The organism is Amycolatopsis sp. A133 (assembly GCF_031082405.1).
In the GTDB taxonomy this organism is placed as follows: domain Bacteria; phylum Actinomycetota; class Actinomycetes; order Mycobacteriales; family Pseudonocardiaceae; genus Amycolatopsis.
Genome location: NZ_JAVHJU010000008.1, coordinates 56,192 through 112,238, shown reverse-complemented (window position 1 = coordinate 112,238; position 56,047 = coordinate 56,192). Strand labels below are relative to the sequence as shown.

Sequence of the window (56,047 nt, the reverse complement as noted above, 5' to 3'; positions counted from 1 at the left end):
CGCGTTCGGCCTCGGCGCGCCGGACATGCCGGCCCTGCTCGCCGGGGCGCGGTGCCCGGTCGTGCTCGCCGCGGGCGAGAACGACCCGATGAGCCGTCCGGAGCAGCTGCGGGCGCTCGACCCGGACGCGGTCACGCTCGCCGGCCTCGGGCACAACGCCCACGTCGAGGACCCGGCCGCCGTGCGGGCCCTGCTCAAGCGCTTCGGTGTGTAGAAGGTCCGGGTGCAGCCGTCGTACCCCATGCGACGGCTGCTCCTCGAACCCCTCGCCACCACCGGACGCGAGAAAGCCTAGGAAACCGCGGTGGACGAGCGCCTGTACTGCTGCTCCACGCCGCCGTCACCGTCCGTACCTGCGAAAACGGTTATCTTCGCCGTTCGGTGGTACAGGTGGAGCGGCACGATCGTGATGCTGGATGGGTACGTTCCGCTGGGGGCACGCAGGAGAGGACGCCTGTGGACGAAGGCCTGTCGTTCGCCGGATGGCTGCGGGAACGACGTGTGCTCGCCGGCCTGACCCAGGCCCAGCTCGCCGAGCGCGCGGGGCTCAGCCTGCGTGCGGTGCGCAACGCCGAGCTGGGCAGCGTCCGGCGGCCCCGCCCGGAGACGGCCCGCAAGCTGCGGGAAGTGCTGGCCGAAGCCCCGCCGGAGCCGGTGCGGATCGGCGTCCTGGGCCCGCTGACGGTCACGCGGGGCACCGAGCCGGTCGAGATCGGCGCCGAGAAGCAGCGGCTGCTGCTGGCGATGCTGGCCCTGCAGCCGAACCGGACCGTCCGGCGCGAGGACCTCGTCGACGTCGTCTGGGACGAGCCGCCGCCGTCGTGCCTGGAGCTGCTCCACACCTACGTCGCGCGGCTGCGGCGGGCGCTGCGGCCCGCCGACCTCATCGCCACGGACAAGGGCGGCTACCGGCTCGCCGCCGGCGAGGACGAGCTCGACCTGCTGCGGTTCGAAGCCCTCCTCGCGCGGGACGCCCACCGCGAGGCCCTCGAGCTCTGGCGCGGCCCGGCGCTCGCCGACGTCGAACGGCTGCGCCAGCACCCCGTCCGGCTCGCGCTGGCGATGCGGCGCGCCAAGGCCGTGCTGGCCTACGCCGCGGTCGCGGACCCCGAGGACGCGGCGGTGCAGCTGCGGGTGCTGACCGCCGAGGAGCCGCTGAACGAGGCCGCGCACGCCAAGCTGGTGCTCGCGCTCGCCGCGTCCGGGCGCCAGGCGGCCGCGCTGGACGTGTTCGACGAGGTGCGCCGCCGGCTGGCCGGCGAGCTCGGCCTGGAACCCGGCCCCGAGCTGCGGGCGGCCCAGCGTCAGGTGCTGCGGCAGGACTTCGCCGCCCCGGAGCCGCCGGCCCGCGTGCCGGCCCAGCTGCCCGCGGACGTCCCCGGCTTTCGCGGCCGCGCGGCCCAGCTGGCGGAGCTGGACACGCTGCTGCACCGCGACGAAGGCGACACCGGCGCGCGGATCGCCGTCCTCTCCGGCACCGGCGGGGTCGGCAAGACCGCACTCGCGGTCCACTGGGCGCAGCGCTCGCCCGCCGAGTTCCCGGACGGCCAGCTCTACCTCGACCTGCACGGCTACGGCACGGTCCGGCCGGTGGACCCGGGCGACGCCCTGTCGGGGTTCCTGCGCGCCCTCGGCGTCGACGGCGCGGACATCCCCGCCGAGCCGGACGAGCGCGCCGCGAAGTTCCGCACCGCGCTCACCGGGCGGCGGATGCTGCTGGTGCTGGACAACGCGGGTTCGGTCGGGCAGGTCCGCCCGCTGCTGCCCGGCTCGCCGACCTGCCTGGTGCTGGTGACCAGCCGGGACGCGCTGCCCGGGCTGGTCGCCCGGCACGGCGCCCGCCGGGTGCTCGTCGACCTGCTCACCGAGGCCGAAGCCCGCGACCTGCTGCGGGCGCTGCTCGGGCCGCGCGCCGACGACGAACCCGAGGCGGCCGCGGCGCTGATCGGGTACTCGGCCCGGCTGCCGCTGGCCCTGCGGCTGGTCGCGGAGCTGGCGCTGAGCCGGCCGGGGGAGCGGCTCGCCGAGCTCGCGGCCGAGCTGGCCGACGAACGGCGGCGGCTCGACCTGCTCGACGGCGGCGGCGACCCGCTGACCGCGGTCCGCGCCGTGTTCTCCTGGTCCTACCGCAACCTCGCGCCCGACGCCGCCCGCGTGTTCCGGCTCTGCGGCCTGCACCCGGGCCGCGACCTGACACCACCCGCGCTCGCCGCGCTGGCCGGCGTCCCCCTGCCGGAGGCGGAACGGCTGACCGGTGCCCTGGTGCGCGCCCACCTCGCGCAGCGGACCGGCGAGGACCGCGTCCAGCTGCACGACCTGCTGCGCGTCTACGCCGCGGAGCTCGCGGCCGCCGAGCCGGAGGAGAGCCACGCGGCGCAGGAGCGGCTGTTCGACTGCTACGTCCGCTCGGCCGCGCAGGCCATGGACGTCGTCCTGCCGCAGGAACGGCACCTGCGCCCGCGGGTGCCGGAACCGGACGTCAAGGTGCTCGACGCGCAGGCGTGGCTGGAGGCCGAGCGCCGCAACCTGCTGGCGGTCGCCGCGCACGCGACGCGGCACGGGTGGCCCGACCACCTGCGGCTGCTGTCCGGGATCCTGTGGCACTACCTCGACGTCGGCGGTTACCACGAGGAAGCGCTGGTGCTGCACACGCACGCGTCGGCGCTGGCCCACCACGCCGGCGACCGGGCGGCCGAGGCCGAGCCGCTCATCCTGATCGCGCTGGGCCACTGGCGCGTCGGCCGGTCGCCGGAGGCGCTGCGGTACCTGGAGGAGGCGCTCGTCCTCGCCCGCGAGACCGGCGACCGGCGCACCGAGATCCACGCGGTCAACACCCTGGGCCTGGTCTGCCGCGCGCTGGGCCGGTTCGCCGACGGGATCGGGTACTCGACGGAGGCGCTCGCGCTGGCGCGCGAGTCGGGCGACCGCACCAGCGAAGGCCTGGTCCTGGTGGTGCTGGGGTGTTCCTGCCGCGGCATCGGCCGGTACGGCGAAGCGCTCGGCTACCTCGAAGAGGCCTTGTCCCTCGCGCGGGACATCGCCGACCGCACGAGCGAAGGCTACGCGCTGGTCAACCTGGGCGACACGTTGTCGGCGCTGGGCCGGCACGACGAAGCGGTGCAGGTCCTGGAAGAGGGGCTGGGGCACCTCCGCGCGATGGGCGTCCGGGTGAGCGAGGGGTACGCACTGGGCATCCTCGGCGACGTCGAGCACGCGCGCGGCCGGTACGCCGAAGCCGCGGTGCACCTCGAACGCGCGCTGGAAATCGCGCAGGAGACGGGAAGCCCGCCCAACCGCAGTGTCACGTTGAAGCACCTCGGCGACGTGCGGCTGGCGCAGGGCCGCCACGCGGAAGCGGCCCGGCACCTCGAAGAGGCGCTGAGCCTGGCCCGCGAATGCGGTGACCGCGGCGTGGAGTCCCGCGTGCTCAACAGCCTCGGCAGCCTCTCCGCCGCACGCGGCGCCTCCGCCGACGCCCTCCGGTACCACCGCGAAGCCCTGGCCGTGGCGAAGGAAACCGGCTGCCGCCCCGAACAGGGCCGGGCCCACTGCGGGCTGGGGGAGGTCCATTGTGGACTCGGTGACCCGGGGGCCGCGCGCGAGCACTGGGAACGCGCGCTGGCCTGTTACGCCGGGGAGTGCGTGCCCGGCGCGATCCGGGTCCGGAACCACCTGACGGCCTTGGAGCGCGTCGCGGGGTAGCCGGGCTCGAGGGCGGCCAGGTCGTTTTCCAGCCGCTGGAGGTCCCGGTCGACGACGTCGGTGCTGCCCGCGAGCCGGGGCCGGGGACGCCGGGCGATCACGTCCTGCTCCCGGTGGCCTTGAAGAACGTGTAGTGGAAGGTGCCGTCCTCGCGGGCGGTCCGGTGCAGGTCCGCGACACCGTGGTCCCAGCGCTCCGGCGTGATCAGCCCGCGGGCGACGGCGGTTTCGCCGACGCCTTCGACCATCGCGGTGAAGGTGTCGCGGGTGAACCCGGTGACCAGCCCGGGCCGGGACGCGTCGGCGTAGACCGTGCGCGGTCCGACGGTGACGTCGCAGAACCCCGCGCCGGTGAGCAGCGGGTACAGGCGGCGGCCGATGAGCGCGTCACCGCCGGCGTCGGCCTGGAGCCGGACGAGGCAGCCGATCGCGGCCTGGGCGTGCTCGCTGCGCGGGTGGAAGAACGCCGACCCGTGATCACCCTCGATCACGGTGATCGTGCCGCCCGGCCGCAGCAGCGTCTTCAGGTGCGCGAGGGCCTTTTCCGGCTCCGGCAGGTGTTCCAGCACGAAGCAGACGAAGAGGTGGTCGTACTCGCCGTCCAGGTCGAACAGGTCGGCCTGCCGGAATTCGACGCCCTCGACCCGGGACCGTGCCTGGTGCAGCGACGCTTTGGAGACGTCGACGGCGGTCAGGTGCGCGTCCGGGCTGCGGGCCACGAGGTGGACGGTCTGGGCGCCGACGCCGCAGCCGACCTCCAGCACGCGGCTCCCGGCGGGGTAGGCCGTCCCGTCGTGCAGCAGCGCGGCCAGGGTGTCGGCCTGGTCGCCGAGGCGGCGGGACTCGGGTTCGGTGTATCCGTGCACGTAATTGGTGTCCATACGCCCAGGGTGCTGCGACAATGGCTCGATGAACAGAGCCAAAACAGCGCTTCCGGACTGGTCCAAAGGGTCGGACTTCCTCCAGCTGGACGTGCGCGAGGCGCCGCCGGGCGGGCTGGCGGACTGGCTCGCCGGGCAGCTGCGCGCCGCGATCGCCGACGGCAGGCTCCCGATCGGCGCACGGCTGCCCGCGTCCCGGGTGCTGGCGGCCGAGCTGCGCGTGTCGCGCGGGGTGGTCACCGAGGCCTACCAGCGGCTGATCGACGACGGGCACGCCGCGGGCCGCGGCCGGGCCGGCACGGTCGTCGTCGCCGCGCCGGTGCTGCCGCCGGAGCCCGAGCCGGACCGGTCGCCCGCGAAGGTCATCACGGCGCTGCCGGGGGTGGCGGTCTTCGACGCGGTCCGCGCGGCCCCGGCCCGGATCGACCTGACGCCCGGGGTGCCGGACCTGACGGCGTTCCCGCGCGCGGCGTGGCTGCGGGCCGAGCGGGCGGTGCTGGACGAGCTGGAGCCGGCCCACTTCGGCTACGGCGACCCGCGCGGGGCGCCGGCGATGCGGGTGGCGGTGTCGCACTGGCTGGCGCGCAACCGCGGCATCCGCGCCGATCCCGGCGAGATCATCGTCGTCGCCGGGGTCGCGCAGGCGTTGACGCTGGTGGGCGAGGTGCTGCGGCAGCACGGTCTGTCCGAGATCGCGGTGGAGGACCCGAGCTCGCTGGGCGCGCGCCAGCACCTGCACCACTGCGGTCTGGCGACGCCCCCGGTCCCGGTGGACGACGACGGGCTGCTGGTGTCCGAGCTGCGCGCGCCGGCGGTGTTGCTGACCCCGGCCCACCAGTTCCCGATGGGTGTGGTCCTCGGCGGCGAGCGCCGTCGCGAGCTGATGCGCTGGGTGGCCGGCGGCGGCATCGTCGTCGAAGACGACTACGACGCCGAGCACCGCTACGACCGTGCGCCGGTGCCGGCGGTCCGGTCGATGGTGCCGGAGGTCTGTTACACGGGCAGCGTTTCGAAACTGCTGGCCCCGGCGCTGCGCGTCGGCTGGCTGCTCGCGCCGCCTCGGTTCCGCGACGACCTCGTGGCGGCGAAGCGGTTCGCGGACCTGGGCAATCCGGTGCTGGCCCAGCTGGTCCTGGCGCGCTTGATGGAGACCGGCGAGCTGGAGCGCCAGCTGCGGGTGGTCCGCGCGCGGCATCGACGGCGGCGCGACGCGATGATCCGGGCGCTGGCCTCGGAGGTGCCTTCGGCGGTCGTCCACGGCGCGGCGGCGGGGCTGCACCTGACCATCACGTTCGACGCCGAGGTGGACGACGTCGAGCTCGCGGCGACCGCGCTGGCGGAGGGGGTGAAGGTGCAGCCGCTGTCGTGGCACCGGCAGCGGCCGGGACGGCCGGGCTTGGTCCTGGGGTACGCGGCGCGGACGGCGACGGAAATCGTCGAGGGGGTCGCCGTCCTCGGGCGGCTGGTGGGGGCCTCGCCGTGAGGGGGACCCCCGGTTTCAACGCTACCGGAAGGCACCGACGGTTTCCGGGCCGCGCGCTCGAGTTGTCCACAGCCCACCGCCTCGACGTAAAGGGTCCTCAAAGGACAGTCAAGCGCCTGTGATCATGCTCTCCCACGTGTTTCGCCGCGTTGGTTGCCATACGCAAGCAACTTGCTTAGCCTAGCTAAGGGACTTGGCGAGCAGAAGGGTTGCACAGTGGCGGAACGCCGGACGTATTCGATCGCGGAACTGGGGCCGCGGTACAAGTGGATCGCGCTGTCCAACACGACGCTGGGCATGCTGATCGCCACGATCAACTCCTCGATCGTGCTGATCGCGCTGCCCGACATCTTCAAGGGCATCGGCATCAACCCCCTGGAACCGGCCAACACGAGCTACCTGCTGTGGATGATCATGGGCTTCCTCGTGGTCACCGCGGTGCTGGTGGTGAGCTTCGGCAGGCTCGGCGACATGTACGGCCGCGCGAGGATGTACAACCTCGGCTTCGCCGTCTTCACCGTCTCGTCGATCATGCTGGCCGTCACCTGGTTCGACGGCGACGCGGCCGCGTTGTGGCTGATCGGCTGGCGGATCGTGCAGGGTGTCGGCGGCGCCTTCCTGATGGCGAACTCCTCGGCGATCCTCACCGACGCCTTCCCGGCCAACCAGCGCGGCCTCGCGCTCGGCATGAACGGCGTCGCGGCCATCGCCGGCTCGTTCCTCGGCCTGGTCGTCGGTGGCGTGCTGGCGCCGATCGACTGGAACCTGATCTTCCTGGTCTCGGTGCCGTTCGGTGTGATCGGCACGATCTGGGCGTACCTCAAGCTGCACGACACCGGCGTCCGCAAGCACGCGCGGATGGACTGGTGGGGCAACATCACCTTCGCCGTCGGCCTGATCGCGGTGCTGGTCGGGATCACCTACGGCATCCAGCCCTACGGCTCGTCGCCGACCGGCTGGGGCAGCCCGTTCGTGCTGAGCTGCCTGATCGGCGGCGCCGCGGTGCTGGTCGCCTTCGTGATCATCGAGACCAAGGTCGACAACCCGCTGTTCCGGCTGTCGCTGTTCCGGATCCGGTCGTTCACCTGGGGCAACGTCGCGAACCTGACGGCGTCGCTCGGCCGCGGCGGCCTGCAGTTCATCCTGATCATCTGGCTGCAGGGCATCTGGCTGCCGCAGCACGGCTACACGTTCGAGCAGACGCCGCTGTGGGCGGGCATCTACATGCTCCCGATGACGGTCGGCTTCCTGCTCGCCGCGCCGACGTCGGGCATCCTCGCCGACCGGATCGGCAGCCGCCTGCTCGCGTCCACCGGCCTGCTCATCACGGCGATCACGTTCCTGCTGCTGATCATCCTGCCGGTCAACTTCGACTACTGGGCGTTCGCGGGGATCCTGCTGATCAACGGCATCGGCATGGGCATGTTCTCCTCGCCCAACCGCGCCGAGGTGATGAACAGCCTCCCGGCGGACGCGCGCGGCTCCGGCGCGGGCATGATGACGACCTTCCAGAACGCGGCGATGGTCCTGTCGATCGGCTTCTTCTTCAGCCTCATCATCGCGGGCCTGTCGAGCAGCCTCCCGGCGACGATGAGCCAGGGCCTGACCGAACACGGCGTCCCGGCGGCCTCGGCGGCGCAGATCGCCAACCTCCCGGCGGTGGCGGTGCTGTTCGCGGCGTTCCTCGGCTACAACCCGATCCAGCAGCTGCTGGGCGGTCAGCTGTCGGCGCTGCCGCCGGACCAGGCGGCGTTCCTGACCGGCCGCAGCTTCTTCCCGAACCTGATCTCGGGCCCGTTCCAGTCCGGCTTGGCGGTGGCGTTCGGCTTCGCGATCGCGGTCTGCTTGATCGGCGCGGTGGCGTCGCTGCTGACGAAGGACGCCCGCCCGGGAGACGGCGAGACGGTGGGCGAGGAACTGGCCGCGGTGGCCGGGGAAGCGGGCAGCGGGCCGAGCGAGCTGGTGGCGCCGTCCCGCGAACGCTGAACCGAGAGGTCCGGCTCAAGCGCCCCAATGTGGCGTTCGGTGCATCCAACGCACCCAATGTGGCGTTCGGTGCGTCAGACGCAACCAACGCCACATTGGGGCGCATTGCCTAGGCCCTGACGAGCGCGGGCTCGGCGGGCTCGTCCACCGGCGTGATCTTCTTCGCCCGGCGCCGGGTGATGATCCGGCGGCCGACGTCGATCATCGGGACCTCGACCCAGCGGTAGAGCAGGTCGGCGGCCAGCAGCCCGACGATCGTCACCGCGACCGCGGTCATCGTCCGGTGCGGGGCGAACTGCGGGATGGCTCCCGCGACTGCCACCGCGACGACGCCCTGCATGAGGTAGAGCGAGTACGACCGCTCCCCGACGAACCGCATCGGTGCCCGCGAGAGGACCCAGGCCAGCGGGCCGCCGCCGGCGACCAGCGACGGCACCAGCAGGGCGGCGAGCAGGACGTAGACGGTGCCGGTGATTGAGCCGCCGTCGTCGTGCAGGAAGGCGCCGATCTCGCCGAACATGGTCTGGACCGCGATCAGCGCGGCGGCGACCACCAGGCCGACGGCCGGGTGGGTGAACAGCCGCAGTGCGGCGAAGCCCTTGCGGTGGTGCAGCACGATCGCCAGCGTGCAGCCGATCAGGATCGGCGAGTACGCGCCCGCGTAGGGCATGAAGGGGATCAGGGCGAGCATGATGGCGACGAGGCCGAGCGACAGGCTCAGGCGCTTGACGAAGCCGAGCGCGCCGAGACCGAACGCGAGCAGCGGCCACACGAGGTAGAACTTCTGCTCGACGCCGAGCGTCCAGGCCTGGCCGAACAGCGCCATCTGGTGGTATTCGCCGACGAAGGCGACGTTCCACGGCAAGGCGGACACGATCCCGCTGTGCCGCAGCCCCATGCCGCGGAAGTAGGCGAAGACGACGATCACGCCGATGACGACGTAGTAGACAGGAAGAATGCGGAAAGCGCGTCGAATGTAGAATTCCGCCAGGGAAACGCGGCCGGTGCGGGCTTCTTCGCGCAACGCCAGTGTGGTGATCAGGTACCCGGAGAGCACGAAGAACAGGTGCACGCCGATCCAGCCGTTGGCCCTCACCCAGCTGGGGCCGCCGTAGTGGAAGACGACCACGAGCACGGCGGCGACGGCGCGCACGCCGTCGAGGGCCGGGAATCTTCGGGTCGCCAGGTACTCGTCGTGCGTCATCATCGCGTGATCCCCCCACGAAGTTCACCGGCCGAACCCCGACAATGTAATCGGGCGATCCCGGCATTCACCCTTCGGGGGTGATACTTCGGGTGGTGGTGACGGACCGTGCGTTCCCGGCGAACGGGCGCTACCAGCCGACCGTGGCGCGCTGGATCTTCACCGGCTTGGCGGGCGCGCCGTCGAGCGGGCCGTCCGGATCGGTGGGGATGATCCCGTCCGCGACCATCCGGTCGATGGCGGACATCCCGCGCACCACGCGCCCCAGTACCGAATAGTTGGCCGGGATGTTCGCGAACGAGTGCACGATGAAGAACTCCGACCCGTTCGTCCCCGGTCCCTGGTTGCCCATCGCGATCGTCCCGCGCGGGTAGGTCTCGGCCCCCGAAACCTCGTCCGGGAACCGATACCCCGGCCCGCCCTTCTCGACCTCGTAGATGTCCCCGCACTGCAGGACGCCGAGACGAGCGGAGTTGGACAACCGCCAGCACTGGGACCGGTCGTAGAACCGCTGCAAAACCAGCGAAACCATGTTGTGCACCGCGCACGGAGCGGCGCCGGCGCGGTTCAGCCGCACCGTCACCGGGCCGTAGTTGAAGCGGAACGTCACGTCCACGGTCCCGCGCGTCAGAGCGAACGGCAGGGGACGCACCACCGGCCGCGCCGCCGGGTTGTCCGGGGTCGGCGTGAACTCGCAGCGGACCACCGGCACCGAGGCGGAAGCCTGCGCCGGCGCCGCCACCAATGCGCCCAGCACGGACAAAACAGCCAGACCCCAGCGCAGCTTCATGGACCGCGACGTTAGCGGTTCACCGGCTACTTGCGCCAGGCTGTGCGCTGCTTGCGGATGTCGAGCACCAGCAGCAGGACCATGAACAGCGCCAGGCCGACGAGCCAGACGTTCTCGGTGTTGTTCTCGTGGTTGCCCTTGATCATCACCAGCAGGATGATCGCGCTGACCCAGCCGGCGATCCGGGTGGCCTTCGGGAACGAGCCGTGCCAGCCCCAGGCCGCGGACGGCTCGTCGCGCGGGTCGACCTCGGGCCGCCTCTTCTCGACCGCCTTGCCTGCCACGATGAACTCCTCAAACCCCGTGAACCTCGGACCCGCCGATGATCCCACACCTCCGGGTGCGCCGCGGAGACGCCCCGCGCGACAATGACCGGCGATGACTACCTCGCGAAGCGTTCTCGTGCTCGGCTCCACCGGGTCCATCGGCGTGCAGGCCCTCGACGTCGCCGCGCGCAACCCGCACCTGTTCCGGGTGGCCGGGATCGCCGCCGGCGGGGCCGATCCGGCCGCGCTCGCCGCGCAGGCGATCGCCCACGGTGTCGAGGCCGTCGCCGTGACCAGGGCCACGGCCGCCGAGGACGTCCAGCTCGCGCTGTACGCCGAGGCGCAGAAGCGCGGTTACGCGCAGGGCGAGTTCAAGCTTCCGCGGCTCTTCGCGGGGTCCGACGCCGTCACCGAGCTGATCGGCGCCGTGCCCGTCGACACCGTCCTCAACGCCCTGCCCGGCTCCCGCGGGCTCGAGCCGACGCTGCGCGCCCTCGCCACCGGCGCCACCCTCGCGCTCGCCAACAAGGAGTCCCTCATCGCCGGCGGGCCGCTGGTGCTCGCCGCGGCCAAGCCCGGGCAGCTCGTGCCCGTCGACTCCGAGCACTCCGCCATCGCCCAGGCCCTGCGCGCCGGGCACCGCAGCGAGGTCGCCCGGCTCGTCCTCACCGCCTCCGGCGGCCCGTTCCGCGGCCGCAAGCGCGCGGAACTGGCCGGCGTCACCGTCGAGCAGGCGATGGCGCACCCCACCTGGTCCATGGGCCCGCTCATCACGATCAACTCCGCCACCCTGGTCAACAAGGGCCTGGAGCTGATCGAGGCGGCGCTGCTGTTCGACATCCCGGCCGAGCGGATCGACGTCACCGTGCACCCGCAGTCGATCGTGCACTCGATGGTGACCTTCACCGACGGCTCGACGATCGCCCAGGCGAGCCCGCCCGACATGCGGCTGCCGATCGCGCTCGCGCTGCACTGGCCCGACCGGGTCCCCGGCGCCGCTCCCGCGTGCACCTGGGACCAGGCCGCGACGTGGACCTTCGAGCCGCTGGACGGCGAAGCCTTCCCGGCCGTCGAGCTGGCCCGCCACTGCGGTGCCGCGGGCGGCTGCCTGCCCGCGGTCTACAACGCCGCGAACGAGGAGCTCGTGTCCGCTTTCCTCGCGCAGAACACCAGCTTCACGTCGATAGTGGACACTGTGTCCGAGGTGGTGGGAGCCGCCGACGAATGGCGTCGCGAGCCACGCGACGTCGAAGACGTACTCGCGGCCGAGCGCTGGGCTCGCGCCCGAGCCGGGTCGATCATCGAGGGGAAGTAGCGGGTGCTCGCCTACATCATCGGCGTCGTGCTGTTCGCGCTGGGGATCTGCGTCTCGGTCGCGCTGCACGAAGCCGGGCACATGGTCACCGCGAAGGCCTTCGGCATGAAAGTCCGCCGGTACTTCGTGGGCTTCGGGCCGACGGTGTTCTCCTGGCGCCGCGGCGAAACCGAATACGGCCTGAAGTGGATCCCGCTCGGCGGGTTCTGCGACATCGCCGGCATGACCGCGCTCGACGAGGTCACCCCGGACGAGGCGCCGCGCGCGATGTGGCGGTTCAAGACCTGGAAGCGCACCGTCGTGATGTCGGCCGGGTCGATCACCCACTTCATCCTGGGCTTCGTGGTCCTCTACCTGATGGCCGTCACCATGGGCCTGCCGAACCTGACGGCCTCCGAACCGACCCAGCCGGTGCTGTCCTCGACCTCCTGCGCCGTCTCGACCACGTCGAAGGAACAGGCCGCGGCCCAGGCCAAGAACCCCACCTGCCCGGCGGGCGCGCCGACTCCGGCGAAGTCGGGCGGGCTGCTGCCCGGCGACAAGGTGCTCGCGGTCGGCGGGAAGCCGGTCGCGACCTGGGAGGACATGCTCACCGCCGTGCAGGCCACCAGCGGCCGGACGGTGTTCGAGGTGCAGCGCGGCAACCAGCAGCTCTGGCTCGTCGTCGACGTGCCGAAGGTCCAGCGCTGGAACGGCTCCACCGTCAAGGACGTCGGCATGATCGGCGCCTCGCCCGTGCCGCCGTCGGTGACCACGCAGTACGGCCCGATCTCCGCGATCGGCGCCACGTTCAGCTTCACCGGCACGATGTTCGCCGAGACGGCCCAGCGGCTCGTCCAGTTCCCCGAGCGGATCCCCGCCGTGGTCACCGCGATCTTCGGCGGGGAGCGCGACCCGAACACCCCGGTCAGCGTCGTCGGGGCGAGCCGGATCGGCGGCGAGGCCGTCGAGCAGGGCATCTGGGTGCTGTTCTTCTTCCTGCTGGCCAGCCTGAACTTCTTCATCGGCGTGTTCAACCTGCTGCCGCTGCTGCCGCTGGACGGCGGGCACATCGCGGTGGTCTGGTACGAGCGCGTCCGCGACTGGATCCGCGGGCTGCGGGGCAAGGCGGCCGGCGGCCCCGTCGACTACACGAGGCTGTCCGGGATCACGATGGTGCTCGTGCTGATCGGCGGCGCCGTGACACTACTCACCGTGACGGCGGACATCGTCAACCCGATCCGCATCGCGCCCTAGGCCCACGGAGGGGTGGCGGCCCGCCCGCGGCCGCTCACCCCCGCCGTAACGTTGCTCACCGTGACGGTTGACATGGAGAAAGCGACCCGGGTGGGGTAGGTACGCTGGAAGCCGTGACCGTCGCACTCGGTATGCCCGCCCTGCCCCCGCCCGTCCTGTCCGAGCGCCGCAAGACCCGCCAGCTCCAGGTGGGCTCGGTCGGCGTCGGCAGCGACCACCCGATCTCCGTCCAGTCGATGACGACGACGCTCACCTCCGACGTCAACGCGACCCTGCAGCAGATCGCCGAGCTGACCGCCGCGGGCTGCGACATCGTCCGCGTGGCGTGCCCGTCGGCCGACGATGCCGAGGCGCTGCCCGCCATCGCGCGCAAGTCGCAGATCCCGGTGATCGCCGACATCCACTTCCAGCCGAAGTACGTCTTCGCGGCGATCGAGGCCGGCTGCGCGGCGGTGCGCGTCAACCCGGGCAACATCCGGAAGTTCGACGACCAGGTCAAGGAAATCGCCCAGGCGGCGAAGGACCACGGCACGCCGATCCGGATCGGCGTCAACGCCGGTTCGCTCGACAAGCGGATCATGGACAAGTACGGCAAGGCGACCCCGGAGGCGCTGGCCGAGTCGGCGCTGTGGGAGGCGTCGCTGTTCGCCGAGCACGACTTCCACGACATCAAGATCTCGGTGAAGCACAACGACCCGGTGGTCATGGTGCGCGCCTACGAGATCCTCGCCGAGCAGTGCGACTACCCGCTGCACCTCGGCGTCACCGAGGCCGGCCCGGCGTTCCAGGGCACGATCAAGTCGGCGGTGGCGTTCGGCGCGCTGCTGCGCCAGGGCATCGGCGACACGATCCGCGTCTCGCTGTCCGCGCCGCCGGTCGAAGAGGTCAAGGTCGGCACGCAGATCCTGCAGTCGCTGAACCTGCGGCCGCGGAAGCTGGAGATCGTCTCGTGCCCGTCGTGCGGGCGCGCGCAGGTGGACGTCTACACCCTGGCCGAGCAGGTCACGGCCGGGCTTGAGGGCATGGAGATCCCGCTGCGCGTGGCCGTGATGGGCTGCGTCGTCAACGGCCCGGGCGAGGCCCGCGAGGCCGACCTGGGCGTGGCTTCGGGCAACGGCAAGGGGCAGATCTTCGTCAAGGGCGAGGTCATCAAGACGGTGCCCGAGCACGCGATCGTCGAGACGCTCATCGAAGAGGCCATGCGCATCGCCGAGGAGGCGGGCGAGACCCTCGGCGAGGGCGCGCCGGTCGTCACCGCCGGCTGAGTTCTTCCGCCGAAGCCCTCCTCGCCCCTGCGGCGAGGAGGGCTTCGGCGCGTCTTCAGCCCTGCAAGTGGTGCTGGGCGGCGTCGCGGATCTGCAGCCGGACGTTCTCCAGCGCGGCGGCGACCTCGTCGATCTGCTGCGAAGCGAGCTGGATGGCGCCCTGGATCGCGGTCGCGGTGGACGTTTCCCCGAGCAGGCCGAGCACTTGGGCCTGCAGGTCTTCGAGGTCGCTCTTGGTGGCGAGCGCGATGCCGGTCGGCACCTGGTCGGCGAGCAGCTCCAGCTGCTGCGCCTGCTCCTGGATCGTCATCGGTGGTTCCTTCCGCGGTGGGGACGCGTTGTCCGTGTTATCAGACGCGGGAACTGTCGGTGGTGACGATTACGCTCGCATCGTGAGCGTGACCTGGGCCGTCCGGCAGCCGCACCCGGTGGTGCGGCCCCTGGTCACGCGCTATGTCGGGTACGCGCAGGACGACGTCACGCTGGCCGTCCACCGTGGGCTGCCGTCCCGGCACGTGACGCTCGTCATCAGCCTCGCCGGGCCGGTCCGGATGGCCGGGCGAAGCCTGCAGGCGCTGGTCGGCGGGCTGCACACGCACGCGGTGCTGATCCGCCAGGACCGCGTGCAGGAGGGGATCCAGCTGGAGCTCGACCCGCTGGGCGTGCGCACGCTGTTCGGGGTGACGGCGGCGGAGCTGAGCGGCGAGGTCGCCGACCTGGCGGAGTTCGGCCTCGGCTCGCTGCCGGACCGGATGCGGGAGCTGCCTTGGCGTGAGCGGTTCGCGCTGCTCGACGAGGTGCTGGCCGCCCGGGCCCGCGAGCCGGTGGCGCCGCCGCCGGAGCTGGGGGAGGCGTGGCGCCGGATGCGGGGCGCGGACGGGCGGGTGCGCGTCGCCGACCTCGCCGGCGAGGTCGGCTGGAGCCGCCGTCACCTGGGCGAGCGGTTCCGGGCGGAGCTGGGGCTGGCCCCGAAGCAGGTGGCGCGGGTGCTGCGGTTCGAGCGGGCCGGGCGGCTGCTGCGGCGCGGGCACGCGGACCTGGCGGAGCTGGCGGTCGAGTGCGGGTTCTACGACCAGGCGCACCTGACCAACGAGTGGCGCGCGCTGGCCGGGTGCACCCCGGGGACGTGGATCGCCGAGGAGCTCCCGTTCCTCCAAGACGGGGAGGGGGCCGCCGGGCAAGACTCGCCCGCATGACTCCTGAACCGAACGTCTGGCCCGCCTTCCGGTACGACGACGCCCCCGGCGCGATCCGCTTCCTCGTCGACGTCCTCGGGTTCACCGAGGCGCTGGTGGTGCCGGAAGGGGACCTGGTCGCGCACGCGGAGCTGCGCTGGCCCGAGGGCGGCGCGGTGATGCTGGGCAGCGTCCGCCCGCCCGACGGCGTCCACGACACGATGAAGCCGGGCTCGGCCGCGGCGTACGTGGTGTCGGACCGGGTGGACGAGATCCACGCGCGCGTGAAGGACGCGGGCGCGGAGATCACGGCGGACCTGGCGAACACCGAGTACGGCTCCCGCCAGTTCAGCCTGCGCGACCCGGAGGGCAACTCCTGGACGATCGGCACCTACCGCGGAGCCCTCTGACCGAGGGTGTCGCGAATGACTCATCGGGGACGTCCGAGGTCGCGAATGACTCATTCGGGACCTCCGGCGCTGCGAATGAGTCATTCGCGGCACCGGCCGAGGCGACCGAGCCGCCCCCGCTACTGCACCGGCCGCTCGAAGGTCACCAGCAACCCCTCGACCCCGCCGGGCCCGACCCGCCCCTTCACCTCCGCCGACGTGATGGCCTTCAGCTGCCACCCGTCCCCGGCGTAGTCGTTCAGCAGCTTCTCGAGCCTGCCCCCCGACATCTTCCCGCCGATCAGCTTCTCCCGGACCTCGACGACCTTGTACGTATACCGCTGCATACATCCGATACTGCCCGAAAGCCCGGCTCCGGCTGTTCATCTCACCGTGTCGGAAGGCTTGCGTTCCGTTTATCAGTCGAATCTGGCACCCTGGAGCCCGTGTTGCGGCTTGCAGGTGCACGGCTGCTCGACGATCGGGACTATCCGGCGGTCCGTGCCGCTCTGGCCGCCGACCCGGTGGGCAGCTGCATGGTCAGCGCCCGGGTCGAGGCTGCCGGTCTCGACCCCTGGCGGCTCGGTGGTGAGCTCTGGGCCGCCGACAGCCGTCCGGTCCGGGCCGGGCGGCTCCAAGGGCTGTGCTTCTCCGGCCCCAACCTCATCCCGCTGCGCGGCAACGCGCCCGCCCTGCGCTCCTTCGCCGACCGCGCCCTGCGGAGACAACGCACCTGCTCCTCGCTCGTCGGCCCGGCCGAGCAGGTCCTCGGCCTGTGGGACGAGCTCGAAGGCGAGTGGGGCCCGGCCCGCGAGGTCCGCGACGACCAGCCGCTGATGGCCCTGGACAGCACGCCGCTCGTCGCCGCCGATCCGCTGGTGCGGCCCGTCCGGCCGGACGAGCTCGAGCGGTACCTGCCCGCGGCCGTCTCGATGTTCATCGAGGAGGTGGGCGTCGATCCGCGCAGCGGTGACGGCGGGGCGAGCTACCGCGCCCGGGTCACCGAGCTGATCGGGGCCGGCCGCGCGTTCGCCCGCTTCGAGAACGGCGAAGTCGTCTTCAAGGCCGAGATCGGCGCCATGTCGGCGACCGTCGGGCAGATCCAGGGCGTGTGGGTGCACCCCGAACGCCGTGGCGACGGGCTCGGCACCGCCGGCACCGCCGCGGTGGTGAACCGGCTCGTCCGCGGGCTCGGCCGCACCGCCAGCCTCTACGTCAACGCCTTCAACACCCCGGCTCTCGCCGCCTACCGCAAGATCGGGTTCCAGCAGGTCGGCCAGTACGCGACGGTGCTGTTCTAGCACTCTTCCGTGGCGGCGTTTCAGCCCGGTCGAACCGCGCTGACCAGGCATTATCCCGCCATGAGTGCTCGTCGACACTGTGCCCTCGCGGTGCTGCTGCTCGTCGCCGCGACCACGGCCGGGTGCTCGGGCGACGGGCCCGAGGACGCCCTCTCCGCCTTCCTGGACGCCGTCGCGGCCGGGGACGTCGCCGCCGCGGCGGCGGCCACCGACTCGCCCGAAGCCGCGAAGACCGTGCTGAGCCAGGTCCGCGGCGTGCTCGCCCCCGAGGGTCTCGACGTCGACGACGAAGAGGTGAAACAGCCGGACGGCGACGTCGTGACCGCCGGCTACCGGCTCACCTGGCACCTGCCGCACGGCCGCACCTGGTCCTACCGCGCCGACGCCCAGCTGCGGGCGGCCGAGAGCGGCTGGCAGGTGCACTGGCAGCCGACGGTCGTGCACCCGCAGCTGGCCGTCGGCCAGACCCTGGGCATGCTGCCCCAGCTGCCCGAGACGGCGCCGGTCCTCGACCGCGACGGCGTGCCGCTGATGCGCCCGCAGACCGTGATCGGCGTGGTCGTCGACCCGCAGAAGGCCGGCGACGCGAACGCCGTCGCCGGCACCCTCGCCAAGGCGCTGCACCGGTACGAGCCGTCGGTCACCGGCCGGTCCGTGCTGGACGGGATGCACAAGACCAAGCCCGGCGACGCCTACCCGGTGATCACCCTGCGCGCCGGCGACTACCAGCGGGTCAAGCCGGCGATCTACGACCTGCCCGGCGTCCGCTTCGCCAGCCAGGAGCGGCTGCTGCCGGTGACCCGCGGGTCCGGGCAGCAGGTCCTGCCGGGCATCCGCGCGCTGGTCGAGCAGCAGCTGGCCGGGGCGGCAGGCTGGCGGATCGTCACCCGTGACGTCACCGGCGGCGAGGCCTCCGAGCTCAAGGCCGAGCCGCCGCGGCCCGCGCCCGCCGTCACCAGCACGCTCAGCTCGAAGCTCCAGACCGCCGCCGAGACGGCCCTCGACCCCGAGCCCTACCCGGCCGCGCTGGTCGCGATCCAGCCGTCGAGCGGGGACATCCTCGCCGTCGCGCAGAACGACGCCGCCGACGACGAAGGCTCGCTGGCCCTGTCCGGGCGCTACCCGCCGGGGTCGACGTTCAAGATCGTCACGGCGGCGGCCGCGCTGTCGGCGGGGGAGGTCGAGGCGGGCAGCCCGGTCGACTGCCCGGGGACGACGACGATCGAAAACCGCGTCGTCCCGAACGAAGGCCGGTTCGACCTCGGCCGGGTGCCGCTGAAGACGGCGTTCGCACGGTCGTGCAACACGACCTTCGCCCGGCTCGCCGCCGGCCTGCCGGGGCCCTCGCTCACCGACACCGCCCGGTCCCTCGGCCTCGGCGCCGACTTCGTGGTCCCGGGCCTGACCACGGTCACCGGGGACGTCCCGGCCGGCGATTCGGCCGTCCAGCGGGCCGAGAACGGCTTCGGCCAGGGCACGGTGGTGACCAGCCCGTTCGGCCTCGCGCTGGTCGCGGCGACCGTGCAGGCCGGGAAGGTGCCGGTGCCGTCGATCGTCAAGGGCATGCCGGCGACCACGGGCAACGCCGTCGACCCGCCGTCGCCGGAGGTCCTCGACGCGCTGCGCGGGATGATGCGGGAGGTCGTCACCGGGGGCACCGCGACCGGGCTGCGGGACATCCCCGACGTCGCGGGCAAGACCGGCACCGCTCAGTTCGGCGACGGCGCCCGCTCGCACGGCTGGTTCGTCGGCTACCGCGGCGACCTGGCGTTCGCCGTGCTGCTCACCGAGGCCGGGTCGTCCAAACCGGCGGTGCAGGCCGCGCACCGGTTCCTGGCGGGGATCGGCTGAGCGGGCCGTCGTAAGGTGGGGGGCATGTCCGTTCGTGCCCCGCTCGTTCCCGGCGTCCAGACGCCGCGCCGTGACGTCCCCAGTTCCATCGCCCGTCCCGAGTACGTGGACAAGCCGGCGCCGAAGCGGGACACCGGCAACGGCGTGCGCACGCCCGAGGTGATCGAGGCGATGCGGGTCGCGAGCCGGATCGCGGCCCAGGCGCTGGAAGAGGGCGGCAAAGCGGTCAAGCCGGGCGCCACCACGGACGACATCGACCAGGTGGTGCACGAGTTCCTGCTCGACCACCACGCCTACCCCTCGACGCTGGGCTACCGCCGTTTCCCGAAGTCGTGCTGCACCTCGCTCAACGAGGTGATCTGCCACGGCATCCCGGACTCGACGGTGATCGAGGACGGCGACATCTGCAACATCGACGTCACCGCCTACATCGGCGGCGTCCACGGCGACACGAACGCGACGTTCCTGGCCGGCGACGTCTCGGAGGAGGCCCGCCTGCTGGTGGAGCGCACCCGCGAGGCGACGCTGCGGGCGATCAAGGCGGTCCGGCCGGGTCGTCAGCTGAACGTCATCGGCCGGGTCATCGAGGCCTACGCCAAGCGCTTCGGCTACGGGGTGGTCCGCGACTTCACCGGCCACGGCGTCGGGCCGGCGTTCCACACGCCGCCGACGGTCCTGCACTACGAAGAGCCCTCCGTCGACACGATCATCGAGGAGGGCATGACCTTCACGATCGAGCCGATGATCACCCTGGGCACCATCGACTACGACATCTGGGCCGACGACTGGACCGTCACCACGAAGGACAAGAAGTGGACGGCCCAGTTCGAGCACACCCTCGTGGTGACGGCCGACGGCAGCGAGATCCTCACGCTGCCCTGAGTCGTCAGTGGCTGGTTGCCTTCTTGTAGCAGCGCACCGAAAGCGGCACGAAGATCGCCAGCAGCAGCACGATCCACAGCACCGAGGCGAGCACGGCGTGCTGCATCGGCCAGGCGTTGTGCACCGGCATCGCCGGGCTCGTGTTGCCGAACAGTTCGCGGGCGGCCTGCGTGATCGCCGAGACCGGGTTCCAGTCCGCGATCACGCGCAGCGGCGTGGGCAGGCGGCCGCTGTCGACGAACGTGTTGGCCAGGAACGTGAGCGGGAAGATCGCCACGCTCGAGACGTTGTTGAACACCTCGGGCTTGCGGACCGCCAGGCCGAGCGTGCCCATCACCCAGGACAGCGCGTAGGCGAAGGCGAGCAGCAGGAGCACCCCGCCCAGCGCTTCCAGGGGGCTCGTGTGGATGCGCCAGCCGACCAGCAGCCCCACGAGGCCCATGATGAGCAGGCTCGTCACGTTCAGGATGAGGTCGGCGGTGGTCCGCCCGATCAGCACCGCGGCGGGGGACATCGGCAGCGAGCGGAACCGGTCGATGATGCCCTTCTGCAGGTCGTCGGTCAGGCCGTAGCCGGTGACGATGCTGCCCATCGCCACCGCGAGGGTGAAGATCCCCGGGAGCATGAACTCGCGGTAGGACATGCCGGGGATTTCGATCACGCTGCCGAACACGTAGCCGAAGAGCAGCACGAACATCACCGGCATGAACACGATGGACCCGAGCAGGTCCAGCGACCGGACGATCTTGATCGAGTTGCGCTTGGCCACGGTCACGCCGTCGGTGACGGCCATCTGCACCGCGTTCATCACACGGCCTCCTTCGCGGGTTCGGCCGTCTCGTGGCCGGTCAGAGTGAGGAAAACGTCGTCGAGGGTGGGGCGGCGGACGCCGACGTCGCGGACGTCCACGCCTTCCGCGGCGAGCAGGGCGAGGGCTTCGGTAAGCGCTTTCGCGCCGTGGGTCACGGGCACGGTGAGCCGGAACGCCTCGGCCTGCGGCTCGCCGCTGGCCAGCCGGGCCAGGGCCCGCCGGGCGGTGCCGACGTCGGCGTGGGTGCCGACGGTCAGCTCGATCCGCTCGCCGCCGACCAGGTCCTTGAGCTCGTCGGCGGTGCCGCGGGCGATCACGCGCCCGTGGTCGATCACCGCGATGCTGTCGGCCAGCCGGTCGGCTTCTTCCAGGTACTGGGTGGTCAGCAGCAGCGTGGTGCCGCCCGCGACCAGCTCGGTGATGACGTCCCACAACTCGGTGCGGGCCCGCGGGTCGAGCCCGGTGGTGGGCTCGTCGAGGAACAGCACCGGCGGATTGGCCACGAGCGCGCCGGCCAGGTCGAGGCGGCGCCGCATGCCGCCCGAGTAGCCCTTCACCGGGCGGTCGGCGGCGTCCTCCAGGCTGAACCGGGCCAGCAGCTCCCGGCCGCGGGCCTTGGCCCGCTTGGTGCCCAGGTGGTACAGCCGCCCGACCATCTCGAGGTTCTCGGCCCCGGTCAGTTCCTGGTCGACGGCGGCGTACTGCCCCGAAGCGCCGATGTGCGAACGCAGCTCGTGCGCGTCCTTCACGACGTCGAACCCGGCGACCGTCGCCCGGCCCGCGTCCGGCTTCTGCAGTGTCGTGAGGATCTGGACGGTGGTGGTCTTCCCGGCGCCGTTGGGCCCGAGCACGCCGAGCACCGTGCCTTCCGGCACCGCCAAGGTCATCCCGTCGAGCGCGGTGACCTTCCCGTACTTCTTGACCAGTCCCTCGGCCACGATGGCGTCTGGCATGGATTTCCCCTTTTCGTGTGGAGTCTTCAGGCGCGCCGGATGACGATGTCGCCGGTGTAGGTGTGGGCCTTGACCTCGACGGTCTCGGTGCTGCCGCTGGGTCCGTCGGCGGCGCTGAGCGTGTTGCGCACGGACCCGGTCAGCGAGTTCAGCTCGAGCCAGGCGGCGCTGCCCTCGCGGATGCCGACCTCGATCTCGCCGACGGCGGTGTCGAGGACGACCCGGTCGCGCACCACCTCGCCGAGCCGGATGTCGCCGGAGGCGGTTTTGGCGTGCACGGCCGCGTGGGCGAGGTCGACGAGGATGTCGCCGTTGGCGACGCTGACCCGCAGGTCACCGGTCACTTCGCCGATGCGCGTCTCGCCGTTGGAGTTCTTGAGGACCGCGGAGCCGTCGATCTCGCGGATCCGCAGCTCGCCGGAGCCGGTGCCGACCTCGGCGTGCCCGGTGACGCGGTCGACGGAGACGTCGCCGGTCGCCGTGCTCGCCTCGAGCCGGGCGGCTTCGTCCAGGTGGATGTCGCCGACGGAGGTCTTGAAGCGGCTGGGGCCGACCCGGCCGGTGACGCGGAAGTCGCCCATCGCGGCGGTGCCGGTGATCTGCGAGCCGGCCGGCAGCTCGACCGTGACGTGCAGGGCGCCGCCGCGGCCCCACAGCTTGGTGGCGTACTTCGGGCCCTTGACCAGCAGTTCACCACCCGCGAATTCGACGCGGGTCTTCGCGACGGCCTTGACGTCCTCGTTCTCGTTCGGGTCCGCCGGGGTGACCTCGACGGTGGTTTCCGCGCCGTCGCCGGCGACGATCCGGACGTCGGCGATGCTGACGTCGATGGTGGCCGCGATCGGCTCGGGAGTGGGGAAAACGGGCATGGCTGCGCCCTCCTGGGGTGCTCGGGTGGCGTCTCCGCAGGTCGGAGACGGCAGGGAAAAGCGAAAGGGAGTTACTGGACCCAGCCGGTGTACTTCTCGCCGAAGGCCGACCGGCGCTGGGTGGGCCGGACCCGGTCGGTGCCCAGCGCGGTGCTCGCGGCCCGGACGAGCCAGGCGTTGGTGGAGATCCGCTCGCGTCCGGCGGCTTCTTCGACGCGCTGCTTCAGCTGCTCGGGCAGGCGCAGGTTGATGCGCGCGACGGCGCCGTCGTCGGCCTCGGGCGGAGGCGGTGCTTCGGCGGGCGCCGGCTCGGGCGTCGCGGGCAGCGCCACGGCGAACTCGGCTTCGCGACGGCGAAGGCGTACTTCCACGGAGCCGGGAGCGAGCTCGCGGGTGATCTCGTCGGCGGCGGCCGAGAGGGCATCGAGCAGGGTGAGCCGGATCGCCGATTCGAGCGGCGCGGTGAGCCGCTCGGCGAGGGCGACAGCGTCCTCGCCCGCCGCTTCGGCGGCGACCGCGAGCTCCCGGCGGAGTTCGTCCACGAAGGGCGTCAGGTCCATGGCACAACTATGGCGCCATCGTGGCACCACGACAACCCTGAAATGGCACCCTTAGGGGTCGCCAGTGGCACCACAGCCGGTGAAACCCCAGTTCACGCACGGGTGGCGGGGTGCGGTCAGGCGCGGTCGATGCGCTCCAGGAGTTCGTCGAGGAAGCCGCACGCCTCGGCGGCCGCGCGGTCCGGGTCGCGCTCGGCGATGGCGTCGGCGAGGCCTTCGTGGCCGATCTCCGGGGCGTGGTCCGCGCCCGGTGTGATGCCGGCCGTCGCCGCGACGCTGGCCGTGATGACCTCGGTCAGCCCGCGGTAGAGCTCGGTCAGCAGCCGGTTGTGGCCGGCGCGGACGACGGCGCAGTGGAACTCCGCGTCCGTGCGGGCGAAGTCCTGCCAGCGTCCTTCGCGCAGGTCGACCTCGCGGCGGGCGAGCAGGGCACGCAGCTCGGCGACCTCTTCTTCGGACCGCTCGGCGGCCGCGAGCCGGGCGCCTTCGACCTCCAGCGTGCGCCGGACCTGCAGGACCTCGCGCAGCTCCGAGCCGCAGAGCCGGCGGATCGCCCCGGACACTTCGCTCGTCGCGCGCACGTAGGTGCCGTCGCCCTGGCGGACCTCCAGGAGCCCGGTGTGTGCCAGTGCGCGCACGGCTTCGCGGACGGTGTTGCGGCCGACGCCGAGCTGCTCGACGAGCTCGGCCTCGGTGGGGATGCGTTCGCCGATCGGCCATTCCCCCTGCGTGACCGCGGTCCGCAGCTGGTCGATGACCTGGTCGACGAGGCCGGCCCGGCGCGTGGTGGCCAGAGGCACAGGATTATCCCTTCATCCAATCATCCTACGTATGCGATAGTAGCGGGCATGCGCGTCGAACACCGTGAAGCCGAACTGGACGGCGCCGCCGAGGTCCGGACGCCCGGCGTGGTCGCCGCCGGCGCGCTGCTCGCGGTCGCGGTGGTGCTCACCGCCCTGAACTTGCGCCCGGCCATCACCGGTGTCGGGCCCATGCTCGCCGAGATGCGCCAGGACTTGGGCACGTCCGTCGTCTGGGCGGGGGTGCTGACGACGTTGCCGACGCTCTGCTTCGCCGGTGCCGGGCTGGCCGCGCCGCTGCTCGCGCGCCGGGCCGGGGTCGGCGCCGCCATCGCGATCGCGCTGTGCGCCCTCGCCGCTGGGCTCGTGCTCCGCGTGCTCGACGGACCCGCCGTGGTCCTCGGCGGCACGCTCGTCGCCACCGCCGGGATCGCCCTGATCAACGTGCTCATCCCGGTTGTCATCAAGGACTCCTTCCCGGCTCGCATCGGCGTGCTGACCGGCGTCTACACCGCCGCCCTGCAGGGTGGCGGTGCCCTCGGGTCGGCGGTGACCCCGCGGCTCGGCGACGCGCTCGGCGGCTGGCGCCCGGCGCTGGGCGGCTGGGCCGCGCTGGCCGTCGTCGCGCTGCTGGCGTGGATTTTGGCAGCCCGCGGCACCGGCCGGGCACCGCGGCCCGCCGAAGGTGCCGAGGGCGGCCGGTCGCTGCTGCGCAACCGGCTGGCCTGGATCGTCACGGGCTTCTTCGGCCTGCAGGCGTTCTACGCCTACGCGGCGATGGGCTGGTTCCCACAGGTGCTGATGGACGCCGGCGTGCCGCGCGACGACGCCGGGCTGCTGTTCGGCCTGGTTTCGCTGATCGCCGTGCCGATCAGCCTCGTCGTCGCGCCGATGGCGGCCCGGCGGCGCGGGCAGAGCCCGTGGATCGTCGGGCTGAGCGTGTTCGGCGTCGCCGGGACCATCGGGCTGATGCTCGCGCCGTCGTGGTCGCCGCTGCTCTGGAGCATCCTCGTCGGGCTCGGGATGAGCGTGTTCTCCCTCGGCCTGACCGTGATCGCGCTGCGGGCGCGGACCGGCGCGGACACCGCCCGGCTGTCCGGGATGGCGCAGGGCTTCGGTTACCTGTTCGCCGCGCTCGGCCCGTTCCTCTTCGGCCTGCTGCACGACCTCGCCCGCGGCTGGACCGTGCCGCTGGCGATGCTGCTCGGCCTGCTCGGTGTCCAGATGGTGTTCGGCGCGCTCGCCGGCCGCCACCGCTTCGTCTGACCCCGCGGATCAGTCCAGGGGCAGGTTGAGCAGCGCGTTCTCGATCAGTTCCGGCATCGCCGGGTGGATCCAGTACTGGCCGCGGGCCATGGTCCGCGCGTCGAGGCCGAAGCTCATCGCCTGGATGAGCGGCTGGATCACCGACGAGGCCTGCGGGCCGATGATGTGCGCGCCGAGCAGCTGCCCGGTCGCCGGGTCCGCCAGGAGCTTCGCGAAGCCCGTGGTGTCCTCCATCGCCCAACCGTAGGCGATCCCGGCGTAGTCCTGCTTCGAGACCACATAGGACACCCCGAGGTCGCGGGCCTTCTGCTCGGTGAGCCCGACCGAGGCCACCTGCGGGTGGGTGAAGACGGCGTGCGGCACGAACCGGTGGTCGGCGGTGATCCGCTCGTCCGGGTGCAGCAGGTTGTGCTGCACCACGCGGGCTTCGTGGTTCGCGACGTGCTTGAGCTCGTGCGGCGACGACAGGTCGCCGAGGGCGTAGATGCCTTCCACCGCGGTCTGCTGGTGGTCGTCGACCACGACGTGCCCACTGTCCGTTGTGGTCACTCCGGTAGCGGCGACGTCCAGCAGGTCGGAGTTCGGCCGGCGGCCGGTGGCGATCAGCAGCACGTCGCCCTCGACGGTTTCGGCGCCGTGGGGCCCCTCGAGGTCGAGCGCGATGCCGCTCCCGGTCTTGCGCGCCCGGACGGTCTTGCGGTCCAGGCGGACGTCGAACCGCTCGGCGGCCAGCTCGGTGAAGCGGGCGCTGACGTCCTCGTCTTCCGAGCGCAGCAGCCGCCCGGACCGGTTGACCAGCGTGACCCGCACGCCGAACGAGGCGAAGACGTGCGCGAACTCGGCCGCGATGTACCCGCCGCCGAGGATGACGATCCGCTCGGGCAGCTCGTCGAGCCGCATCACGGTGTCGGACGTGTGGTAATCGACCGCGTCGAGGCCGGCGATCTCCGGGATGACCGGGCGCCCGCCCGCGGCGAGCACGAAGCGGTCGGCGGTCAGCACCTCGTCGGGACGCCCGTCGCCGAGGCTGACGCGCAGCTCCTTGTGCCCGGTGAAGCGGCCGGTGCCCTCGTAGACGTCGACGTTCGCGTTGTCCTCGTGGCTGCGGCGGTACTCCGCGCCGCCCTCGGCGATCGGGTCGATGCGGCCGAAGACGCGGTCGCGGATGTCGCGCCAGCGCACGCCCTTCAGCTCTTCGTCGACGCCGTACTTGGCGCTGTGCGAAGGCGTGTACGCGACGTCGGCGGCGTACACGAACATCTTCGTCGGGATGCAGCCCACGTTGAGACAGGTGCCGCCGAACGTGCCCTTCTCGACGATCGCCGTCTTCTGGCCGGCGAAGCCCGGGCCGAGGATGGAGTTCCCCGATCCCGTTCCGACGATCACCAGGTCGTAGTGGGGCACTGCATCCTCCGCGGGGTCGCTCCGGTCGGTTCACCCTAGCCAACCTCACGGCGGAGGCGGGTGTTCCCGTTGTGCTCAACGTCGTATTGCGTGGTCAGTGGCCGGTGGCGGTGAAGTGCATGCGGTCGATCGGGCTGCGCCAGTTCCCGCCCCAGCTCCACCCGATCGCCGCGAACGCGCGCACGGTCGCGTCGCCGGCCAGGACCATGCCGGGCCGTACGCGCGAGCGGTCGACGTACGCGGAAGCCAATTCGGGTAGGACGAGGTCGCCCCGGGTGTAGGGGTTGCAGAACGGGTTGACGTCGACGGCGAGCCCGTAGGCGTGCGCCGACCAGGTCTGCTGCCCCCGCGCCGGGCGGCAGACGAACGCGCTGGTCGAGTTGCCGTCCCCGGTCGGCGGCGCGGTCAGCTCGGCCGGGCCGGTCACGCGCATCTCCTCGAGGGGGAAGCGCGCGGCGAAGAGCCGCCCGAAGACCTCGGTGATCCCCGCGGCGCCGGCGGCGTTGACCAGCATTTCGCCGGTGTGCGCGCGGCCGTCGAACCCCCAGAACGACATCGTCAGGTAGCGCAGGTCGCCGGCCTTGACGGGGCAGGCGGGCTGCCAGGTGCTGCGCGCGAGGACGTCGGCGGGCACGGCACCGATCGTCGACGCGTACTCGTTCCCCGCCGGCGGCGGCAGGAGGTCATTTGTCGGAAGTGCCCGGTTCACCAGTTCGGGTGGAGTCGGCTCGACCTCGCCGAAGCCGTCGGGACGGCGGGGGAGCGGGCGGGCACCCACCTGCCAGGTGACGGCGGGCGCGCTCGACGTCGGCGGCCGCGGCGCGGTCGTGCTCGTCGTCGACGGGGGCAAGGACGGCGCAGGCTGCGGTATCGGCGGCGCTTCCGGCGAACACGCGGTCAGGACGAGGGCCAGTGCCGCCCACGCCGCCGCTCTCCGCCCCATCCGGCCAGCTTGACAGAAGCGGCGGCGAGCGGAGACCACCCGTTCCAGTGACACCGTTTTGGGCGCCCTCGGCTTAGGGTATTGAGCGCACATCGTTCACGCACCGGAGTTGCCCGGGTGCCGAGTGCTTGGCTCGTGCTGTGCCGAAGAGGAGAACACCCATGTCCGTGCAGTCCCGCCGATCCCTGCTCTTCGTGAGCGGTGTGCTCCTTGCGGTGGCCGCGGTCGCCGTCCCGGTCGTGGTGGGCACGGCCGCGGCCGATCCCGGTGCCACCGGGTCCGGGAACCAGGCGCGGATCGTCGGCGGCGAAAAGGCATCCCTGGCCGACCACCCGTACGTGGTGTACCTGACCGACGCGGGCGGCAACCAGTTCTGCGGCGCGGTCGTCGTCAGCTCCACGGCGGTCGCGACGGCGGCGCACTGCGCCAAGGCGGTGGCCAAGCAGGACGTCCGCGTGGTCGCCGGCCGGGAGGACAAGCGCACCAGCGAGGGTCAGGTCCTCGGCGTCTCGAAGATCTGGGTCAACCAGGGCTACACCGACCCGACGCAGGGCGGCGACATCGCGGTGCTGACCGTCCGCGGCCAGCTCGACTACCGGCCCGCGAAGCTGCCCGACAGCGGTGACGCGGGGTTGTACGCTGCGGGCACCCAGGCGACGGTGCTCGGCTGGGGACGCATCGCCGACGGCGGCGCCCGCTCGGACTACCTGCGCAGCGCCCAGGTGCCGGTGGTCTCGGACAGCGAATGCCGCTCCGGCTACACCGTCTACGACCAGCGGACCATGGTGTGCGCGGGGTACGCCGAGGGCGGCGTCGACGCCTGCCAGGGCGACTCCGGCGGGCCCCTCGTGGTGGGTGACACGCTGATCGGCATCGTGTCCTTCGGCGACGGCTGCGCGAAGGCGCACAAGCCCGGCGTCTACACGCGCGTCTCGGCGTACGCCGACGACATCCAGACCCAGGCCAAGCCCCGCCTCCTCGGCTGAGCGTGCTAAGCAGGGGTATGCCGACCCTGCACGACGCGACCGGTCCCGAGCTGACCGCCGCCCAGCTCCACGACATCCTCCGCTTGCGCATCGACGTGTTCGTCGTGGAGCAGAAAGCCGCGTACGCGGAGCTCGACGGCCGTGACCTGCTCCCGGACACCCGGCACCTGTGGTTCGAGGAAACCGGTGAAGTCGTGGCGTACCTGCGGGTCCTGCTCGACCCGGATGGCATCCGCCGCATCGGGCGCGTGGTGACGGCCGCCCCCGCCCGCGGCGCCGGTCTGGCGGCCCGGTTGATGGACGCGGCCCTGACGGTCCCGGGCGAGTACGTCTTGGACGCCCAGACGTACGTCCAGGGCTTCTACGCCCGCTACGGCTTCGTCGCGGAAGGCCCCGAGTACGTCGACGACGACGGAATCCCCCACATCAAAATGCGCCGCCGTCCGTGATCGAAGCGGCGGCTCAGGCGAAAGCGCCGCGTGGGGCCGTCGCGGTGATCACCTTCACCGCGCGGTCCACATCGGACTCCGTCAGGTCGGCTCGTGCCGTCAGGCGCAGCCGCGAGATCCCGTCCGGGACCGACGGCGGCCGGAAGCACCCGACGCGGATGCCCTGCTCGGCGCACGCCGCGGCCCACGCCACCGCCGTCTCCGCGGACGGCGCCTGAACCGAGATGACGGCGGCGTCGGGCAGGCTCGCCTTCAACCCGGCCGCCTTCAACGACATCGCCAGGTTGCCCGCGTTCCCGACCACCTTCTCCGCCAGCCCCGGCTCTTCCTTCAGCGCGTGCAACGCGGCCAACGCGGCCGCGACGCTCGCGGGCGCCAACGCGGTGTCGAAGATGAAGCTGCGCGCCGTGTCCACCAGGTGCTTGATCACGCGACGCGGCCCCACCACCGCGCCACCCTGAGCGCCCAGGGACTTCGACAGCGTCAACGTCGTGACGACGTCGGGTGCGCTCGACAGCCCGGCCGCGTGGACCGCGCCGCGACCGCCCTCGCCCAGGACGCCGAAGCCGTGGGCGTCGTCCACGAGCAGCGCCGCGCCGTGCGAACGGCAGATGCCGGCCAGTTCGCCGAGCGGGGCCAGGTCGCCGTCGACCGAGAACACCGAGTCGGTCACCACCAGCGCCCGCGGCTTGCGCCGGGTCGCCAGCGCGCGCTCGATCGCCGACGGCGTCGAGTGCGCGACCGCGGCGACGTCGGCCCGCGACAGCCGGCAGCCCTCGATCAGCGAGGCGTGAATGTACTTGTCGGTGACAATCGCGGACTCGGACCCGGACAGCGCCGTCACCGCGCCGAGGTTGGCGGCGAAACCGGACGAGAACACCAGCGCCGCCTGCGCGCCGCAGAACCGGGCGAGCTCCAGCTCCAGCTCGGTGTGCAGCTCGGTCGATCCGGTGACCAGCCGGGACCCGGTCGACCCGGCGCCCCAGCGCAGCGCGGCGGCCGCGGCGGCCCCGGCGACGCGCTTGTCGCGGGCCAGCCCGAGGTAGTCGTTGCCGGCCAGGTCCAGCTCGTCGGCCCGCGCGGGACGCGGCCGCAGCTGCCGCACGAGACCCGCGTTCGCCCGCTTCTCCGCCTCGGCGTCGAGCCAGTCGAAAACCTCGTCGGGCGGCGGCGTCGGCGGCGTAGTCACGTCCCGCAGTCTCCCATCCGGGCCTCGAGCCGCCGTGCAGCGGGCCCGGAAACGCCGGAAGCCCCGGACCAGGAGGTCCGGGGCTTCCGAGGAAGAGCGATCAGCTGTCGTAGCCGCGACGCGGGCCACGGCTCGGACGGCCGTAACCACCGCCGTTGCCCGAGCGGGGCTGGCGGGCGCGGCCGCCGAAGCCGCCGGGACGGCCTTCGCGGTCGCCACCGCGGTAACCGCCGCGGTCGCCGCCACGCTCGCTTTGGGTGCGCTCGCCGCCGCCACGGTTGTAGCCGCCGCGGTCGCCGCGGTAACCGCCACCGCCGCCGCCGCGCCGCGGGCTCTCGCGCCGCCGCTCGACGACCGGCTCGCCACTGGGCTCCTTGGCGCCGGTGATGCGGGTCAGCTCGGCGTCGCCCGGGCGGACCGTGGTCGACTCCGCGCGCACACCGGCGCGGTCGGTCAGCCGGCGGACCATCCGGCGCTGGTCGTTGGTGACCACCGTGACGACGACACCGGACGCCCCGGCGCGTGCCGTGCGGCCCGCGCGGTGCAGGTAGTCCTTGTGGTCGGCCGCCGGGTCGACGTGCAGCACCAGCGAGATGTCGTCGACGTGGATGCCGCGCGCGGCGACGTCCGTGGCGACCAGCACCGGGGTGTGGCCTTCCTTGAAGTCGGCGAGGACGCGGTTGCGCTGCCCCTGCGTCTTGCCGCCGTGCAGCGCCGCCGCGTTGACGCCCTGCTCGCGCAGGCGCTCGGCGAGGCGGTCGACGTGGTGCTTGGTGCGCACGAACATGATCGTGCGGCCGTCGCGGGCGCCGATCTGCGTGATGACGTCCTGCTTGTCCTGGTGCGAGACCTGGAGCACGTGGTGGTCCATGGTCGTCACGCTGGCGGTCGACGGGGCGACCGAGTGCGTGACCGGGTCGGTCAGGTACTGCCTGACCAGGCGGTTGACGTCACCGTCGAGGGTCGCGGAGAACAGCAGGCGCTGACCACCCGGCGGGGTGAGGTCCATGATCTCGCGGACCTGCGGCATGAAGCCCATGTCCGCCATCTGGTCGGCCTCGTCGAGGGCGATGAAGTTGCAGTCGCCCAGGTGCGCGGTGCCCTGCCGGACGTGGTCCGACAGCCGGCCCGGGGTGGCGATCAGCAGGTCGACGCCGCGGGAGAGCGCGTCCGCCTGGCGGGCGAAGGCCATGCCGCCGACCGCGGTGCGGCACCACAGGCCGAGGGCCCTGGCCAGCGGGGTCAGCGAGTCGGCGACCTGCATGGCCAGCTCGCGGGTCGGGACGAGGATCAGCGCGCGGGGGCGCTTCGGGCGGGCCTTGCCGCCGTCGAGCCGGGCCAGCATGGCCAGGCCGAAGGCGAGGGTCTTGCCGGAACCGGTCTGGGCGCGGCCCAGCACGTCGCGGCCGGCCAGCGCGTCCGGGATGGTCGCCGACTGGATCGGGAACGGGCTGTTGATGCCCGCCTCGCTGAGCGCGCGGAGCAGCGGCTCCGGCAGGCCCAGCTCGGCGAAGGTCTTGGTGGCCACGAGCTCGACGGCGTCGTCGCGCAGCATGTCGCCGCCCGCCGGGCGGGTGCGCGGCTTGCGGTCGGGACGGCCCGCGTGAGCGGACGTCGAGGAAGGGCCGGAGTTGAACGTGACGGTCACAAATGCCTCTCGGACGTGGTTCGTCGCAAGGGAGGCCCGGGCAGCCCGCGCGCAGGCAGGGCAAGATGGTGTGCGATGGGCGTTCACAGGGACGGACCCGGCACACCGTGTCATCGCTTGCCGACACTGCGCGCCGCTTGGGTTACGGATTCACCGCGAGCCGATCGGTGGCTCTGGAGGCGACGGACACCAACTCATCCACGCCGCCGGTTGCGGTCTGTACTCACTGTACCCGAACCGGAGCCGGGACTACTCATCGAGGGCACCCGTTGTGGGCGGCGTCGCAGTCGTGGTCCGGGCCACAGCCGCGACGCCGCCCGCGGGGTCACCCCAGACCGGCGACGGAAACGAGCTCGGCCAGCAGTTCCCCGGTTCTCGTCACGTGCTCGCCGAGGCCGCGGCCGTGGAACCAGCCGGCCAGGTTGCGCACGTCCCGCCCCAGGAATTCGGCGCCGCCGGGGTTGGCGACGACGTCGACGACCTGGGGCAGGTCGATCACCATCAGCTTGCCCCGGTGCACCAGCAGGTTGTACGCGGAGAGGTCGCCGTGCGCGAGCCCCTCGGAGGCGAGCAGCTCGAGCGCCGCGGTGGCCTGGAACCACAGCTCCTTCAGCTCGTCCGGGTCCGGGCGGACCTGGGCCAGCCGGGGCGCGGCGGTGCCGTCGTCCTCGCCGAGGAACTCCAGCAGCAATTCCGTTCCCTCGCGCTGCACCGGATAGGGCACCGGCGCGCCGAGTGTCCACAGGCGACTCAGCGCGGCGAACTCCGCGACCGCCCACTGTTCGGCGATCAGGTTGCGGCCGAACGCGCTGCGCTGCGTCATCGCCCGCATCTCCCGGGACCGGCGCATCCGCCGCCCTTCGAGGTACCCCGCGTCGCGGTGGAACAGCTTGTGTTCGTCGCTGCGGTAGCGCTTCGCGGCGAGGAGCGTGCCCGGCGTGCCGGGCAACCCGCGCCGCAGGAGGTGGACGTCGGCCTCCTTGCCGGTCTTGAGGACGCCGAGGTCGGTGTCGACCGCGGCGAGCTCGGTGACCACCCAGTCCGGCCGGGGACGCGGGCCGTGTTCGGCGTCGTCCCAGGTGGACCAGCGGTCGGCGCCGTCGGGCAGCTGGTTTTCGGTGTAGGCGTCGTCGCGCAGTTTCGCGAGGCGGACGCGTTCGGCTTCGGTCAGCCGGCCGCTGCGGGTGGGTTCGGGTTCGTCGAACCGCCCGCGGCGGCGTGACCGCGCCTGGCGGCGGCTCGGCTGGTCGTCGAACAGGTCGAAGTCTTCGAAGTCGTGCTGGCGCACTGGTGGGTTGCTCCTAGGTCAGGGATGCCCCACCGGGCGCGTGGTCAGCCTCGGGGGGCGGGTGGGTGAGGGCGCGAAAGGGCCCGGACAGTCATCACGACAGGCACCTCCCGTTCTCATCCACCGGCTCCCTGCCGGCTGCGCCCAGCTTGCCGGACCGGCCCGGCGCCGCGCAACCGAATAGCGCGAACGGTCCATTCGTGCCGTTTCCTTGAATTCGGCCCGGCGCCGTGGTCACGATGATCGGGCAGGCCGAACGAAGAAGGGCGGCAGATGAACAGCTACGACGTGGTGATCGTCGGCGGCGGGCACAACGGCCTGGTGGCGGCCGCGTACCTGGCGCGGGCGGGCCGGTCGGTGCTCGTGCTCGAACGACGGGGTGAGACCGGTGGCGCCGCCGTCTCGTTCCGTGCGTTCGAGGGCGTGGACGTCCGGCTTTCGCGCTACTCGTACCTGGTCAGCCTGCTGCCGAAGAAGATCGTGGCCGACCTCGGCCTCGACGTGGAGCTGCGACGGCGCCGGATGTCGTCCTACACCCCGTCGGGCGGCACCGGTCTCCTTGTCGACAACGACGACGCCGTCCGGACGGCGTCGTCGTTTAGGGCGGTCACCGGGTCCACATCGGACTTCTCGGCCTGGCAGCGGTTCTACGAGCTGACCGAGCGTGTCGCCGGGCGCGCGTTCGGGACGCTCACCGAACCACTCCTGTCCGAAGTGGACTTCCGCGAACGCGTCGGCGACGCCGAGGCGTGGTCCTTGCTGTTCGAACGGCCGATCGGCGAAGCGCTCACATCGTGGTTCGTCGACGACACGGTGCGCGGCGTGGTGCTCACCGACGCGCTGATCGGCACGTTCGCCCCGGCGGACGGCGAGGACCTGCGGCAGAACCGGTGCCTGCTCTACCACGTGATCGGCAACGGCACCGGCGACTGGGACGTCCCGGTCGGCGGCATGGGCGCGGTCACCCGTTCGCTCGCGGCGGCTGCCGCCGCGGCGGGCGCGCGCCTGATGACCGGTGCGGAAGTGCTCTCGGTCGACCCGGACGGCGAGGTGCGTTACCGGCGTGACGACACCGAACTCGTCGTCCGGGCCGGGCACGTCCTGGCGAACGTCGCGCCGGCGACGCTCGCGAGGTTGCTGGGCGAGGAACCGGCGGAACGCCCGGAAGGCGCGCAGCTGAAGGTGAACATGGTGCTGACGCGGCTGCCGAGGCTGCGTGACCCGGACGTCGATCCGGCCGAGGCGTTCGGGGGCACCTTCCACGTCAACGAGACCTTCACACAGCTGGAGGCGGCGTACCGCGAGGCGGCGGCGGGCAGGATCCCCACGCTGCCGCCCTGCGAAATCTATTGCCACTCGTTGACGGATCCGTCGATCCTCGGCGCGGCCGAACGCGCGGCCGGCACGCACACCCTCACCTTGTTCGGCCTGCACATGCCGGCCCGCCTCTTCGAGGGGCGCAACGAAGAGGCACGCGAAGTGGCGTTGCGCGCGACGCTGGCTTCGCTGAACAGCGTGCTGGCCGAGCCGATCGAGGACTGCCTGCTGACCGCGCCGGACGGCAGGCCCTGTGTGGAGGCGAAGACCCCGCTCGACCTGGAAGCCGAGCTGGGCCTTCCGGCGGGGCACATCTTCCACCGGGACCTGTCGTGGCCGTACGCAACGGATCCGGCCCAGGCCGGCCGCTGGGGCGTCGAGACGGCGCACGAACGCGTCCTGCTTTGTGGCGCGGGAGCCGCGAGGGGAGGTGGTGTCAGCGGCATCCCCGGCCACAACGCGGCGATGGCGGTGCTGGGTGTCCGGCCCGGCTGATCCGGAACGGCCGCCTGTCCCGTGATTCGGTGCCACTGTTTTGCGGGACAGGCGGGTTTCCCGGAACCGGTTGGCCGGTGCGCTGCCCCATGCAGGTGCACCGCGGCCGGCCCCGGGGTGGTCTCGGGGTCGACGTTGACGGTTTCGACCACCGCGAAGGCCACCCCGCCCGCGGACGCGTTCCGTCCCGGCCCGGTGGTGGGGAGCCCGGTCGCGGGTGGCGCTACGCCCGGTCCGGCGCCTGAGGGTCCCGCGGCTGCCCGAAGGTCACGTCGCGGCCGACGGCGCCGATCGCGATCCCCTGGTCGTGGGCGTGCGCGGTGCCCGACACCGCGATTCCGCCGTGCGCGGCCACCACTCCGCCGGGCCGGCTCGCTTCGGCCAGCGCGGCTTCCAGTGCCGCGGCGAACTGCTCGTCTTCGTCGGCCGCGTCTTCGACCGCCAGCGCCACGCGCGTCCGGGTCCGTTCGCTCACTTCGCCGGTCTCGGCCGCTTCCTCCGTCAGCTTGCGCACGGCGGAGTCGTCGCCGAGTTTCGCCAGCACGACGTCCCTGACCTTCGCCGCGCCCGCGTCCACCACCTCGTCCGCGAGCCCGTCGAGCGCTTTGCCCGCCTGCCGGGCCTTGCCCACGGCCCAGGCGATGAGCGCCCCGATCACGATCTCCACACCCACCACGACAGGCTCCTTCGCTCGGCTGCCACCGCACCGTGAGTCGCCGGTCGCCCATCCTATGTAACAGCGGGAGCCGTTCGCACCGACCGGAAGGGCGGTCAGGCGTGCTCGGCGCAGAGGCAGCCGACGCCCGGCTCGATCCACTCCCGGCCCGCCCACTCCGGATGGCGTCCGACGAGCACCGCCCGGACCTCCCCGACGAGCTGCTCCCGGTCCATCGCGGAGTCCCGGCGCCGCCACGTCTCGTCGCGGAGTTCGCGCAGGTAGTCGCGGACGTCGGTGAGCACCGGCAGGCCGCCGACGTCGCCGTGCCCCGGGACGACCACGCGGGGCTCGGTGGCCACCAGCCGGTCCAGCACGGCGAGCCAGCCGAGGCCCGAGACGTCCGTGTCGTGCGGCGGGAACCACGGGAGGATGGCGAACTGCCCGGTCTCGGCCAGGTCGCCGGTGAACAGCACGCCGGCGTCCGGCACCTCGACGACCTGGTCACCCTTCGTGTGGCCGCGGCCGGTGGGGCGCAGCCGGACGGTCCGGCCGCCGAGGTCGAGCGTGTGCCCGTCGTCGTAGACCTCGTCGGGCGTGGGCACGCGGACGCCGTCGAGGCGGCGGGCGATCGTCTCGCCGAGGCCGCGGAACATCTCCAGGTAGCCCGGGCCCTTCGTGGCGAGGTCCTCGGCCTGGCTGCGGTTGACCAGGTAGGTGGCCTCGCCGGCGAACACCTGCGCGCCGAACGCGTGCTCGGGGTGGAAGTGCGTCGTGGTCAGGTACAGGCGGCGGCCGTTCGCCACCTCCCGCGCGAAGGCGAGCACCTTCGCCGCGTTGGCGGTGCCGATGCCCGTGTCGACGACCAGGACGGCCTCGGTGCCGCCGACGACGCCGATGTTGGGCACCAGGTCGACGTGGTCGTTGGGGATCACCAGCAGGTCGGAGGCGATCTCCCGGGCACCGGAGACGTGCACGGCGGGATCGGTCAGTTCGGTCATGCCCCGATTCCACCGCCGCGCGGGTGCGGCCGTCCAAGACCGGTTCGGTGGCGCCGATACCGGGCGAATATCGTCGCCGGTCATGGAGCTGCGCACGCTGCGGTACTTCGTCGCCGTCGCCGAGGAACTCCACTTCGGCCGGGCCGCGGCGCGGCTGCACATGAGCCAGCCGCCGCTGAGCCGGGCGATCAAGCAGCTGGAAACCGACGTCGGGGCCGTCCTGCTGCTGCGCTCCGCCGCGGGCGTCACGCTCACTCCGGCGGGGGCGGCGCTGCTGGCCGAGGCGCGGGCGCTGCTCGACCAAGCCGACCGGGCCCGCGCCCGCGTGGCCACGGCGGCGGGTGCGCCGACCCTCACCGTCGGCATCCTCGGCGACGGCGCCGACCCGGGTGCGACGCGGCTCGCCGACGCGTACCGGCGGCAGCACCCGGGCGTCGAGGTCCGCGTCCGCGACGCCGACCTGACCGACCCGACGTGCGGGCTGCGCGCCGGGCTGGTCGACGTCGCACTGACCCGCGGGCCGTTCGACGAGACCGGCCTGGCCGTGCACGAGCTGCGCGCCGACCCGGTGGGCGCGGTGCTGCGCGCCGACGACCCGCTGGCCGGCCGCGCTCACCTCGCGCTCGCCGACCTGGCCGGACGGCGCTGGTTCCGGTTCCCCGACGGCACCGACCCGCGCTGGCAGGCGTACTGGCACGCCGGCGAAGCCCGCGAAGGGCCGGTCGTGCGCGCGGTGCACGAATGCCTGCAGGCCGTCCTCTGGAACGGCACGGTCGGGCTGATGCCGCTCGGGCACCGGCCGCCGGGCGAACTGGTCGTGGTGCCGTTGACCGGCATGGCACCGAACCCGGTGGTCGTCGCGTGGCGGGAAAGCGACGAGACGCCGCTGATCCGCTCGTTCGCCCGGATCGCGCTGGCCGCGTACCGGGACTGAACGCTCAGGCCGTGCGGTCCCGGGGCGACGGCAGGCGGAACAGGCGCTGGAGCCGGCGCAACGCCCCGCGATCGCCGGAAACCGACGCGGCACCGCTCTCGATCGCCTTCGCGAGCGGGAAAGCCGGTCCCTGGCCTGCAGGCCGTGCCAGGCGCCGTGGACGAGCAGCCCTAGACCACCGGGGCGCGACGCACGTCGTAGAGGTCCCAGTCCAGCTGCCAAAACGCGTCGATGCCGTGCTCGCGGATGTACTTGCGCTCGGTGTCGTGCACCGGGTAGCAGCCGGCGATGCTGATCGGCGCGCCGCCGACGTCGATCAGCGTGTACTGGTGCGCGTCGAGGCCCGCGGGGGCCGAAACGGCGAACGCCGTCATCGCCGATTCCGGGGCGATCGGCTGCCCGAAGTCGATGGTGTCGCCGTAGACGAACGGGCAGGTGCCGCGCAGCTGCTCGGCGAGGTAGCCGATCGCCAGCGCCCAGACCGGGTCGTCGGACCGGACGCTGATCCACAGCTCCGGTCGCACGCCGTGCCAGTCCGGGTGGTCGGCCAGGGAAAGGCCGTAGGTCGCGCCCGTCAGGTAGCGCGGCTCGGGCTCGTCGGCGTAGACGAACGCGATGACGTCGTCGAGCCCGGGCTGCGTCGACGGGATGGGCTGCAGCCGGGCCGTGGAGGACCCGGTCAGGGTGTCGAGATGGGCGAAATACCGCTCGGCACGGCTCGGCATGGCGCGCAGCATACGACCGGCGGGGGTCCGGGCGGGTCATCCCGTTGGCCCGGGCGCGGCAAGATCGGGCAGGGTGGGGACCATGCGAGTGCTCGTGATCGGCAGCGGGATCGGCGGCGCGGCAACGGCCTGGCACCTGGCGGGCCGCGGCGCGGAAGTGGTCGTGGTGGACGCGGCGCGCCCGGGGACGGCGACCGAGGCCGGCGCCGGCATCGTCAGCCCCTGGACGTCGCGCCGGGAAGACGCGCTGTACCCGCTCGCCGCGGCCGCCGGCCGGTACTACCGGGAGTTCACCGCGGAGCTCGAAGGTTCGTCGTTCGAGGTCGTCGGCGGGATGATCGTCTCGGCCGACGACGCCGAGCTGGCCGGGGCGCACGAGCGGCTGACGTCCCGGGCGGCGGCCGCGCCGGAGGTCGGCGAGGTCCGGCGGCTCGACCCGGCGCAGGCCCGCGAGCTGTTCCCGGCGCTGGCGCCCGGGCTGGGCGCGGTGCACCTGACCGGCGCCGGCCGTGTCGACGGGCACCTGCTGCGCCGCGCCCTGCTCTCGGCCGCCGGACGCCGGGGCGCGAAGTTCGTCGAGGGTGAAGTCGCGTTCCGCGCCGACGGCACGGTGGCGGGCCCCGAAGGTCCGCTCGAGGCGGACAGCGTCGTGGTGGCGGCCGGCGCGTGGAGCCGGGAACTGCTGGCGCCGCTGAGGATCGACCTGCCGGTGACGCCGCACCGCGGCCAGATCAGCCACTTCGACCTGCGGGACACGGACACGGCGGCGTGGCCGGTGGTCCTGCCGCGCAGCAGCCACTACCTCCTGGCGTTCGGCGGCGGCCGGGTCGTCGCGGGCGCAACCCGCGAGGCGGAGTCGGGCTTCGACCACCGCGTCACGGCGGCCGGGCAGCGCGAAGTGCTGGAGAACGCGCTGGCGGTGGCACCGGGCCTGGCGGACGCAACGCTGGCGGAAACCCGGGTCGGCTTCCGCCCGGGCACCCCGGACGACCTGCCCATCTTGGGGTTGCTCCGGCCGGGCTTGGCGGTGTCGACGGGCTTCGGCGCGGGCGGGCTGACGAACGCGCCGTTCGCGGGGAAGCTGGTGGCGGCGGTCGCGCTGGGCGAGGACCCGGGCTTCGACCTGAGCCCGTTCGCCCCGGACCGGTTCGGCGGCCTCAGCCCTCGGTGATCAGCTCCAAGGCGTGCTCGCCCGTGCGCTCGACCGCCAGGCCCGCCTTGGTGATCACCTTCGCCAGCTGGTCCACAGTGGACGGCTCGGCGCGGGTGGCCGCCAGCACGTGCGCCAAGCGGCCCTTGTACGCCTTGTTGAAGTGGCTCACCGTCACACGCTCGCCGCGGGCGTTTTCGGTGACGACCCGGACCGTCACCGCGTCCGGGCGCAACCTCGCGAACGCCGAGTACGTGCCCGAGCGCAGATCGACGACCAGGCCCTCGACCGCCTGCAGCACCGGCTCCAGGACCGGCTTCCATAATCCGCGGACGGTACCCAGCGACGGCAGCGAGTTCCCACCCGAGAGCCGGTACGCCGGGATTGGGTCGGTGGCCGAGACCACGCCGAACAGCGACGACGTCACCGCCAGCCGCCGGTGGGCCTTCTCCAGGCCGGCCCTCGTGAAGCTCTTCACGTCCAGCGCGTCGTAGAGGACGCCGGTGTAGCGGCGCAGCGCCGGCATCGTCGGGGACGTCCACAGCTCCGCGTTGCGCGCCACCTCCCCGGCCTGGCGCTCGGTGAGGCCCAGGGCCGCGATGCTGGCGGGGACGTCGGCGGCCAGCTCGGCCAGCGCGTCGGCGAGCTTCGCGCGCGTCGGGTTCAGCTCGGGGAACGACAGCGCGCCGAGGTCGAGCGGGCCGCCGCGGCCGCCGTCGGCCTTGGTCTCGGAAGGGGGGAGGAGCACCAGCACGCCCCGAGCGTACTGCGCCGATCGTCGCCGATCCGGACGGCAGCCACGACGGAAGGGGCCGGTTCCGGCCGGGTCCGCGTACCTGCGGCGGCCCGGTAAATCGGGGTGCACGGACGCCGCCGTCCGGCCTAGCCTCCGGGCATGGACCTGACCTGGCGCCCGTTGACTCTGGACGACGCTCCCGCCCTCGCCCGGCTCTACGCGGCGGCCGAGGAAGTCGACCGGACGGGTGAGCACTTCAGCGCGGATGACCTCCGCGACGAGCTGGCCGCCCCCAACGTCGACCTGGCCCGCGCCACCATCGGCGCCTGGGCGGGCGACCGGCTGGCCGGCTACGGCTTGATCCTCCGCCGCGCCGCCGCCGACCCGGTGCACATGATCCGGCTCCAGTCGGTCGTGCACCCGGACCACCGCAGCGACGCCGTCGGGGGTCACCTGGTCGAGTGGTTCGCGCGGACGAGCCGCGAGGTCCACGAGCGCGCCTTCCCGGGCGCGCCCCTCGAACTGCACCACGGCAGTCACCAGAACGAGCGCTGGATCGCCGGCGTCCTCACCCGCGCGGGGTACACGGTCGGCCGGACGATGGTGAACATGCGCGTCGGCCTCGCCGACCTGCCGCCGCAGCCCCCGCTGCCCGACGGTTTCGAGGCGGTGCCGTTCGACCCGAAGTACGACCTCGCCGCCCTCGACGCCCGCAACGACACTTTCGCCGGCCACTGGGGCAGCACGGTGTACGAGCCCGACGCCTGGCACCACCTCGTGACGGGCTCGAAGGACTTCCGCCCGGACCTGTCGTTCCTCGTGCTGGACGGCGACAAGGTGCTCGCCTTCGTGCTGAGCCACCACTACGCGTCCGAAACCGAGGCGACGGGCATCCGCGAGCACTACGCCACCTGGGTGGGAACCCGGACGGCACTGCGCGGCCGCGGAGTCGCATCGGGGTTGCTCGGGCACACTCTCCTGGCGGCGAAGGCCGCGGGATTCGACCGGTCGGCCCTGAACGTCGACGTCGACAATGCGCACCGCGCGCTGGGTGTTTACGAGCGGTGCGGATATCGCGTCGAAGACGAATGGCACGTGTACGTGCTGTCCTGAATTCGGGACGCCCCACCGCCGATCGGGGAATGGACGGCATTCGTACCATCACGTCATGAAGCCGACTTCCACCTCGCCCGGTTCGAGGGCATTGGCCGCTTCGCTGCGCGAAGTGCGGGTAGCGCGCGGAAAAGGACTTCGCGAACTCGCGCGGATGGTCCGGATTTTGCCGCAGCTGCTGTCGGCGTGGGAAAAGGGCCAGCGAGTACCGCAGCCGGAGGACGTGGCCCGGCTGCTGGGCGCGCTGAGGGTCGACGACGTGACGTACGACCGCATGATGCGCCTGGCCAGGCACGCCCGCGACGACAACTGGCTGGACTCGAACCCGTCTGATCTGCCGCCCGCGCTGAGCGGGATCGTGGAGTACGAGCGCACCGCCACCCGCATCACGAGCTGGTACCACGCGATCGTGCCGGGACTTCTGCAGACGCCCGACTACGCCCGCACCATCCTGAGCAATTCGGAAATCAGCCTGGAGCAGGCCGATGCGATGCTCGTCGTGCGATTGAACCGGCAGCGTATTTTCACGAAGGCCGAACCGGTCCGGCTGACCGCTCTCATCGGTGAGATCGCGATCCGTGAGGAGGTCGGCAGCGCCGAGATCATGTCGGATCAGATGGATCACCTGCTGGAAATGATGGAGTTGTCGAACATCTCGCTGCGGATCGTGCCGGCGAACATCGGCTTTCACCCGGGGTTGCTCGGATCATTCATCCTCTACGAGTTCGCCGGCCTACCGCCGATCGTGCACCTGGAGAACTCGCATGCGACTGCGTTTCTGCACGAGGCTGATGTGGTTGGCGACTACGCGAAGCAGGCTAAGCTCTTGTGGAGGAAAGCATTGAGCGAGGATGCCACCCGAGCCTTGCTTCGGGAGGTCGCGCGATAGTCCGGGAGGCCTTGGGATGAACGGTTGGCGCAAGTCGAGCTACAGCGGCGGTCAGTCGGACTGTGTCGAGGTGAAGCTCGACCGTTCTGTCGGCATCCGGGACACCAAGGCCCGGGAGCACGGCACCCTCACCGTCTCGCGCGCTGCGTGGGTCGCCGCCCTCAGCTCTCTACGAGGTTGAGCAGCTCCTCGCCCTTCACGTACCTCCGCAGCTGCTCCGCCGCGAGCTTCTTCGCGCGCGGATAAAACGACGCCGACCCACCCGCGATGTGCGGCGTGATGACCACACCCGGGACCGTCCACAGTGGATGATCCGCGGGCAACGGCTCGGGATCCACGACGTCGAGACCGGCGCGCAGCCGTCCGGTGCGGGTCTCCGCGAGCAGCGCCTCCGTCGCGATCGCCGTGCCGCGGCCGACGTTGATCACCAGGGCGTCGTCGGGGAGGGCGGCGAGCTCGTCCGGGCCGATGAGGCCGCGCGTCGCGGGGGTGTCCGGCAGGACCAGCACCACGATGTCGGCGTCGGGCAGCAGCGTGGGCAGTTCGGCGACGCCGTGGACGTCCTCCTCCGGACGGGGACGGCTCGCCACCCTCGTCACGAGCGCCTCGGCGGCGACGAGCTGCCGCTCGATCGCCTGCCCGATCGAGCCGTACCCGACCAGGAGCACCCGGCTGTCGGCCAGTGACCGCGTGTGCTCGCGCACCCACTCGCCGCGCGTCTGCTGCGCGAACCAGCGCGGCAGGTCCCGCTGCGCGGCGTGGATGAGCGCCAGCGCGTGTTCGGCGACGCTCAGGTCGTGCAGCCCGCGCCCGTTCGCGAGGCGCACGCCGTCGGGCAGCAGCGGCACGAGCGTCTCGACCCCCGCGGACAGCGACTGCACCACCCGCAGCGACGGCAGCTCCTTGATCAGCTTCGGCGGCTCCGGGCCCCGGTCGTAGGGCAGGACGTAGAACTCGACGTCCCCGAGATCGGCCGTCGGCGCATCGCCACCGTCGTAGTACGCCGCCTCGACTCCCTCCGGCACCTCGATGTCGGTCCAGGGCAGCAGTACACGAGCGCTCATGCCGCCTTTCTACCCGCTTCGGCGCGCCGCGGCCGCCGGCACCCCGGATCCGCGCGTTTCCCGCGTCGCGCAGCACGAATTCCGACACAAAAACCGGACGATTCCGGGATATCCCACCGAATGCGAAAAAAGTGACACGCGACGGCCTCACCAGGCGATATGTCTGTATGCGGGTCCGCGGACCCGTGCCGGGGAATTGACGGCGGTGGGTCGGGAGGGCCGGTGACCGCGTACCAGTTTCGCTTGTTCGTCCGCGCTGCGCCGTGGCTGCTGGTGGCCCTCGCGGCCGGGATGGCCGTCCGGATCGGGCTGTCGGTGGACACGGGGCTCGCCGCCCTTTCCGACACCCGGATCTACCGCGCGGGCGTGCTCGCCTGGCTCGACGGCAAGGACGTCTACACGACCCTGCTGTCGGGCGGGGCGCGTCCCGGGTACTACACGTACCCGCCGTTTTCGCTGCTGCCGATCGGTCTCGTGCTCGCCTGGTACCCCCTGGGCGCGTTCGTGTTCACCGCCGGCACCGCCGCGGCGATGTTCCACATCCTCGTGCTCGTCCTGGCCCGGATCCGGCCGTCGCTGCCGCACCGGCCGCTGATCGCCGCCGTCGGCACCGTCTGCGCGCTGGAGCTCGAACCGCTGATCCACACGCTCTACTGGGGTCAGGTCAACGTCTTCCTCCTCTGGCTGGTCGCGCTCGACTGCCTGCACCGCAACCCCCGGTGGCCGCGCGGCCTGCTCGTCGGCGTCGCGGCCGCGATCAAGCTGACGCCCCTGGTGTTCGTGCTGTTCTTCCTGCTCGGCAGGCAGGTGCGCCCGGCGCTCGTCGCGGCCGGGAGCTTCGCCGCCTGCACCGGGCTCGCCTGGGCGATCGCGCCCCGGGACTCGGCGTTCTACTGGACGCGGGCGGTGTGGGACCCGGTCCGGATCGGCAACGTCGCCCTGCCCGGCAACCAGTCCCTGCGCGGCTTCGTCGCCCGGCTCGGCCCGCTGCCGAACCCGCTCCCGGCCCCGCTGAAGGGCTCGCTGCCGGGCGCGACGCTGCTTTGGGCGGCATTGGCCGTGGCCGCCGCCGGGCTGGCCGCGGTGGTCGTCGTCCGGTACCGGCGGGCCGGCAGCGACGTGCCCGCCTGGCTCGCGACGGCCGCGCTCGGCACGCTCGTCTCGCCGATGTCGTGGACGCACCACTGGGTGTGGTTCGCCCCGCTGCTCATGGCCGCGGCCGGGTGGGCGGGCCGGGTGCCGCGCCTGGCCGTGCCCGCGCTGGTGCTCGCCGGGGCGGTGGCCGTGTTCGCCCCGCCGGAGCAGTTCCCCGCGAGCCCGGACGCGCCGTGGTGGACGCACGTCCTCGGAGAGAGCTACGTCGTGGCCGGCCTCCTCGTCCTGGTCGGGTTCGCGTTGCTGCCGAGCCGCCTGCTGCCGCGCGGGGAACCGCTGCAGGCTGCGCCGGACGGCCTGCAGCACGGGGCGACGAGCACCGGGCACCTGCCCGCCGGAGCCGGGCGCTCGGCTTCCTGAGCGCAGCCCTCCCACAACGCCTTCCGCGCTCTGCCGGCCGGCGCTCCGCCTCCCCGCGCGCTGCCGCTGACGCGCCGCTTCCAGCGCTCCGCCTCCCCGCGCCTTGCCGCTGACGCGCTGCCTCTCGGCGCTCCGCCCAGCGCCTTGCCGCTGACGCGCCGCTTCCAGCGCTCCGCCTCCCAGCGCCTTGCCCCTAGCTCGCCACCTCCCCGCGCCCTGCCTTCCCGTCCTCTAGTGCTTTCCGCTCACACAGAACTCGTTCCCCTCCGGATCGGTCAGCACCGTCCACGCCAGCCCCGGCACCTCGTGCTTCGCCACCTCCTTCGCCCCCAGCTCCACCAGCCGTTTCACCTCCGCGTCGCGATCGTCGCCGCCGAAGTCGACGTGGACGCGGTTCTTGCCCACCCGGGCCTCCGGCACCCGCTGCAGCGCCAGGGGCAGCCCACCTTCGGCCGGCGCGAGGATCAGGAACTCGCCCTCGTAGTCCTGGGCCACCTTCGTGCCCAGCGCCGCCGTCCAGAACTCCGCCAGACCGCGCGGATCCGCGCAGTCGATCGTGATCATGCCCATGTGGATCGCCATGCCCCGAAGCTAGCGGCCACCACCGACAAAAACGGGCCGCCGAGTAACCCGTTGGAGTCACGGCCGGGTGATTGACTACCCTGAGCGGGACTTTCACACCCGCCCGGAGCAGGGAGCCCCCCAGTGATCACCAGGACTTCGTCGTTGTTCCTTCGCACGTTGCGCGAGGATCCGGCGGACGCCGAGGTACCGAGCCACCGGCTCCTGGTACGCGCCGGCTACGTCCGCCGGGTCGCCCCGGGCGGGTACTCCTGGCTGCCGCTGGGCCTGCGGGTGCTGCGGCGCATCGAGGCCGTCGTGCGCGAGGAGATGAACGCCATCGGCGCGCAGGAGATCCAGTTCCCCGCGCTGCTGCCGAAGGAGCCCTACGAGGCCACCGGCCGCTGGACCGAGTACGGCGACGGCCTCTTCCGCCTCAAGGACCGCAAGGGCGCCGACTACCTCCTCGGCCCGACGCACGAGGAGCTCTTCGCGCTCACCGTGAAGGGCGAGTACAGCTCGTACCGCGACTACCCGGTCACGCTGTACCAGATCCAGACCAAGTACCGCGACGAGGCGCGCCCCCGGGCCGGCATCCTGCGCGGCCGCGAGTTCGTCATGAAGGACTCCTACTCCTTCGACCTCGACGATGAGGGTCTCGCGCGCTCCTACCAGGCCCACCGCGACGCCTACGTGAAGCTGTTCGACCGGCTCGGCCTCGAGTACGTCGTCGTGAAGGCGACGTCGGGTGCGATGGGCGGCTCGGCGTCCGAGGAGTTCCTCGCCGTCGCCGAGACGGGCGAGGACACCTACGTCCGCAGCACCGAGTCCGGTTACGCGGCGAACGTCGAAGCCGTCGTCACGCCCGCGCCGGCCGCGCAGCCCATCGAGGGCCGCCCCGAAGCGCAGGTGCACCACACGCCGAACACGCCGACCATCGAGTCGCTGGTCGGCTTCCTGAACAACGCGGACCTGGGCCGCACGTTCACCGCCGCGGACACGCTGAAGAACGTCATGCTCAAGACGCGTCAGCCGGGCTCGGCCGACTGGACGCTCGTCTGCGTCGCGGTCCCGGGCGACCGCGAAGTGGACATGAAGCGCCTCGAAGCGGCGCTGGAGCCGGCCGAGGTCGCGCTGCTCGAGGAAGCCGACTTCGCGAAGAACCCGTTCCTGGTCAAGGGCTACATCGGCCCGAAGGCCCTGCAGGACAACGGCGTGCGCTACCTCGCCGACCCGCGCATCGTCCCCGGCACTGCCTGGGTCACCGGGGCCGACAAGGTCGACCACCACGTCATCGACCTGCTGGCCGGCCGCGACTTCACCCCGGACGGCACCATCGAGGCCGCCGAGGTCCGCGAGGGCGACGCGTCGCCGGACGGGCACGGCACCCTGGTCGCCGCGCGCGGCATCGAGATCGGGCACATCTTCCAGCTTGGCCGCAAGTACACCGACGCGTTCGAGGTCGACGCGCTCGGCCCCGACTCGAAGCCGATCCGGATCACGATGGGCTCCTACGGCGTCGGCGTCTCGCGGCTGGTCGGCGTGCTCGCCGAGCAGAACCACGACGACCTCGGCCTGATCTGGCCGCGCGTGGTTTCGCCGTTCGACGTGCACATCGTCATCGCGGGCAAGGACGAGACGGTCGCGGCGGGCGCCGAGAAGATCGCCGCCGAGCTGGACGCGGCGGGCCTCGAGGTCATCCTCGACGACCGCAAGGCGACCCCGGGCGTCAAGTTCGCCGACGCCGAGCTGGTCGGCGTGCCGACCATCCTGGTCGTCGGGCGCGGCCTGGCCAACGGCGTCGTCGAGGTCAAGGACCGGCGGTCCGGCGAGCGCGAGGAAATCGCGGTCGACGCCGTCGTCGAGCACCTGGTCGAGCTCGTCCGCTCCTGATGGGCCGGTTTTCCCGGCGCCCCGAAGATTCGACGCCTGGATACGAGGACAACGCGGCGCTTCGCGGGTTCGGCGGTTACGAACCCGCGGACGCGCCGCGCGCGCAGCCGAAGCGCATCCGCCCGAAGCCGAAGTCGCTGAAGTGGCGGCGGGCGCCGTGGTTCGGCCTGGTGTTCATCGCCCTGGTCGCCGGCGTCCTCAAAGCGCTGGGTGTCGGCAAGCCGCACCCGGCGTCGTCTTCGCCGCCACCCGCGCCGCTGGTGGTGACGCCGTCACCGCGGGCGGCGGTCCCGGCCGTGGTCGCGGGCTGGCAGTCCGTGGCGGGCCGCGACGGCTCGTACGCGTACGACGTCCCGCCGAACTGGGAACCGGCGCCGGGCACGCAGCACGGCTGGGACGAGCCCCCGGTCCGGCTGATCACGAGCGCGTTCCTGGGCAAGTGCGGCCAGGCCACGCTAGGTGGCGCGGGCGTCACGACGGAGCCGCTGACGGACCTCGATGCGGCCGCCCGCAAGGCGGCAACGGATGTGGTGGCGGCCGCGTACGGCGGGGCACCCCAGCTGGGCCCGGCGTCGGACGCGCAGGTCACGAAGGCCGACGGCACCGCGATCTCGGCCCGGGTCGTGGTGGCTTCGGTGACCCCGGCGCGAACGGGGGAGTGCGCGACCCGGCACGCTTTGGTGGCGGTGCTGGCTTTCGGCGGGGCCTCGGGGACGTCCGGTGTCGTGGTGGCATACGCGGACAGCGACCGGTCGGGGCCTTCCGTGCGGGACGACCTGGTGCGGATCGTGCGGAGCTACCGGTTCGTCCCGGTGGCGGACCGCGGGACGACGACCCCGCCGCCGACGACGTACCGCTAGAGCGGACGGTTTTCGTACGCTTCGAGGTCGCCGACGATCCAGCCGTGGGTGAATTCGTCCTCCGCGGCGGTTGCGCCGACGACCGAGCGGACGAAGAAGTCTTCCTGGGTCACGTCGATGTCATCGTCGAGCATGGCGATCGAGTCGGGCCAGGCGTCGGGGACGTGCTCGGTGAGGATCTGCATCGGGGCGTTGCGGAGGTCGGCGTCGACGCTGGAGCCGGCTATCTCGAGTTCGATCTCGCGAGGGAGCTTCTCGACGATGTCGAGGGCGTCGTCGTCGAGGGCGATGCAGTGGGTGAGGTCGACGTGTTCGAGGGCGGTCAGCGGGGTCAGCTCGCCGATGTCGGTGAGGGACGTGCAGCCGTTCAGGGCGATGCTGCGCAAGCCGGTCATGCGGGCGATGCCGTGGAGGCTTTCCAGCTCGGCGTCCGGGGCGTCGAGGACTTCGAGGTTGGTGCAGCCCGCGAAGGTGCTGAGGTCGGGCAGCGGCCACTCGGGGATGCGGAGCCAGCGCAGGGCGGGCAGCGACAGTTCTGCGGCTTCTTCGCCTGACAGGATGAAGCCTTCCAGCTCCAAGATCTCGAGCTCGGCGAGGCCGTTGAGGGCGGGGAGGTTGACGAGTTCGACCGCACGGCCCTCGGTGCTGATGCGGAGATCGGTCAGGTTCGGAGCAAACAGGAAAAAGGCGCAGTCCAGGACCACACGGTCCGTGATGATGTTCTCGAACCGCAGGTCCAGGGACGTGAGGGTCTCGCTACGCGGCAACGACCTGCGGAAGCCGCCCGGGTCGGGGAGGAAGACCAGGTCCACCCAGAGCGTTCGCAAACCCGGCACGGGCAGCAACAGGGCGATCTCTTCGATGACGGCGGTGGCATCGACGATCACGCCGGTCAGCCGGGCGGCGGCCACGCTGCCCGGATCGAACAACGAGCGGTCTGCAGTCACCACCTGGACCAGGTAGTCGCGGCCGAGCCTGCCGGTGAAGGGCACCCTGGTGAGATCCCGCAGGACCACCGTGGCCGGCGCGTGCAGGTCGGTCAGCACCTGCTCCGCGTACTCCGCGGGCGGAAAGAAGGACCAAGCCTCGACCAGGCTCTGGGCGAGTGACCGGCGAAGCGCCACGGGAAGGTCGATCAAGACCTTGAGCGCCTTCGGGGTCCCGATCCGGCCCAGCGCCTCCACACAGCGTTCCAGGGCATCATCATCGTCCGTCGCACGGAACAGGAACCGCTCGATCAGGCCAACACTCGTATCCCCACCGGCGACGAGTTTCAACATCGCGTCACTGTTGTGCGGGGGGACCAGCGACTCGAGGTACGACTCCAGCCGGCGAGTCACCCCTTCGTCCACCCGCAAGCACGCGTCGACGCAGGTCATCGCCAGGCTGTACCGGTGCTCCCGGTCCCCGCCGGAGGCGCTTTCGGCCTGCGTCAGCAGGTTCCCCAGCAAGCGGGTGGCTTCGGCGGGCCGCCCCATGCCGACCGCCAACGCGATGACCGCCGCGAAAGACGGATCGCCCGACCGGTACAGCAACGCGCCGAAGTCACCCTGGTTGCTCATCCACCGCGCGGCGAGGAACTCCAGGAACGTCCGGTGGGCGAAGTCGATGACGTCCGTCGCCGGCTCGCGCAGAATGGACCGCTCGACCAGATCCTGAAGCGCCTCTTCCGCGGTGATCGTGTCCTGGCGCAGCAGCCGGAGGGTCCGCGCGACGTGGCTCAGCGCTTTGTCCTTCGCGATCTCCGACTGGTCGTTGCGGATCAGCCACTGGGCGAGATCCTCGAGCAGCGCGAGCCGTTCCTCGGGCCCCAGTGGGGAAATTGCCAGGTTGCGTTCCGTGTCCCGCCGCCCGGCCAGCATGACGAGCGTCGTTTCGTACAACTCGAGACGCCGCCGGGGCAGGCTGCTGACCCCTTTTCTCGCGTACGCCAGCGCGCACAGCACCGCGCAGAGCAGCGGCGTGCGAGCCAGGTCGAGCAGTGCCGGGCTGTCGAGGATGTGCTCGGCGACGAGATCGCCCTTGGCGCGGTGGCCGTCCCGGTGTTCCTTCGGTATGGCGGCGCTCGTCGACAGGTGCCATTGCCGCACCAGCGCCGAAATCTGGTCCGGGCCCATGGGTTCGAGCTGGGCCCTGCGGTACCGCCCGAGCCTGAAGCCCGGATGGCGCAACGCCGCGGGGCGTCCGCTGATGATGAACACGTTTTCGGGGAACGTGGACAGCAAGTCGTCGAGCCAGCTCTGCACCGCCGGGCGGCGGGAAACCGGGAGCTCGTCCAAGCCGTCGATCAGCACGATCGCCCGGCCACTGGCCAGGAGGGCCGTGCACCAGCGGGACGGCTTCCGGGCGCTGAGGATCGACGCCACCTCGTCGGTCAGCGCCTCGATCTCCGGGAGCGGGTGCTCCACATAACGACGAAGCCGGACGACGAGCGGGATTTTGCCCTTCCAGTGCCCGAGTTTCGGCGGCAGCTGCTCGCGGGCGGTGGCCACGGCGATCCACTGCAGCAACGTCGTCTTGCCCGAGCCCGCTTCGCCGATGAGGACCTGGTGCGTGGCCGCCGCCAGCACGTTCACCACGTCGTTGCGGCGCCCGCCCGACCACGTGCGGTCGTCGTCCCACTGGCCGCTTGCCGCGGACAACGCCACGAACGCCGGGGTCAACGCGTAGCGCTCCACCGAGCGGGCGAGGTCGATGCCGAGGATTTCGAGGTGGTCGAGGCGGTTGCTGACCGCTCGCAGGTAGTCGGTCGTGTACGCGGCGGCCGACAGCTGGTCGTCCACGGTCTCGTCGCGGGCCCGGTGTTGCCGGGGAACGCTGTTGAGGGCCGTTTCGAGCCGAGCCGGGAGGTCCGTCTCGCGCTCGATCGCCCCGAACAACGCGTCACGACGCAGGTCGGGAACGCCCAGGTACGCGCCGACCAGGAACGCCGTGACGTCGGACAGGAAGTAACCCTGACTCGGTGATTCCGGCCGGCCCAGGAGCGGGCGGAGGGTCGCCGCCTCGACCATCGCCGACTGCGCCGGGCCCACCCGCCGGAGGCCCGCGACGACTTTCCCGAAGAACCCGGTGTCGTTGATGCCGTAGGCACCGGCGGCTCGTTCGAGGTGCTCCAGCAGGACCTCCTCGAGGTCTTCCAGGAGCCGGTCCGCCTTCCGCTTCTCTCTGCGGTCGCGGCCCAGCGCGGGGATCTCGTCGCGAGCGTCCCACCGGTGAAGTCTCAGCAATGCCGAGAGCAGGGCGCCGGCGACGTCTTCGAGGGAGTACGTCGTCTGGTCGACCGCCTCGAGCAGCGCGAACGCGAACTCGGCGGCGTGGCCCGCGGCGGTCTCCTGCCAGCCGGCCCGGTCGGACTCCGCCTTGCCCGACAGCAGATCGCTGATCCCGCGGATGATGCCGACCGAAACGCCGGAGCGAGCCGACGCGGCCTTGACGAACCCCAGGCCTTCCTGTTCCGTCGCCACCACCTGGCTGTAGTGGCGCCTGATGACCTCCGCGGTCGGTGCCTCGGCGTCTGCCACCACCTTGCCGCCCGCGGCGATCGGCTCGACGACGACCGAAAAGCCGGTCAGCTGGTGGCGCAGGTACCGGGCGGCCTGCACGAGGTCGTAGGACGCGGTGCCCACCTGGCCGCGCGGGACGAACGCGTCGAAGACCTCCTTGCCGTACTCGTAGCCGTGCACCTCCGTGGCGAACACGACGTCGCCGAGGCCGACGTCCTTGACCCCGCCCGCCACGCCGACGAAAAGCGCGACGTCGGGGGAGAAGTGCTGGAGCGCGCGTTCCGTCGAGTAGCTCGCCTCTTCGTTGCCACGGCCGATTTCCGCGACGGCCACCTTCCAGGCACCGGACGTCCCGACGAGGTAACGGCTGCCCTGGGCGTGCGTTTGCCAGTCCGCCCCGGCCAGCCGGCCGGCGACCGCCTTGAACTCGACCGGCAGGGCGGTGAGGACGACCGCCGTCCGGGTCATTCCTTCGGATCCGTGCCGGAAGGTGCGCGCAGGCGGTCCCAGTTCCTGCTGTCGCGCTCGATGGCCCGGTTCAGCTCGCCGTAGATCCGCTCGACGTCCTGCTTCAGTGCGTCCGGCGAAAGGTCCTTGCTCATGCTGTAACGCAGTTCGCGCTCGATGTTCTCGAGGTCGCGGACGGTGTGCGTCCGCAGTATCCACAGTTCGCGGTGGGAGAAGAACGCGTCCGCCGCCGCCAGCACGGTGATCAGCGCACCCAGCCCGAGCGCGATGTTCGCGAACAGATCGGCGTAACCGTCGAGGTTCCGCAGCCCGAGCAGGACGCTGATCGTGGCGGACAGCAGGACCGTCGACAGCCGCAGCCCGAACGCTTTCCGCTTGTCGCGCTTGCGGCGCGTGGAGTACCGGCGCAGCTGCTGGTCGAGTTCGGAGCGCAGAAAGGCAAGCTCACCGGTGGGCTCGTCGGGCACGACGACGAATGTAGCACCGGCGGCCCGGTCGTTTTGCCGCTTCCGCCGGACGCCGGAATTCGGCAGGCTGCCCGCATGAGCGGGGATGCGGAGAGACGGCTCGGGCGGGTCCGGGCCGTCGCGTTCGGGGTGCTGGCCGTGGCCGGGGTGCTGCTGCTTTTCGGGCCACTGCTGGCCAAAGCCTGGATCTGGCTCGTCGAGCCGCGTGATCCGGACTGGTGGGGTGCCTCGGGTCAGTGGGTCGGGGGCATCGGCACGATCGGTGCCGTCGTGGTGGCGTTGTGGATCGCCATCCGGGACGGGCGGCTCGCGCAGGCGGACCGGCGGGAACGGGACCTGCGCGAACGGCAGGAACAGGCCGCGAAGGTCACCGCGTGGATCGAGTACGCCGGCGGTCAGGGCTACATCGTCGTGTCGAACGCGAACGCCGAGGCCGTCAACCACGTCGTCGTCTCGTTCGACCTCGTGCACAACCTGCCGATGACCGGGTCCACCCTGCACCGCGGGCCGGACATCGAAGACGACGAATACCTCTACGCCATCCTGCCGCCCGGGAAGTGGCGGATGCCGATCCGCGAGGAGTGGCAGCGCCCGGACATGACCCCGGGCGTGATGCTCGCCTTCACCGACTCACGGAACGGCCACTGGCTCCGCCTGACCGACGGCAGGCTGATCCCGAAGGACCAGAACGTCGTCACCAGGCGGAAGATCCGCTTCCCGCAGCGGATCAGCGTGCCCGAGAGCTACTGACCAGCTTCGCCAGCTGCCGCAGCCGGACGTCCGGCAGGTAGGCCCGGCTCAGCGCCAGCCCGATGCGCGGAAGGTCGGCCTCGTCGCGGAAAGCCAGGTACAGGGGGACGTGCCGCGGCTGGAACTTCGCCTTGAACGCGTGCAGGGAACGGAATCCGTAGTACGGCTCCATCACGCGGCCCAGCGATTCCAGCACCCGGTCCACCGACCGCGCCGGGGCACCGGAGTCGCTGCGGGCCAGCGGAGCCCCCGAGAGCGACACGAACCGTGCGCCCTCTTCGCGGAACGCCAGGCACGCCGACGCGATGAGGAACTCCATCACCGGGCGGAAACCGTGCGCGCTGCGGCGCATGACGTCCAGCGTCCAGCCGCCGACCTTGCCCGCGCCCGTGTACACCGGCAGCCACGACGTCACGCCGTGGACCGTGCCCTCCGCGTCGACCGCCAGGCCGACCCGGGTCGCCGGGTCCATCGCCTCGTCGAGGCCGCCGAGGGTGAAGCCCATCTCCGGCATGGCCTTGCCGGACATCCACTCCTCCGACAGCGCCCGGACCTGGGCCAGGATCGGCTCGGGCTGGTCGGCCAGGCGGACGAGCCGGAACTCGATGTCTTGTTTGGCGGCCTTGTTCAGCGCCGACCGGACGTCCTGCCACGCCTTGCCGCGGAACTCGAGGCCGTCGAGGTCGAGCACGTTGTCCTCGGCCACCTGGACGTGCTGCCAGCCCTGCTCGCGCGTGGCCGCGACGGTGGCTTCCGTCGCCGAGAACACGCACGGCACCAGGCCGGAGTTCTCGCACATCGCGGTGAACTCGGTGACGGTGGCCGCCGCGGTGCCGTCCGGCGCGATCGGGTCGCCGAGCGCGACCGCGACCCCCGCGTGCCGCCGGTAGGCGAGGTAGGACCGCCCGTCCTCGCGGACGAAGTAGGTGTTGCGCGGCCAGGTCGTCATCCACGACAGCGTGCTGCCGCCGTGGCGGCCCAGCAGCGAGCGGGCCAGCGCCGGGCCCGGGCCCTGCGCGTGGCGCCGCAGCCGGCGTCGAGAAGGCACGCGGAAGGCGTGCCGCGCGGCGATCAGGACGGCCAGCTCGACCGTCCACAGGAGATTGTCCACGAAGAACAGCGGCAGGCCGGCGGTTTCGTAGTCCCCGCCGAAGAGGTCGGCCACACCCAGGAGCGTCGCGACCACGAGCCCCTGCAGCGTCACGAACGCCGACAGCCCGACGGCCCAGCGCCACGCGACGCGGCTGCCCGTGCGCAGCCCGTTCAGCACCGGCACCACCAGCAGCACCATGACACCCAGCTCCGGCGCCGACAGCGAGACGCCCTCGTCGGAGCCGAACGGGCCGTCGCCGGGCACCAGGAACATCACGATCTCGGCGATGGTGAGCAGCAGCAGGCCGGCCACGGCCAGCACCCGCCACTCCCGCAGGTTCGGCGTCGCCGCTTCGCCCGCCCGCCGCGTGCCCACCAGGCGTTTGCCGAGCGGAAGGGCCAGCAGCAGCGCGAAGAAGTGCACGAGGTCGGCCAGCGTGCCGACGTAGATGATCGCGACTCCGGCGTACACGCAGAGCCCGGCCCGCAGGCGCAGGGCCCACGGCGGCCGCAGCGCCGCGCTGGCGACCGCCACCGCGGCCAGCGCACCGCCGGAGAACCCGACGTCGAGGCTGCCCGCGATCCGCTCGGCCCACAGCCAGCCGGAGTTGCGGCACAACGCCAGGAACTGGGTCGCCACGAGCACCGAGACGAACTGGCCGCCGATGGTCACGGCCATCGCGCGCCGTGTCCCCAGCTTCCACTCGGCGAAGCCGGCGAAGAGCGCGAAGCTGCCGACCATCGGGAGGTAGAACCAGGGGACGACGGCGAAGAACGGTCCGGTCAGCATGGTCCACCACCGGCCCGTCTCCAGCGACGGCAGCCCGTAGGCGACGAACGGGTAGGCCGCGCGGTCTTCGGCGGCGTTCCAGAGCGCCCCGGACGCGACGGCCAGCACCACCATGGCCAGCGTGACGCTGCTGGTGAACGGCAGCCGCTCTCTGAGCACCGCGACCGTGCTCCGGATGCGGCCCCCTCCGGCGGTCCCGGCCGCCGCCCCTGCTTCAGTCATGGGGAAGAGTCTGTCGAGTTCCCGCCGCCGTGGACATCGGGCGTCAGGACGAGATTCCCCCTAGGGGAGTCGTCCGTTCGGCTGAGGGACATCCCCCTCCCGAGGAGGACGCCTCAGCCGAGGACGGCGCGGCGCACCGCCTCGGTGTCGGTCAGATCCGGCAGCACGGTGTGCGCGCCCTCGGCCCGCAGCTCCTCGGCGGAGTAGTGCCCGGTGGCCACGGCGACGGAGACCGCGCCGTTGTCCACCGCGGCCCGGACGTCGTTCGGGGTGTCGCCGATGACGACCACCGCGCCGGCGTCGAAGCCGGTCCCGTGCTTGGCCGCCGCCAGCTCCATCGCGTGCGGGACGAGGTCCGGGCGGTGCACCGAGAGCGTGCCGTAGCCGCCGATCCCCAGGTCGAGGTGCTCGTCGAGGCCGAACGCGGCGAGCTTGTGCCGCGAGATCTCCGGCAGGTTGCCGGTGACGAGCGTCTGGACGACGTCGCCGTCGGCGGCGAACGCGGTGAGCGCCTCGGCCGCGCCCGGCAGTGCGCGGGCCGTCTCCGCGAAGGTGTGCAGGTGGCGCTCGGACTCCGCCACCAGGGCCTTGAACAGCGCCTGGATCGTCTCCTCCGTGGCCTCGAAGCCGTTGGCGGTGAGCAGGTCGGTCGTCGTCGCGCGTTCCGTGCGGCCGCCGAACACCGGGTGCACGCGCAGGGTCGCCCCGGTCGCGGCGGTGAACGCGGTCGCGTACCAGGCCGCGCCCAGTTCGGTGAAGTCCACCAGCGTGTGGTCGATGTCCCAGAGCAGCAGCCGCTTCTTCGTCACGTCTCCGAGGCTACCGGCGAAGTTATTCAACACGCGTTGACTTCCGGGCGGACGGGTCGTACCTTGAGCTCAATTCAACAAGCGACGAATAAATGGAGGCAGTGATGACCCGTCCCGCAGGGGCGCTCGCCCTGGTCGCCGCCGTGG

Annotated in this window: 52 protein-coding genes (2 of these 52 cut by a window edge); 26 read left to right on the top strand and 26 right to left on the bottom strand. The window is 72.1% G+C overall.

The window, feature by feature from the left end; all coding sequences use genetic code 11:
- Both Q5425_RS11030 and Q5425_RS11025 read left to right on the top strand, forming a co-directional pair.
- A protein-coding gene (locus Q5425_RS11030) for an alpha/beta fold hydrolase (RefSeq protein ID WP_308672058.1) crosses the window boundary here: on the top strand, positions 1-214 show its final stretch. It extends 515 nt beyond the left edge of the window; 214 of the gene's 729 nt are visible here — the last part of the coding sequence; its start codon lies off the left edge, out of view; it ends in the stop codon at positions 212-214.
- Positions 215-456: 242 nt separating this feature from the next.
- Positions 457-3,702: a tetratricopeptide repeat protein gene (locus Q5425_RS11025; RefSeq protein ID WP_308672057.1), complete on the top strand. Its 3,246-nt coding sequence runs from the start codon at positions 457-459 to the stop codon at positions 3,700-3,702.
- A 97-nt stretch (positions 3,703-3,799) separates the two neighbouring features.
- On the opposite strand, the gene Q5425_RS11020 is transcribed toward Q5425_RS11025, so the two are convergent.
- Entirely contained in the window at positions 3,800-4,582 is a 783-nt protein-coding gene (locus tag Q5425_RS11020) for an L-histidine N(alpha)-methyltransferase (RefSeq protein ID WP_308672056.1), read from the bottom strand.
- Between the two features lie 28 nt (positions 4,583-4,610).
- Here Q5425_RS11020 and Q5425_RS11015 point away from each other — a divergent pair, with 28 nt between their 5' ends.
- Both Q5425_RS11015 and Q5425_RS11010 read left to right on the top strand, forming a co-directional pair.
- On the top strand, positions 4,611-6,065 hold the full coding sequence (locus Q5425_RS11015; RefSeq protein WP_308672055.1) for a PLP-dependent aminotransferase family protein: 1,455 nt from the start codon (positions 4,611-4,613) through the stop codon (positions 6,063-6,065).
- Positions 6,066-6,281: 216 nt separating this feature from the next.
- Entirely contained in the window at positions 6,282-8,051 is a 1,770-nt protein-coding gene (locus Q5425_RS11010) for an MFS transporter (RefSeq protein ID WP_308672054.1), read from the top strand.
- Between the two features lie 109 nt (positions 8,052-8,160).
- On the opposite strand, the gene Q5425_RS11005 is transcribed toward Q5425_RS11010, so the two are convergent.
- The 3 genes from Q5425_RS11005 to Q5425_RS10995 form a co-directional block, all read right to left on the bottom strand.
- On the bottom strand, positions 8,161-9,258 hold the full coding sequence (locus Q5425_RS11005) for an acyltransferase (RefSeq protein WP_308672053.1): 1,098 nt from the start codon (positions 9,256-9,258) through the stop codon (positions 8,161-8,163).
- 127 nt (positions 9,259-9,385) lie between these two features.
- The gene (locus tag Q5425_RS11000; RefSeq protein WP_308672052.1) at positions 9,386-10,045 is read right to left on the bottom strand and encodes a peptidylprolyl isomerase; all 660 of its coding nucleotides are present in this window, start codon (positions 10,043-10,045) and stop codon (positions 9,386-9,388) included.
- 26 nt (positions 10,046-10,071) lie between these two features.
- Entirely contained in the window at positions 10,072-10,329 is a 258-nt protein-coding gene (locus tag Q5425_RS10995) for a DUF2631 domain-containing protein (protein WP_308672051.1), read from the bottom strand.
- 94 nt (positions 10,330-10,423) lie between these two features.
- Between Q5425_RS10995 and dxr the strand changes: the two genes are divergently transcribed.
- The 3 genes from dxr (at position 10,424) to ispG (ending at position 14,127) form a co-directional block, all read left to right on the top strand.
- Positions 10,424-11,626 (top strand): 1-deoxy-D-xylulose-5-phosphate reductoisomerase, encoded by a 1,203-nt coding sequence (gene dxr / locus Q5425_RS10990; protein WP_308672050.1) that lies wholly within the window; start codon positions 10,424-10,426, stop codon positions 11,624-11,626.
- A gap of 3 nt (positions 11,627-11,629) precedes the next feature.
- Positions 11,630-12,862, top strand: a complete 1,233-nt coding sequence (locus tag Q5425_RS10985) for a site-2 protease family protein (RefSeq protein WP_308672049.1) — start codon at positions 11,630-11,632, stop codon at positions 12,860-12,862.
- Positions 12,863-12,975: 113 nt separating this feature from the next.
- Positions 12,976-14,127 carry a flavodoxin-dependent (E)-4-hydroxy-3-methylbut-2-enyl-diphosphate synthase gene (ispG, locus tag Q5425_RS10980; protein WP_308672048.1) on the top strand — a complete coding sequence of 384 codons (1,152 nt, stop codon included), beginning with the start codon at positions 12,976-12,978 and terminating at the stop codon, positions 14,125-14,127.
- 55 nt (positions 14,128-14,182) lie between these two features.
- Here the strand turns inward: ispG and Q5425_RS10975 are convergent, their stop codons facing one another.
- Entirely contained in the window at positions 14,183-14,437 is a 255-nt protein-coding gene (locus tag Q5425_RS10975; RefSeq protein ID WP_003057586.1) for a hypothetical protein, read from the bottom strand.
- An 82-nt stretch (positions 14,438-14,519) separates the two neighbouring features.
- On the opposite strand from Q5425_RS10975, the gene Q5425_RS10970 reads away from it, so the two are divergent.
- Together Q5425_RS10970 and Q5425_RS10965 are read left to right on the top strand one after the other, a co-directional pair.
- Positions 14,520-15,323 (top strand): AraC family transcriptional regulator, encoded by an 804-nt coding sequence (locus tag Q5425_RS10970; RefSeq protein ID WP_308672047.1) that lies wholly within the window; start codon positions 14,520-14,522, stop codon positions 15,321-15,323.
- Positions 15,320-15,712, top strand: coding sequence for a VOC family protein (locus Q5425_RS10965; protein ID WP_308672046.1), 393 nt, complete (start codon positions 15,320-15,322; stop codon positions 15,710-15,712). Before Q5425_RS10970 ends, Q5425_RS10965 begins: the two co-directional genes overlap by 4 nt.
- Before the next feature lie 119 nt (positions 15,713-15,831).
- On the opposite strand, the gene Q5425_RS10960 is transcribed toward Q5425_RS10965, so the two are convergent.
- Positions 15,832-16,038 carry a DUF4177 domain-containing protein gene (locus Q5425_RS10960; protein ID WP_308672045.1) on the bottom strand — a complete coding sequence of 69 codons (207 nt, stop codon included), beginning with the start codon at positions 16,036-16,038 and terminating at the stop codon, positions 15,832-15,834.
- Between the two features lie 99 nt (positions 16,039-16,137).
- On the opposite strand from Q5425_RS10960, the gene Q5425_RS10955 reads away from it, so the two are divergent.
- From Q5425_RS10955 to map, 3 genes are read left to right on the top strand one after another with little or no spacing between them, the layout of a single operon-like run.
- Complete coding sequence (locus Q5425_RS10955; RefSeq protein WP_308672044.1) at positions 16,138-16,992, top strand: GNAT family N-acetyltransferase; 855 nt, start codon at positions 16,138-16,140, stop codon at positions 16,990-16,992.
- Positions 16,993-17,052: 60 nt separating this feature from the next.
- Positions 17,053-18,843, top strand: coding sequence for a penicillin-binding transpeptidase domain-containing protein (locus tag Q5425_RS10950; protein WP_308672043.1), 1,791 nt, complete (start codon positions 17,053-17,055; stop codon positions 18,841-18,843).
- 24 nt (positions 18,844-18,867) lie between these two features.
- Positions 18,868-19,725 carry a type I methionyl aminopeptidase gene (gene map, locus Q5425_RS10945; protein WP_308672042.1) on the top strand — a complete coding sequence of 286 codons (858 nt, stop codon included), beginning with the start codon at positions 18,868-18,870 and terminating at the stop codon, positions 19,723-19,725.
- 4 nt (positions 19,726-19,729) lie between these two features.
- Here map and Q5425_RS10940 read toward each other — a convergent pair whose 3' ends face one another.
- The 5 genes from Q5425_RS10940 to Q5425_RS10920 form a co-directional block, all read right to left on the bottom strand.
- Entirely contained in the window at positions 19,730-20,533 is an 804-nt protein-coding gene (locus tag Q5425_RS10940) for an ABC transporter permease (protein ID WP_308672041.1), read from the bottom strand.
- The gene (locus Q5425_RS10935) at positions 20,533-21,489 is read right to left on the bottom strand and encodes an ATP-binding cassette domain-containing protein (RefSeq protein ID WP_308672039.1); all 957 of its coding nucleotides are present in this window, start codon (positions 21,487-21,489) and stop codon (positions 20,533-20,535) included. Before Q5425_RS10935 ends, Q5425_RS10940 begins: the two co-directional genes overlap by 1 nt.
- Before the next feature lie 26 nt (positions 21,490-21,515).
- On the bottom strand, positions 21,516-22,358 hold the full coding sequence (locus Q5425_RS10930) for a DUF4097 family beta strand repeat-containing protein (RefSeq protein ID WP_308672038.1): 843 nt from the start codon (positions 22,356-22,358) through the stop codon (positions 21,516-21,518).
- 71 nt (positions 22,359-22,429) lie between these two features.
- Entirely contained in the window at positions 22,430-22,918 is a 489-nt protein-coding gene (locus Q5425_RS10925) for a hypothetical protein (protein ID WP_308672037.1), read from the bottom strand.
- A gap of 116 nt (positions 22,919-23,034) precedes the next feature.
- On the bottom strand, positions 23,035-23,718 hold the full coding sequence (locus Q5425_RS10920; protein WP_308672036.1) for a FadR/GntR family transcriptional regulator: 684 nt from the start codon (positions 23,716-23,718) through the stop codon (positions 23,035-23,037).
- 48 nt (positions 23,719-23,766) lie between these two features.
- Between Q5425_RS10920 and Q5425_RS10915 the strand changes: the two genes are divergently transcribed.
- Complete coding sequence (locus Q5425_RS10915) at positions 23,767-24,984, top strand: MFS transporter (protein ID WP_308672035.1); 1,218 nt, start codon at positions 23,767-23,769, stop codon at positions 24,982-24,984.
- Between the two features lie 9 nt (positions 24,985-24,993).
- Here Q5425_RS10915 and Q5425_RS10910 read toward each other — a convergent pair whose 3' ends face one another.
- Both Q5425_RS10910 and Q5425_RS10905 read right to left on the bottom strand, forming a co-directional pair.
- A complete protein-coding gene (locus Q5425_RS10910; RefSeq protein WP_308672034.1) occupies positions 24,994-26,388 on the bottom strand; it encodes a mycothione reductase in 1,395 nt (464 codons plus the stop codon).
- Between the two features lie 94 nt (positions 26,389-26,482).
- Positions 26,483-27,331 (bottom strand): M15 family metallopeptidase, encoded by an 849-nt coding sequence (locus Q5425_RS10905; RefSeq protein ID WP_308672033.1) that lies wholly within the window; start codon positions 27,329-27,331, stop codon positions 26,483-26,485.
- Between the two features lie 161 nt (positions 27,332-27,492).
- On the opposite strand from Q5425_RS10905, the gene Q5425_RS10900 reads away from it, so the two are divergent.
- Positions 27,493-28,317, top strand: coding sequence for a serine protease (locus tag Q5425_RS10900; protein WP_308672032.1), 825 nt, complete (start codon positions 27,493-27,495; stop codon positions 28,315-28,317).
- 17 nt (positions 28,318-28,334) lie between these two features.
- Complete coding sequence (locus tag Q5425_RS10895; RefSeq protein ID WP_308672031.1) at positions 28,335-28,766, top strand: GNAT family N-acetyltransferase; 432 nt, start codon at positions 28,335-28,337, stop codon at positions 28,764-28,766.
- A 13-nt stretch (positions 28,767-28,779) separates the two neighbouring features.
- On the opposite strand, the gene Q5425_RS10890 is transcribed toward Q5425_RS10895, so the two are convergent.
- The 3 genes from Q5425_RS10890 to Q5425_RS10880 form a co-directional block, all read right to left on the bottom strand.
- The gene (locus tag Q5425_RS10890) at positions 28,780-29,955 is read right to left on the bottom strand and encodes an 8-amino-7-oxononanoate synthase (protein ID WP_308672030.1); all 1,176 of its coding nucleotides are present in this window, start codon (positions 29,953-29,955) and stop codon (positions 28,780-28,782) included.
- A 100-nt stretch (positions 29,956-30,055) separates the two neighbouring features.
- Positions 30,056-31,603, bottom strand: coding sequence for a DEAD/DEAH box helicase (locus tag Q5425_RS10885; protein ID WP_308672029.1), 1,548 nt, complete (start codon positions 31,601-31,603; stop codon positions 30,056-30,058).
- Between the two features lie 325 nt (positions 31,604-31,928).
- Positions 31,929-32,891 carry an RIO1 family regulatory kinase/ATPase gene (locus tag Q5425_RS10880; protein ID WP_308672028.1) on the bottom strand — a complete coding sequence of 321 codons (963 nt, stop codon included), beginning with the start codon at positions 32,889-32,891 and terminating at the stop codon, positions 31,929-31,931.
- A gap of 273 nt (positions 32,892-33,164) precedes the next feature.
- Between Q5425_RS10880 and Q5425_RS10875 the strand changes: the two genes are divergently transcribed.
- A complete protein-coding gene (locus Q5425_RS10875) occupies positions 33,165-34,703 on the top strand; it encodes an NAD(P)/FAD-dependent oxidoreductase (protein WP_308672027.1) in 1,539 nt (512 codons plus the stop codon).
- A 223-nt stretch (positions 34,704-34,926) separates the two neighbouring features.
- Here Q5425_RS10875 and Q5425_RS10870 read toward each other — a convergent pair whose 3' ends face one another.
- Positions 34,927-35,379, bottom strand: a complete 453-nt coding sequence (locus Q5425_RS10870; RefSeq protein WP_308672026.1) for a hypothetical protein — start codon at positions 35,377-35,379, stop codon at positions 34,927-34,929.
- Between the two features lie 95 nt (positions 35,380-35,474).
- Entirely contained in the window at positions 35,475-36,359 is an 885-nt protein-coding gene (locus Q5425_RS10865; protein ID WP_308672025.1) for an MBL fold metallo-hydrolase, read from the bottom strand.
- Between the two features lie 82 nt (positions 36,360-36,441).
- Between Q5425_RS10865 and Q5425_RS10860 the strand changes: the two genes are divergently transcribed.
- Positions 36,442-37,293: a LysR family transcriptional regulator gene (locus Q5425_RS10860; protein ID WP_308672024.1), complete on the top strand. Its 852-nt coding sequence runs from the start codon at positions 36,442-36,444 to the stop codon at positions 37,291-37,293.
- A gap of 170 nt (positions 37,294-37,463) precedes the next feature.
- Here the strand turns inward: Q5425_RS10860 and Q5425_RS10855 are convergent, their stop codons facing one another.
- Positions 37,464-38,018, bottom strand: coding sequence for a suppressor of fused domain protein (locus Q5425_RS10855; protein WP_308672023.1), 555 nt, complete (start codon positions 38,016-38,018; stop codon positions 37,464-37,466).
- An 82-nt stretch (positions 38,019-38,100) separates the two neighbouring features.
- Here Q5425_RS10855 and Q5425_RS10850 point away from each other — a divergent pair, with 82 nt between their 5' ends.
- Positions 38,101-39,189 carry an FAD-dependent oxidoreductase gene (locus tag Q5425_RS10850; protein WP_308672022.1) on the top strand — a complete coding sequence of 363 codons (1,089 nt, stop codon included), beginning with the start codon at positions 38,101-38,103 and terminating at the stop codon, positions 39,187-39,189.
- Here Q5425_RS10850 and yaaA read toward each other — a convergent pair.
- Entirely contained in the window at positions 39,176-39,922 is a 747-nt protein-coding gene (gene yaaA, locus Q5425_RS10845; RefSeq protein WP_308672021.1) for a peroxide stress protein YaaA, read from the bottom strand. The two genes, Q5425_RS10850 and yaaA, sit on opposite strands and share 14 nt — an antisense overlap.
- A gap of 141 nt (positions 39,923-40,063) precedes the next feature.
- Here yaaA and Q5425_RS10840 point away from each other — a divergent pair, with 141 nt between their 5' ends.
- Genes Q5425_RS10840 through Q5425_RS10830 form a run of 3 tightly spaced genes read left to right on the top strand, consistent with a single transcriptional unit; the run spans position 40,064 to position 42,087 of the window.
- On the top strand, positions 40,064-41,017 hold the full coding sequence (locus Q5425_RS10840) for a GNAT family N-acetyltransferase (RefSeq protein ID WP_308672020.1): 954 nt from the start codon (positions 40,064-40,066) through the stop codon (positions 41,015-41,017).
- Between the two features lie 55 nt (positions 41,018-41,072).
- Positions 41,073-41,906: a helix-turn-helix transcriptional regulator gene (locus tag Q5425_RS10835; RefSeq protein ID WP_308672019.1), complete on the top strand. Its 834-nt coding sequence runs from the start codon at positions 41,073-41,075 to the stop codon at positions 41,904-41,906.
- The gene (locus Q5425_RS10830) at positions 41,869-42,087 is read left to right on the top strand and encodes a DUF397 domain-containing protein (protein WP_396135148.1); all 219 of its coding nucleotides are present in this window, start codon (positions 41,869-41,871) and stop codon (positions 42,085-42,087) included. Before Q5425_RS10835 ends, Q5425_RS10830 begins: the two co-directional genes overlap by 38 nt.
- On the opposite strand, the gene Q5425_RS10825 is transcribed toward Q5425_RS10830, so the two are convergent.
- Positions 42,068-42,970 (bottom strand): 2-hydroxyacid dehydrogenase, encoded by a 903-nt coding sequence (locus Q5425_RS10825; RefSeq protein WP_308672017.1) that lies wholly within the window; start codon positions 42,968-42,970, stop codon positions 42,068-42,070. The two genes, Q5425_RS10830 and Q5425_RS10825, sit on opposite strands and share 20 nt — an antisense overlap.
- Before the next feature lie 222 nt (positions 42,971-43,192).
- Between Q5425_RS10825 and Q5425_RS10820 the strand changes: the two genes are divergently transcribed.
- Positions 43,193-44,485: a glycosyltransferase 87 family protein gene (locus tag Q5425_RS10820; protein WP_308672016.1), complete on the top strand. Its 1,293-nt coding sequence runs from the start codon at positions 43,193-43,195 to the stop codon at positions 44,483-44,485.
- Positions 44,486-44,716: 231 nt separating this feature from the next.
- Here Q5425_RS10820 and Q5425_RS10815 read toward each other — a convergent pair whose 3' ends face one another.
- Positions 44,717-45,067 (bottom strand): VOC family protein, encoded by a 351-nt coding sequence (locus tag Q5425_RS10815; RefSeq protein WP_308672015.1) that lies wholly within the window; start codon positions 45,065-45,067, stop codon positions 44,717-44,719.
- 123 nt (positions 45,068-45,190) lie between these two features.
- Here Q5425_RS10815 and Q5425_RS10810 point away from each other — a divergent pair, with 123 nt between their 5' ends.
- Positions 45,191-46,939: a proline--tRNA ligase gene (locus Q5425_RS10810; protein WP_308672014.1), complete on the top strand. Its 1,749-nt coding sequence runs from the start codon at positions 45,191-45,193 to the stop codon at positions 46,937-46,939.
- Complete coding sequence (locus Q5425_RS10805; RefSeq protein WP_308672013.1) at positions 46,939-47,799, top strand: hypothetical protein; 861 nt, start codon at positions 46,939-46,941, stop codon at positions 47,797-47,799. Before Q5425_RS10810 ends, Q5425_RS10805 begins: the two co-directional genes overlap by 1 nt.
- Here Q5425_RS10805 and Q5425_RS10800 read toward each other — a convergent pair.
- Positions 47,796-51,770 carry an NACHT domain-containing protein gene (locus Q5425_RS10800; RefSeq protein ID WP_308672012.1) on the bottom strand — a complete coding sequence of 1,325 codons (3,975 nt, stop codon included), beginning with the start codon at positions 51,768-51,770 and terminating at the stop codon, positions 47,796-47,798. The two genes, Q5425_RS10805 and Q5425_RS10800, sit on opposite strands and share 4 nt — an antisense overlap.
- Positions 51,767-52,237, bottom strand: a complete 471-nt coding sequence (locus Q5425_RS10795; RefSeq protein WP_308672011.1) for a DUF4231 domain-containing protein — start codon at positions 52,235-52,237, stop codon at positions 51,767-51,769. Before Q5425_RS10795 ends, Q5425_RS10800 begins: the two co-directional genes overlap by 4 nt.
- 75 nt (positions 52,238-52,312) lie before the next feature.
- Here Q5425_RS10795 and Q5425_RS10790 point away from each other — a divergent pair, with 75 nt between their 5' ends.
- On the top strand, positions 52,313-52,987 hold the full coding sequence (locus Q5425_RS10790; protein ID WP_308672010.1) for a hypothetical protein: 675 nt from the start codon (positions 52,313-52,315) through the stop codon (positions 52,985-52,987).
- Here Q5425_RS10790 and Q5425_RS10785 read toward each other — a convergent pair.
- Complete coding sequence (locus Q5425_RS10785) at positions 52,965-55,091, bottom strand: DUF2156 domain-containing protein (protein ID WP_308672009.1); 2,127 nt, start codon at positions 55,089-55,091, stop codon at positions 52,965-52,967. The genes Q5425_RS10790 and Q5425_RS10785 overlap by 23 nt on opposite strands.
- A 113-nt stretch (positions 55,092-55,204) precedes the next feature.
- Positions 55,205-55,900 (bottom strand): haloacid dehalogenase-like hydrolase, encoded by a 696-nt coding sequence (locus tag Q5425_RS10780; protein WP_308672008.1) that lies wholly within the window; start codon positions 55,898-55,900, stop codon positions 55,205-55,207.
- 104 nt (positions 55,901-56,004) lie between these two features.
- Here Q5425_RS10780 and Q5425_RS10775 point away from each other — a divergent pair, with 104 nt between their 5' ends.
- On the top strand, positions 56,005-56,047 hold the beginning of the coding sequence (locus Q5425_RS10775; RefSeq protein WP_308672007.1) for an ABC transporter permease. The gene runs 959 nt beyond the window's last position; only the first 43 of its 1,002 coding nucleotides appear in the window; it begins with the start codon at positions 56,005-56,007; its stop codon lies off the right edge, out of view.

What these genes read in the sequence shown, in the direction of transcription:
- Q5425_RS11020 (WP_308672056.1), bottom strand. Translation starts at nt 4,582, where the DNA reads ATGGACACCAATTACGTGCACGGATACACCGAACCCGAGTCCCGCCGC.
- Q5425_RS11015 (WP_308672055.1), top strand. Translation starts at nt 4,611, where the DNA reads ATGAACAGAGCCAAAACAGCGCTTCCGGACTGGTCCAAAGGGTCGGAC.
- Q5425_RS11005 (WP_308672053.1), bottom strand. Translation starts at nt 9,258, where the DNA reads ATGATGACGCACGACGAGTACCTGGCGACCCGAAGATTCCCGGCCCTC.
- Q5425_RS11000 (WP_308672052.1), bottom strand. Translation starts at nt 10,045, where the DNA reads ATGAAGCTGCGCTGGGGTCTGGCTGTTTTGTCCGTGCTGGGCGCATTG.
- dxr (WP_308672050.1), top strand. Translation starts at nt 10,424, where the DNA reads ATGACTACCTCGCGAAGCGTTCTCGTGCTCGGCTCCACCGGGTCCATC.
- Q5425_RS10975 (WP_003057586.1), bottom strand. Translation starts at nt 14,437, where the DNA reads ATGACGATCCAGGAGCAGGCGCAGCAGCTGGAGCTGCTCGCCGACCAG.
- Q5425_RS10965 (WP_308672046.1), top strand. Translation starts at nt 15,320, where the DNA reads ATGACTCCTGAACCGAACGTCTGGCCCGCCTTCCGGTACGACGACGCC.
- Q5425_RS10960 (WP_308672045.1), bottom strand. Translation starts at nt 16,038, where the DNA reads ATGCAGCGGTATACGTACAAGGTCGTCGAGGTCCGGGAGAAGCTGATC.
- Q5425_RS10950 (WP_308672043.1), top strand. Translation starts at nt 17,053, where the DNA reads ATGAGTGCTCGTCGACACTGTGCCCTCGCGGTGCTGCTGCTCGTCGCC.
- map (WP_308672042.1), top strand. Translation starts at nt 18,868, where the DNA reads ATGTCCGTTCGTGCCCCGCTCGTTCCCGGCGTCCAGACGCCGCGCCGT.
- Q5425_RS10940 (WP_308672041.1), bottom strand. Translation starts at nt 20,533, where the DNA reads ATGAACGCGGTGCAGATGGCCGTCACCGACGGCGTGACCGTGGCCAAG.
- Q5425_RS10935 (WP_308672039.1), bottom strand. Translation starts at nt 21,489, where the DNA reads ATGCCAGACGCCATCGTGGCCGAGGGACTGGTCAAGAAGTACGGGAAG.
- Q5425_RS10930 (WP_308672038.1), bottom strand. Translation starts at nt 22,358, where the DNA reads ATGCCCGTTTTCCCCACTCCCGAGCCGATCGCGGCCACCATCGACGTC.
- Q5425_RS10925 (WP_308672037.1), bottom strand. Translation starts at nt 22,918, where the DNA reads ATGGACCTGACGCCCTTCGTGGACGAACTCCGCCGGGAGCTCGCGGTC.
- Q5425_RS10915 (WP_308672035.1), top strand. Translation starts at nt 23,767, where the DNA reads ATGCGCGTCGAACACCGTGAAGCCGAACTGGACGGCGCCGCCGAGGTC.
- Q5425_RS10905 (WP_308672033.1), bottom strand. Translation starts at nt 27,331, where the DNA reads ATGGGGCGGAGAGCGGCGGCGTGGGCGGCACTGGCCCTCGTCCTGACC.
- Q5425_RS10900 (WP_308672032.1), top strand. Translation starts at nt 27,493, where the DNA reads ATGTCCGTGCAGTCCCGCCGATCCCTGCTCTTCGTGAGCGGTGTGCTC.
- Q5425_RS10895 (WP_308672031.1), top strand. Translation starts at nt 28,335, where the DNA reads ATGCCGACCCTGCACGACGCGACCGGTCCCGAGCTGACCGCCGCCCAG.
- Q5425_RS10875 (WP_308672027.1), top strand. Translation starts at nt 33,165, where the DNA reads ATGAACAGCTACGACGTGGTGATCGTCGGCGGCGGGCACAACGGCCTG.
- Q5425_RS10865 (WP_308672025.1), bottom strand. Translation starts at nt 36,359, where the DNA reads ATGACCGAACTGACCGATCCCGCCGTGCACGTCTCCGGTGCCCGGGAG.
- Q5425_RS10860 (WP_308672024.1), top strand. Translation starts at nt 36,442, where the DNA reads ATGGAGCTGCGCACGCTGCGGTACTTCGTCGCCGTCGCCGAGGAACTC.
- Q5425_RS10855 (WP_308672023.1), bottom strand. Translation starts at nt 38,018, where the DNA reads ATGCCGAGCCGTGCCGAGCGGTATTTCGCCCATCTCGACACCCTGACC.
- Q5425_RS10850 (WP_308672022.1), top strand. Translation starts at nt 38,101, where the DNA reads ATGCGAGTGCTCGTGATCGGCAGCGGGATCGGCGGCGCGGCAACGGCC.
- Q5425_RS10840 (WP_308672020.1), top strand. Translation starts at nt 40,064, where the DNA reads ATGGACCTGACCTGGCGCCCGTTGACTCTGGACGACGCTCCCGCCCTC.
- Q5425_RS10835 (WP_308672019.1), top strand. Translation starts at nt 41,073, where the DNA reads ATGAAGCCGACTTCCACCTCGCCCGGTTCGAGGGCATTGGCCGCTTCG.
- Q5425_RS10830 (WP_396135148.1), top strand. Translation starts at nt 41,869, where the DNA reads ATGCCACCCGAGCCTTGCTTCGGGAGGTCGCGCGATAGTCCGGGAGGC.
- Q5425_RS10825 (WP_308672017.1), bottom strand. Translation starts at nt 42,970, where the DNA reads ATGAGCGCTCGTGTACTGCTGCCCTGGACCGACATCGAGGTGCCGGAG.
- Q5425_RS10815 (WP_308672015.1), bottom strand. Translation starts at nt 45,067, where the DNA reads ATGGCGATCCACATGGGCATGATCACGATCGACTGCGCGGATCCGCGC.
- Q5425_RS10805 (WP_308672013.1), top strand. Translation starts at nt 46,939, where the DNA reads ATGGGCCGGTTTTCCCGGCGCCCCGAAGATTCGACGCCTGGATACGAG.
- Q5425_RS10800 (WP_308672012.1), bottom strand. Translation starts at nt 51,770, where the DNA reads ATGACCCGGACGGCGGTCGTCCTCACCGCCCTGCCGGTCGAGTTCAAG.
- Q5425_RS10790 (WP_308672010.1), top strand. Translation starts at nt 52,313, where the DNA reads ATGAGCGGGGATGCGGAGAGACGGCTCGGGCGGGTCCGGGCCGTCGCG.
- Q5425_RS10785 (WP_308672009.1), bottom strand. Translation starts at nt 55,091, where the DNA reads ATGACTGAAGCAGGGGCGGCGGCCGGGACCGCCGGAGGGGGCCGCATC.